Origin of the sequence: Candidatus Cloacimonas sp. (assembly GCA_039680785.1) — a bacterium.
In the GTDB taxonomy this organism is placed as follows: Bacteria; Cloacimonadota; Cloacimonadia; order Cloacimonadales; family Cloacimonadaceae; genus Cloacimonas.
The window spans coordinates 1-57,671 of sequence record JBDKSF010000043.1; the positions used below are offsets into that span (position 1 = coordinate 1).

41 protein-coding genes and 1 tRNA gene (1 of these 42 running past the window's edge) are annotated in these 57,671 nt (G+C 37.9%); 25 read left to right on the forward strand and 17 right to left on the reverse strand.

Annotated features, from left to right (window positions below; translation table 11 throughout):
• The 3 genes from asnB to ABFC98_02695 all read left to right on the forward strand — a co-directional run.
• Positions 1–1,943: asparagine synthase (glutamine-hydrolyzing) (gene asnB / locus ABFC98_02685; GenBank protein MEN6444934.1), on the forward strand; the 1,943-nt coding region annotated here is incomplete at its 5' end.
• Positions 1,940–2,824 (forward strand): hypothetical protein, encoded by an 885-nt coding sequence (locus ABFC98_02690; GenBank protein MEN6444935.1) that lies wholly within the window; start codon positions 1,940–1,942, stop codon positions 2,822–2,824. The genes asnB and ABFC98_02690, both read left to right, overlap by 4 nt.
• A gap of 94 nt (positions 2,825–2,918) precedes the next feature.
• Positions 2,919–4,514 carry a hypothetical protein gene (locus ABFC98_02695; protein MEN6444936.1) on the forward strand — a complete coding sequence of 532 codons (1,596 nt, stop codon included), beginning with the start codon at positions 2,919–2,921 and terminating at the stop codon, positions 4,512–4,514.
• On the opposite strand, the gene manA is transcribed toward ABFC98_02695, so the two are convergent.
• Genes manA through ABFC98_02715 form a run of 4 tightly spaced genes read right to left on the reverse strand, consistent with a single transcriptional unit; the run spans position 4,511 to position 9,854 of the window.
• Positions 4,511–5,677: a mannose-6-phosphate isomerase, class I gene (gene manA / locus ABFC98_02700; protein MEN6444937.1), complete on the reverse strand. Its 1,167-nt coding sequence runs from the start codon at positions 5,675–5,677 to the stop codon at positions 4,511–4,513. The two genes, ABFC98_02695 and manA, sit on opposite strands and share 4 nt — an antisense overlap.
• 11 nt (positions 5,678–5,688) lie before the next feature.
• Positions 5,689–7,152 (reverse strand): MBOAT family protein, encoded by a 1,464-nt coding sequence (locus tag ABFC98_02705; GenBank protein ID MEN6444938.1) that lies wholly within the window; start codon positions 7,150–7,152, stop codon positions 5,689–5,691.
• Between the two features lie 2 nt (positions 7,153–7,154).
• Complete coding sequence (locus ABFC98_02710) at positions 7,155–8,462, reverse strand: GDSL-type esterase/lipase family protein (protein ID MEN6444939.1); 1,308 nt, start codon at positions 8,460–8,462, stop codon at positions 7,155–7,157.
• The gene (locus ABFC98_02715; protein ID MEN6444940.1) at positions 8,463–9,854 is read right to left on the reverse strand and encodes a hypothetical protein; all 1,392 of its coding nucleotides are present in this window, start codon (positions 9,852–9,854) and stop codon (positions 8,463–8,465) included.
• A gap of 467 nt (positions 9,855–10,321) precedes the next feature.
• On the opposite strand from ABFC98_02715, the gene ABFC98_02720 reads away from it, so the two are divergent.
• The 16 genes from ABFC98_02720 (at position 10,322) to ABFC98_02795 (ending at position 34,288) form a co-directional block, all read left to right on the forward strand.
• Positions 10,322–11,890, forward strand: a complete 1,569-nt coding sequence (locus ABFC98_02720; GenBank protein MEN6444941.1) for an ATP-binding protein — start codon at positions 10,322–10,324, stop codon at positions 11,888–11,890.
• Positions 11,887–12,258: a response regulator gene (locus tag ABFC98_02725; protein ID MEN6444942.1), complete on the forward strand. Its 372-nt coding sequence runs from the start codon at positions 11,887–11,889 to the stop codon at positions 12,256–12,258. Before ABFC98_02720 ends, ABFC98_02725 begins: the two co-directional genes overlap by 4 nt.
• Positions 12,259–12,276: 18 nt before the next feature.
• Complete coding sequence (locus tag ABFC98_02730; protein ID MEN6444943.1) at positions 12,277–14,355, forward strand: response regulator; 2,079 nt, start codon at positions 12,277–12,279, stop codon at positions 14,353–14,355.
• A gap of 891 nt (positions 14,356–15,246) precedes the next feature.
• Positions 15,247–16,905 (forward strand): T9SS type A sorting domain-containing protein, encoded by a 1,659-nt coding sequence (locus ABFC98_02735; GenBank protein MEN6444944.1) that lies wholly within the window; start codon positions 15,247–15,249, stop codon positions 16,903–16,905.
• Between the two features lie 217 nt (positions 16,906–17,122).
• Complete coding sequence (proS, locus tag ABFC98_02740) at positions 17,123–18,643, forward strand: proline--tRNA ligase (GenBank protein MEN6444945.1); 1,521 nt, start codon at positions 17,123–17,125, stop codon at positions 18,641–18,643.
• Position 18,644: 1 nt separating this feature from the next.
• Positions 18,645–19,871: a CinA family nicotinamide mononucleotide deamidase-related protein gene (locus tag ABFC98_02745; protein MEN6444946.1), complete on the forward strand. Its 1,227-nt coding sequence runs from the start codon at positions 18,645–18,647 to the stop codon at positions 19,869–19,871.
• On the forward strand, positions 19,868–21,100 hold the full coding sequence (gene purD / locus ABFC98_02750; GenBank protein ID MEN6444947.1) for a phosphoribosylamine--glycine ligase: 1,233 nt from the start codon (positions 19,868–19,870) through the stop codon (positions 21,098–21,100). Before ABFC98_02745 ends, purD begins: the two co-directional genes overlap by 4 nt.
• Before the next feature lie 4 nt (positions 21,101–21,104).
• On the forward strand, positions 21,105–26,192 hold the full coding sequence (locus ABFC98_02755) for a C25 family cysteine peptidase (GenBank protein MEN6444948.1): 5,088 nt from the start codon (positions 21,105–21,107) through the stop codon (positions 26,190–26,192).
• Positions 26,193–26,201: 9 nt separating this feature from the next.
• Positions 26,202–27,212, forward strand: coding sequence for a hypothetical protein (locus ABFC98_02760; protein MEN6444949.1), 1,011 nt, complete (start codon positions 26,202–26,204; stop codon positions 27,210–27,212).
• Between the two features lie 11 nt (positions 27,213–27,223).
• Entirely contained in the window at positions 27,224–28,009 is a 786-nt protein-coding gene (locus tag ABFC98_02765; protein MEN6444950.1) for a hypothetical protein, read from the forward strand.
• A gap of 94 nt (positions 28,010–28,103) precedes the next feature.
• A complete protein-coding gene (locus ABFC98_02770; GenBank protein MEN6444951.1) occupies positions 28,104–28,586 on the forward strand; it encodes an SLBB domain-containing protein in 483 nt (160 codons plus the stop codon).
• 12 nt (positions 28,587–28,598) lie between these two features.
• The gene (locus ABFC98_02775) at positions 28,599–30,887 is read left to right on the forward strand and encodes a polysaccharide biosynthesis tyrosine autokinase (GenBank protein ID MEN6444952.1); all 2,289 of its coding nucleotides are present in this window, start codon (positions 28,599–28,601) and stop codon (positions 30,885–30,887) included.
• Positions 30,847–31,683, forward strand: coding sequence for a 4-(cytidine 5'-diphospho)-2-C-methyl-D-erythritol kinase (gene ispE / locus ABFC98_02780; protein ID MEN6444953.1), 837 nt, complete (start codon positions 30,847–30,849; stop codon positions 31,681–31,683). The genes ABFC98_02775 and ispE overlap by 41 nt, the downstream gene beginning before the upstream one ends.
• 486 nt (positions 31,684–32,169) lie before the next feature.
• The gene (ispG, locus tag ABFC98_02785; protein ID MEN6444954.1) at positions 32,170–33,237 is read left to right on the forward strand and encodes a flavodoxin-dependent (E)-4-hydroxy-3-methylbut-2-enyl-diphosphate synthase; all 1,068 of its coding nucleotides are present in this window, start codon (positions 32,170–32,172) and stop codon (positions 33,235–33,237) included.
• 2 nt (positions 33,238–33,239) lie between these two features.
• Entirely contained in the window at positions 33,240–33,773 is a 534-nt protein-coding gene (locus tag ABFC98_02790; protein MEN6444955.1) for a chromate transporter, read from the forward strand.
• Complete coding sequence (locus tag ABFC98_02795) at positions 33,770–34,288, forward strand: chromate transporter (protein ID MEN6444956.1); 519 nt, start codon at positions 33,770–33,772, stop codon at positions 34,286–34,288. The genes ABFC98_02790 and ABFC98_02795 overlap by 4 nt, the downstream gene beginning before the upstream one ends.
• On the opposite strand, the gene ABFC98_02800 is transcribed toward ABFC98_02795, so the two are convergent.
• The gene (locus ABFC98_02800; protein MEN6444957.1) at positions 34,285–36,744 is read right to left on the reverse strand and encodes a glycogen/starch/alpha-glucan phosphorylase; all 2,460 of its coding nucleotides are present in this window, start codon (positions 36,742–36,744) and stop codon (positions 34,285–34,287) included. The two genes, ABFC98_02795 and ABFC98_02800, sit on opposite strands and share 4 nt — an antisense overlap.
• Before the next feature lie 245 nt (positions 36,745–36,989).
• Between ABFC98_02800 and ABFC98_02805 the strand changes: the two genes are divergently transcribed.
• Positions 36,990–39,263, forward strand: a complete 2,274-nt coding sequence (locus ABFC98_02805; protein ID MEN6444958.1) for a C10 family peptidase — start codon at positions 36,990–36,992, stop codon at positions 39,261–39,263.
• A gap of 71 nt (positions 39,264–39,334) precedes the next feature.
• Here ABFC98_02805 and ABFC98_02810 read toward each other — a convergent pair whose 3' ends face one another.
• From ABFC98_02810 to ABFC98_02820, 3 genes are read right to left on the reverse strand one after another with little or no spacing between them, the layout of a single operon-like run.
• Positions 39,335–39,943, reverse strand: coding sequence for a lysophospholipid acyltransferase family protein (locus tag ABFC98_02810; GenBank protein MEN6444959.1), 609 nt, complete (start codon positions 39,941–39,943; stop codon positions 39,335–39,337).
• On the reverse strand, positions 39,936–41,081 hold the full coding sequence (gene lpxB / locus ABFC98_02815; GenBank protein MEN6444960.1) for a lipid-A-disaccharide synthase: 1,146 nt from the start codon (positions 41,079–41,081) through the stop codon (positions 39,936–39,938). The genes ABFC98_02810 and lpxB overlap by 8 nt, the downstream gene beginning before the upstream one ends.
• Positions 41,078–41,692, reverse strand: coding sequence for a small multi-drug export protein (locus ABFC98_02820; GenBank protein MEN6444961.1), 615 nt, complete (start codon positions 41,690–41,692; stop codon positions 41,078–41,080). Before ABFC98_02820 ends, lpxB begins: the two co-directional genes overlap by 4 nt.
• A 276-nt stretch (positions 41,693–41,968) precedes the next feature.
• Between ABFC98_02820 and ABFC98_02825 the strand changes: the two genes are divergently transcribed.
• Together ABFC98_02825 and ABFC98_02830 are read left to right on the forward strand one after the other, a co-directional pair.
• Positions 41,969–42,328 (forward strand): DUF2089 family protein, encoded by a 360-nt coding sequence (locus ABFC98_02825; GenBank protein MEN6444962.1) that lies wholly within the window; start codon positions 41,969–41,971, stop codon positions 42,326–42,328.
• A complete protein-coding gene (locus ABFC98_02830; GenBank protein MEN6444963.1) occupies positions 42,325–43,701 on the forward strand; it encodes a hypothetical protein in 1,377 nt (458 codons plus the stop codon). Before ABFC98_02825 ends, ABFC98_02830 begins: the two co-directional genes overlap by 4 nt.
• 1,401 nt (positions 43,702–45,102) lie before the next feature.
• On the opposite strand, the gene recO is transcribed toward ABFC98_02830, so the two are convergent.
• The gene (gene recO / locus ABFC98_02835) at positions 45,103–45,858 is read right to left on the reverse strand and encodes a DNA repair protein RecO (GenBank protein MEN6444964.1); all 756 of its coding nucleotides are present in this window, start codon (positions 45,856–45,858) and stop codon (positions 45,103–45,105) included.
• Complete coding sequence (locus ABFC98_02840; GenBank protein ID MEN6444965.1) at positions 45,855–47,255, reverse strand: NFACT RNA binding domain-containing protein; 1,401 nt, start codon at positions 47,253–47,255, stop codon at positions 45,855–45,857. Before ABFC98_02840 ends, recO begins: the two co-directional genes overlap by 4 nt.
• A gap of 84 nt (positions 47,256–47,339) precedes the next feature.
• Between ABFC98_02840 and ABFC98_02845 the strand changes: the two genes are divergently transcribed.
• Positions 47,340–48,212, forward strand: coding sequence for a hypothetical protein (locus ABFC98_02845; protein ID MEN6444966.1), 873 nt, complete (start codon positions 47,340–47,342; stop codon positions 48,210–48,212).
• 75 nt (positions 48,213–48,287) lie between these two features.
• Here the strand turns inward: ABFC98_02845 and ABFC98_02850 are convergent, their stop codons facing one another.
• From ABFC98_02850 to ABFC98_02880, 7 genes are read right to left on the reverse strand one after another with little or no spacing between them, the layout of a single operon-like run.
• On the reverse strand, positions 48,288–48,758 hold the full coding sequence (locus ABFC98_02850) for a V-type ATP synthase subunit K (GenBank protein MEN6444967.1): 471 nt from the start codon (positions 48,756–48,758) through the stop codon (positions 48,288–48,290).
• 59 nt (positions 48,759–48,817) lie between these two features.
• Positions 48,818–50,605, reverse strand: a complete 1,788-nt coding sequence (locus ABFC98_02855) for a V-type ATPase 116kDa subunit family protein (protein ID MEN6444968.1) — start codon at positions 50,603–50,605, stop codon at positions 48,818–48,820.
• On the reverse strand, positions 50,602–51,201 hold the full coding sequence (locus ABFC98_02860; GenBank protein ID MEN6444969.1) for a V-type ATP synthase subunit D: 600 nt from the start codon (positions 51,199–51,201) through the stop codon (positions 50,602–50,604). Before ABFC98_02860 ends, ABFC98_02855 begins: the two co-directional genes overlap by 4 nt.
• Entirely contained in the window at positions 51,198–52,520 is a 1,323-nt protein-coding gene (locus ABFC98_02865; protein ID MEN6444970.1) for a V-type ATP synthase subunit B, read from the reverse strand. The genes ABFC98_02860 and ABFC98_02865 overlap by 4 nt, the downstream gene beginning before the upstream one ends.
• Positions 52,520–54,274, reverse strand: a complete 1,755-nt coding sequence (locus ABFC98_02870; GenBank protein ID MEN6444971.1) for a V-type ATP synthase subunit A — start codon at positions 54,272–54,274, stop codon at positions 52,520–52,522. The genes ABFC98_02865 and ABFC98_02870 overlap by 1 nt, the downstream gene beginning before the upstream one ends.
• A 9-nt stretch (positions 54,275–54,283) precedes the next feature.
• Positions 54,284–55,171 carry a DUF2764 family protein gene (locus ABFC98_02875; protein ID MEN6444972.1) on the reverse strand — a complete coding sequence of 296 codons (888 nt, stop codon included), beginning with the start codon at positions 55,169–55,171 and terminating at the stop codon, positions 54,284–54,286.
• 6 nt (positions 55,172–55,177) lie between these two features.
• Entirely contained in the window at positions 55,178–55,783 is a 606-nt protein-coding gene (locus ABFC98_02880) for a hypothetical protein (protein MEN6444973.1), read from the reverse strand.
• A 1,306-nt stretch (positions 55,784–57,089) separates the two neighbouring features.
• Here ABFC98_02880 and ABFC98_02885 point away from each other — a divergent pair.
• Both ABFC98_02885 and ABFC98_02890 read left to right on the forward strand, forming a co-directional pair.
• Positions 57,090–57,167 (forward strand) — tRNA-Pro (locus tag ABFC98_02885).
• 116 nt (positions 57,168–57,283) lie between these two features.
• Positions 57,284–57,671: the 5' end (the start) of an ABC transporter ATP-binding protein gene (locus ABFC98_02890; GenBank protein ID MEN6444974.1), read on the forward strand. The gene runs 1,304 nt beyond the window's last position; only the first 388 of its 1,692 coding nucleotides appear in the window; the start codon lies at positions 57,284–57,286; the stop codon falls past the right edge of the window.

Genomic DNA, 57,671 nt, shown 5'->3' on the forward strand with positions numbered 1-57,671 from the left:
GAGGTCCTGATGATGAGGGCTATTTGCTAAAGGATAAAAAGGGCGTAAGATCTTTTTCAGGAGTAGATTCAACCGCGGAAATAAAATCTCTATATCCTATATTGACGAATGATTCTAATTTTTGGGCAAAGCAAGGTGGGAAAGCACAGGATAATTATGCTGGCTTAGAAAATATTATATTAGGAATGGGTTTTCGGCGATTGAGCATTTTGGAATTGAAGCCAATTGGCCATCAGCCGATGTTTGATAGAGAACTGGGCATAGCAATTTGTTTTAACGGCGAAATATATAACTATTTGGAACTGCGGGAAGAACTTAAGGCAAAGGGTTATAAATTTTTCAGCAATAGTGACACGGAAGTGATTATCAAGGCATATCACTTTTGGGGTGAGAATTGTGTGCAGCATTTTAACGGAATGTGGGCATTTTCTTTATGGGACGAAAACAAAAATATGCTCTTCTGCAGTCGTGATCGTTATGGCATAAAACCCTTTTATTATGCAGTTCAGGATGGAATTTTATATTGGGGCAGTGAAGTTAAACAGCTTTTGCTAACTCCTATAGACAAAAACTTAAATCAGGCAATGATTTGGCGTAGTATGAAGATAAATTCTTTGCTTGTTTATGAAGATGAGACCTATTGGCAAAATATTCGCTGTTTGAAACCCGGGCATAATTTGATTGTAACCAATGGTAAACTTCATATAACTCCATATTACGATATAGACATAGCCAATTTGGAAAGTTCGCGGCTATCTTTTAACGAGGCAGTTGAACAATATAGAAGCATCTTTTTGGATTCCATTGATTTACAATTGCGCAGTGATGTAGAAATTGGAGCTACTCTTTCCGGAGGGATGGATTCTTCAGCTATTGTTTGTTCTGTAGTGCGTAAAAAGAATAAACCCATAAAGACATTTTCTTCCTATTATGCTTATCCTCCGGAATTGGATGAACGCAAATGGATAGAAAAAATCGTGCAACAGACCTCTTGCCAGTCATTTTTGGTTTGTCCTAAAGCGGAAGATGCCATAGAGGGTTGGGAAAAATTAACTTATTATAACGATCTCCCTTTGGCGGCTGGCTTTGTATCCCAAAATGCTGTTTTGCAAGAAGCGCATCAACAAGGAATAAAGGTTTTGCTTTCGGGACAAGGTTCCGATGAAATTTCTGCGGGATACAGACATTCTTTATATCGCTATTTTGCCGATTTGATCAGAAGTATGCAAATAGGTAAATTAGGAAAAGAACTGCCCGGATATTTGCAAAAAGACAATAAAGCATTTCCCAAACTGGGCAAAATTATGCTTTCCACTTTTCTACCAGAATCATCACTCTATAATCTGGAATTTTCTTATTACCGTTTTGAGCCCTTTAATCGTGCTTTTACTAAGGAAACAAAGAATGCGTGTGGAGAACAAATTTTAAAAAAGATAAGCGATATTAAGGCATCTCGACTTTCCAATTTTCTCTATAATATGATTCATAACACTTCTCTTCAAACATTGTTGCATTTTGAAGATCGGATGGCGATGGCGAATTCAGTGGAAAGCAGAGTTCCTTTTTTGGACTATCGTTTGGTGGATTTTGTCTTTTCTCTGCCCTCTCGTTTTAAAGTTAACCCTCCCTATACGAAAGTGATACATCGATCTGCAATGCAAGAATTGATTCCGGAAGAGATATATAAACGCCAAGATAAAGGTATTTTTTCTTCGCCCTTTTATCAGGTCTGGATGAAAAATGAACTAAAATCATTTATTAATGATATTTTTAATGGTAGTGATTTCAGGCAGCGAGGGATTTGGCATTTGCCCAAGATTAATGATCAGTGGCATAAATACTTAGCTGGAGATAACAGCCAAGCGGAAATGTTATTTAATGTTGTTGCTCTGGAATTGTGGTTCAGAGAATTTGTGGATAGCCCTTTAGGAGGAAATATATGAAAAATTTCTTTAAGTTCATAGTGTTTTGGCTGCTGCTTATATCGCTTTGTTCTTGCCAACTTTTTAAAAGCCCTACAGTTACCAAAATTCAAGATGTTAAAATTGTTTCCATCACTCCTGATTTAAGCACGGTAAAAATATCGCTAATGGTCAATAATCCTAATTGTTACAAACTAAAACTGGATAAATTAAATGTAGAACTGCTGAATAAAGACCGCCAAAAAGTGGGAACGGCTACGCTCCAAAATATGGTGGAAATACCCAAAAAGTCAGGTATTTGTTTGGATTTTACGGTTGAGTTGGAAACCCGTCCAGTAGTGAAAATGGTTAGTTCTCTTGATCAGAAAGTGCCGTTTTTCATTACTGGCAAAGGTCACGGGAAAATTATGGGAATGAGTAAAACATTTAATTTTGATGAGCCCTACGAATTGGATATGAAGGAAGAATTGCAGAAAATCATTCCCAAATTCACGGCTAATGGTCAGAGTTTATTTAAAATCACTAAAACTACCGTGGAAAAAATAGGCATTGGCGAAACGGAATTGCATATCCATTTTATCGTTTTGAATCCTTATGGGCTTACTTTTAATTTAAAGAGCTTTCCGGCAGATATTTATATCAGTGATAAATTAGCGGGCAAGGGAGAGCTGAAAAATCAGCTGAAATTCAACGAAAATATTTTTTCGCAAGACGGCGTAATGGTGTTTAAATTAAATAATTTGAAATCTATCTTGGGAGCGGTGAAAGGAGCTTTTCAAGGAGAAATTAAATACAGCGTGAAAGGTAAAGTGAATATTGATGCCTTGGGAATGCAAATAAATCAGCCCTATTCCTATCAGGATGCTTTACCTGTAAATATTCTGGATATGTTGTTGAACTGATGCATAAAGCAGGTCTGAAAACACGATTCTGCTTGACATTTAATCATAAGCGGTTATTATGAAATAAAGAACTCTATAGCTAAAGGAGAAAAAGATGAGAAAAATTTTATTTGCCATAGCGATCTTGTTGCCTGTGTTTTTATTGGGGCAGGTAAACAATAACGAAACTGTGATCCCGGGTGACCCGATGTCTGAAACAGAAACGGAAAATCCAGAAGGAACGCAATGGGGAATGGGTGGAGCTGTCGGATCCATTACAATTGATAATCAGACCTACTCTCAAATTCGTTTACAACCGGAATTGCAGCTGGGAAAATTTGGAGTTGGTTTGGATATTGATTTAATCATTGATTCGGAAGGCAATGTGCGAAAAGAGGATTGGGATGAATGGCAGGATTTTGTGAATAAGATATTGTATATCAGATTTGCTCAACGCAATGATCCTTTCTTTTTTAAAATTGGCAGCATTCCGGACTATACTTTGGGCAATGGCTTGATCTTCAATAATTACTCCAATATGACGCTCTATCCAAATGTTAAAAATGTAGGTGGCTATGTAGGAATTAATACTTCCATCTCAGGTTTGGGGTTTGAAGCATATACGCATAATGTATATAAAAATGAGATCTTAGCCGGTAGAGTTCATATTCAACCTTTGGCATCTACCAATATTCCTCTTTTAAGTAAAATGCGTTTAGGTGTTAATGCTGGCATAGATCGCGATCAGTTTGCCAAATATGAAGATGATGATGATGATAACATTCCGGATGTTTACGATAAATTTCCCAAGGATAAAACCAGATATTTAGATACCGATAATGATCATATTGCCGATAATGACGATATAGACATCGACGGGGACGGAATTTTGGATCATCCGGACTATAATCCTTTCGTGGCACAAAATTTCCCTGGTATTGAAAATATCGCTCAGGGCTATAATTTGGATACAATTGTTTTTCCTGATAGTGCAGCAGCTTATAGTAAAAAGAACGAAATCATCATTTACAGCGCCGATTACCAATTGCCTTTAATTGAAACCGATCGCTTTAACCTGATCAATTATGGTGAAATAGCCAAAATTGACGGCTATGGGTCTGGAATGGTTTTTCCCGGATTTAGCAGTAAATTCTTTATCTTTGATGCCCACTTGGAATTTAGAAATTTTGGCGATCAATTCTTGCCTGGTTATTTTGACAACCAGTATGACCAACAACGAGCTCAAGTGAAACATATTACATTAGATGAAAGTGGCCGTCAATACTGGTTTTTAACCACTAAGGAAGAAACCCTGAATGAGGTTGAATCATCCTTAGGTTGGTTTGGTTATTTAAGAGCCGATTTATTCAATTTTATGTTCGCCAAAATTGCCTACCAGGATATGTATGGGAAAAATACCAATTTGGGTAAATCGCTCTGGGGCAGCATAACAGTAAATCCGGCAATGGTTCCCAAGCTGAAAGAAGCAACCATTTATTATTCACAAACTAATGCAAACTACTTAAACTTTAAGTATCTCCGTAATGATAACTCACACATTTTAGGCCGATTGGTTTATGCCATTTCTGAAAATGCAAATCTGGTGGGACGCTATAGTGAATTTTACACAGATATCAATGGAGACGGAAGAATTAAAGGCAGCGATGAAATTATGGAAACTTTAACCTTTGGAGTGGAATTTCAATTTTAACCGACGGTAGCTATATAAAGATCTGCGGTTCCGGACATACGGATTGTTTTTTCTCCATAGGGGACAAACATTGCTTGTCCTTTATTTAAAGTAAAGCCGCTTTCCGTATTCAGAGAGCCCCTAAAACAAAAAACCAGCAAGGGTTTATACTGGCTGTCCAAAATATAATTGCCATCCAGTAAAAGGCGCGCAAGGCGAAAATCTTCCGTAGGATTAGGATAAAAAATGAGTTCATTCATTTTCAAGTGAGGGTGTAAAACCCGTGGTAGATAGGGTTCAAAACGAGTGATGGAAAAAAGGATATCCCTATCTATATGTTTGGGAGTAAGCCCTCCCCTAATGACATTATCAGAATTGGTCATAATTTCTATTCCTGCACCTTGAATGTAAGAATGTAAAATTCCCGTTTCCAGAAAAATCGCCTGACCCGGTTGGAGAGTAAAAGTATTTAACAAAAGCGGACTAATAACACCGCTGTCGTTTGGGTAAAATTCGTTTAAATGTTTACAAATCTGGCAAGTAAACTTAAGTTTGGGGCTGATTGACTCTTTACATTCTTCCATAGCAGCAAAAAATTGAGTTAACTGTGCTGAATTGCTATCCATAATTTGACTGAATAAAAGCTTCAGATTTTTTTGAGAAGGTTTTTTCTCGAAAGAGCTATATGATTGCCAAACAGCGTTTAGTTTTAGCACTGTAAAATTGCGAATGATTTCCTGATAAGGTCTGAATCCACACATTGCAATAAAAGGAGTAAGCGCACAAATAAGTTCCGGTTTAGGGTGGGGGTCTTTAAAAATGCGTTGGGGATCAGATAAAGGAATTCCTGCATTTTCTTCTTTGCGGAAACCATTTTCAGCTGTTTTTTCATCTGGATGGGTTTGCAGAGAAAGTGGTTCAGCCGCTGCCAAGACCTTGAATAAGAAAGGCAAATTATCACTGATGGCATTTCCCAGCATAGTTTCTTTATTATCTCGCAATAACATATCCAAAGGTATGTTACCTTGATCGGTTATGGCAAAAGAGGGTGATTGAGGATGAGCGCCAAACCATGCTTCTGCCAATGGTTTACCAATTATTCCGGGTTCACTAATCAGGTCTTGGATGTATTTTATATCACCCCAGGAATATGTCTTTAACGAGGGTTTAATTAGATAAGGCATAAATCATCTCCTTAAAATTGAAAATAAATGAAAGGTTGGATAGCCGCCGAACGAAACTGAAAGAGAACCCAGATAAGAAATGCTAACAATAGTGATTGTAGAACCAACGGGCATTTCCGGAAGAATCTTTCCAGATAATTGTTGTATCCTTCTGGCATCCAGTGAAATATATACCCAAGCAAAATTAAAACAGCACATATATGATATTGACTGATCCATTGGAAGAATATATTTCCGTGAAAATCAGTAAAAATGCGTTTCAAAATTAACCAAGCGACGGAAAAATCGGGAGAACGGAAGAATATCCAGCCAAAACAAACAAAATGGAAAGTTACTATCACGCCCACATATTTCATCACTTTGGTTTGCATAATTTTTAACTTTAGAATCATTTTATCCAGAACCAAAGCGATGCCATGGATTCCACCCCAAACGACAAAATTCCAGGATGCCCCATGCCACAAACCACCTAAAAGCATAGTAATCATAAGATTTAAATACTGTCTGGGTTTGCCTTTTCTGTTTCCCCCCAAAGGTATATAAAGATAATCTCTTAGCCAGGAGGAAAGTGAAATATGCCAACGCCGCCAAAAATCGGTTACCGAAGTTGCTCGATAGGGTGTTAAAAAGTTTACTGGCAAAGAAAAACCCATTAAGGCAGCTAACCCAATCGCGATATCTGAATACCCACTAAAATCACAGTAAATTTGTAAAGCATAGGCATAAACGCCCAAAAGATTCTCTACACCGGAAAAAAGAGCTGGATTTTCAAAAATGCGATCTACAAAGTTGATGGATAGATAATCCGCAATCACGGCTTTTTTGAGTAAACCGGAAAATATTAACACCAGCGCTTTGGCTATTGTATCCTTGTCTAAACTTAGCTTCTTATGAATTTGGGGAATAAAATAGCTTGCTCGGACAATTGGTCCTGCCACCAGTTGCGGAAAGAAAGACACGAAAAAAGTGAAATCCACGAAACTCTTAAGCGGTTCCAGCTTTCCGAAATAAATATCCAGAGTATAACTCCAGGTTTGAAAAGTGAAAAAGGAAATTCCTACGGGTAAAATAATGTCATATAGAGGTAATTGGCCTCCGAAAATCTGATTGATGGTTGTGATGAGAAAATTGGTATATTTAAAATAGCCCAAAGTTCCCAAATTCCAAAAAACACTAATCCAGATATAAAAACGCTTCATTGCCTTACTCTTGGCATTGTAGATGAGAGCGCCCAAACCATAGTTAATTAGAGAAGTAACTAACAATAAAATTAAGAAACTACCGCTGGTTTTGTAATAAAAATACAAAGAGACAAGCATCAGATACCAAGTGCGGACTTTTACTTTATTCACTACCAGAGGATAAAATAGTAAAACAACTATGAAGAAAAATAGAAAGAAAGTGCTATGAAACAGTAATGGCTGTTGTGGATCGTAGGCAAAACTATTAATAATATTTTGAATTACGGGAGGCATCGTCATTGCTTTTGTCCTGCTTTTTCACTGAGACCTTTGTAACTTTTTATTAGTGCTTGATAAAAGAGGTAGCCATGCAGCATATATCCTTTGGGAGTGTAATGAAGCAAGTCCTTGGCAGACATTTGATTAGTTCTCCATTGTTGAACACTGTTATTTCCTCCCATTACGGCACTCAAATCCCACCAAGCGCATTGATTATTTTTGGCATAGTTAATAATGATGTTTTCCACTTTATCCAGATCAGCATTATGTTTACCCCACTTGTTAGAATCAGGCGGCAGAGTAAAAAGAACAGGTGTTTCAGGATTATACTGTCTTAAATTATGCATAAAAGCCGTAAGATTTTGGGTGAAAACATCATTTCTAAAATTTCCCTGGGCATCGTTTGTCCCTAAGGAGATGACAATTAAATCGGGTTTTAAAAAACCAATCTGTTCAAACAGAGCGGATTGTCCCTGCAGGGTGTAAAAACCGGCGCCGTTGATTCCTGAAGAGTGATATAGTAACCCTGGTTTTTCATTTTCCAAACACAGTCCATACAGAATGGATGATTCCCCCGCCAAAGAAATTTTCAGAGAAGAAACTGGTTTTTCACAGGAAACGCTGCTGTAATAATAATTACCTGTTTTAAAACATAGTTCTTGGGTTTCCCCTACCGGGGATTCCACTACAGGTCTCAAACCGGGCAGGGAGGTCAACATAGATAATTTGCTGAACCTGTTGTCTCCTCCAAAAAAATTGTTGGTTGCTATTTCCAAAGAACTGCCTTCTTTTATGTTAAGCGCAAAACCGCTTAATCCGTGTTCCGCAATATTGCGATTGAAAGAACCACTGGCTGTAATTTTATAATCGTCTGGTTGATTTGTTCCTGCCAAACGGAGAGGGAAAATCAGACCCCTTCCGGCATTGCCAAAATATTTTTGCAATGAGGTTCTTGCCGTTCCAGAAAAATAACCGGATTGAATATGGGAATCGCCAATTTGGTAGATTGTTACTTTATCTCTTAATCCGCTGCGCAATTCCAGCAATTTTTCATAAAGACCTTTCAGTGCTTTTTTATCGCCGGAAAAGTGGTTTTTATCCAGATTCAGGAATTTGAATTGATTTAAGTATTCATTACTTTCCAAAAGCAGGTAGTAGCTTTGAATGAATTCCTCAAGAGTATCCATATCGGAAGGATATTCTTCTTCGGTGAAAAGTTCTTCGCCATTTGCCAAAGTGTCTTTATCTTCTGCATTGCTACTTGAAAGCAATAAAATAAAAGTAAGAACTAAAATGCAAACAGCGATATAATAACGGTGTGCCAATTATCTTCCTTTCAAATATGCCAAAAGCATTTCAGCAATATGATCCGCTCCTGCTTTGGTAAAATGAGTATGATCTTTTCCTGCCCAAGACGGTTTGTGATTTACATAATTGGGCATAGAACTTACTCCTCCCATTGCCGTGAATAGATTCCAAAAACCACAACCAGTTTCTTTGGCAATGCGTGATTGAGCTGTAACCAAATAAGGAATATCGGGAGAAGTAATATATTCAGACCCCTGTTTAATACTTCTGTCATGGGCGCTGATTAGCAAAATCGGAACACCCGGAAGAGCATTTTGTATGTGTTTTATGCTTCTTATCATACCCCTTTCATAGTAGCCATAATTCCTAATTTTATAGTTGGATACATTTATGCCATAATGAAGGACAACCAAATCGTAATGAAGATTCTGTTGAAATTGAGTTAAAATATCCGATCCGATCCGTTGAAAATACATTCCGGAATAACCTCGAATAGGATAATTATCTACATAAGCTCCTTGTGGCTCATCAAAACTAACTCCGTAAAGATGTAAGGGATCGTAAGCGCTAAATTCCAGCCGAATTTTTTTACAGGTATTTACTGGGCTGAGGTCTAAAACTTGAACTCCGAGTTGGCTATTTAAAAAGCGTTTAATAGAAGGCGCTCCATCATAAGAGACCTTTACAAAACTGCTGTCCGTTCCCAAACTGTAAAAAAGCCGAATTTTTTTAAAATTAGTAGCTCCTCCTGGAACAGCTGAAGCGGCATATTCTACCCAAGGATTGTAGTGAACATAAAAACGGGCGCTTTCTTTTTGTGGTTTTGGGCTTGCTACCTGGGCAGTATCAGAAACGGCTAAACTATCAAGTTGCAAGGGTTCTATCACTTTTTCCGCGAGATAGTAATTGCGGGGAATATATGTATATCCTGTTATTCCCAGAGGGACAGTTTTCTTTCCGGAACTCATAAATGAAATGCTTTCCCAATTGCGCGAAAAAGTATGTTTGATCGTTTGGCGAAAGTCAGCAACGATGGAAGTAATTCCCACCATTCCGATGCCTGATCCAGAATGAGTTGATTGTAGTTCCTGGCGCAATTTTCCCGTTATTAAATCCCCTTCAATAATGGAGTCACCATAATAGGCAATCCTCAAATTTTCCGCGGGATTGTTCATCCTTGCTATAAATGACTGTAAAGGCAATAAATCGTTGGGAATAGCAATTGCTTCTTTTACTATTGTAGTATCGGCAGCTTCCAGTGTTTTTTGCGGTTCCAACGATTCCAGCCAAGCAAGCTTTTTTACCGGTAATATTTTATTATCGGAGGCAGGAATCAATCTTGCCAAAATTTCTACCAAGATTACAGCCAATGCCACTAAAATAAGAGGTCTGATGAAAGCTTTATTCATATCCACCTAAGCATACAGTATTTTTTTTAAGCAATCCAGAAGGTTAATATCAGCGAGAATCCCATCACAAGCATCATCAGTAACCGCACACCTTTACGGAAACTATCTAATTCTTATAGCGGCGAAATTACAAGTAACTATTCTTCCAGATTATAGAAGCCAATTTTTAGATAGCAGTCAATCGTCAAGATTTATTTGGTTTTTTTATTTTTATGCTTTATTATATTTATAGAGATGCAAGAATTGTGGAATATCCTTTACTCCAGTTTCAATTGGGATGTTTCTTAAGTATTTTTATAGTATTAGATAGGTAACTTATGGATTGTCAATAAGGTTGGTAAGAAGTAATGCTATTTAATGGTAACTTCTCTAAGACGGGGAAGGCGTCATATTGGAAAAGAATATGTTGTATCCTTCTATGTCTTTTATATTCGAGTTTTCTTATTTCCGAATCCAGAACCGTAAAAGTGGGAATTTCTCCCAATGAACCCAAGATGTTCATTGATTCAGAAGGCAAAGCTGCAGGTATTTTTATAGATATTTTGGAGGACATTGCCGCAAAAGAGGGCTGGAAGTTAGAATATTATGAGGGCAGTTTTGACGCCATATTTTATCGGACCGTAAATGGCGATATAGACCTTATGCCTGATGTTGCTATTACTCCTGAACGGGAAAAAGTATTGGACTTTCATAAAGAACCAGTGCTTTCCTCTTGGTCTGAAATTTATGCTCGCAAAGGGATGGAAATAAACTCGGTGCTTGATTTAAACAATCATTCAATTGCCGTTCTGGAAAAATCCGTTCAGCAAAGAACAATAGAGTCCTGGATAAAAGGTTTTGACCTCACTACTAAGCTGGTAAAAGTTCATAGTTTTGACGCCGCTTTTCAAACTGTAGCTGAAGGTAAAGCAGATTGTGCCGTCTCCAATTATTTATTTGGCAGAAGGCATTTCAAACAATATGGTCTGGAAAATACCGGAATCGTTTTTGAACCTTCCACTTTATTTTTTGCCACAGCCAAAGGTAGAAATAGTGATTTGCTGGCAGCGATAGACAAACATTTGAAAACAATGAAACATCTGCCCAAGTCAACATATTATACTTCTTTGCAACGCTGGATTTCTCACGAAGAGGGCTTTAAATTTCCTCCTTGGTTGAAAATTACCGTTTCCGTAATCATCTTAGCCCTAATTTTAACAACTATATATGGCATCATTTTAAAGCATCAGGTCAATATTCGCACCAAAGAATTGCGAGAAAGCAATCTGGAAATGGAAAAAAGAATTATTGAACGCACGGCAGAATTGGAAAAAGCAATGGTGAAAGCTCAAGAAGCCGATATGTTAAAATCGGCATTTCTGGCTACTATGTCACATGAATTACGCACTCCCCTAAATTCCATAATCGGATTTACGGGCATTTTACTTCAAGAACTTCCAGGACCCTTAAATGAAGAGCAACATAAACAGCTTAATATAGTTCAGAACAGTGCACATCATCTGCTGGATTTGATTAACGACATTTTAGACCTTTCCAAAATTGAAGCCGGTCAACTGGAACTGCATTATGAATCATTTTGGTTGAATGAGTCCATAGAAAAAACCCTAAAAATTATTATGCCTCAGATAGAAAAGAAAGGTCTGAGATTGGAAACTGATATATCACCCCCAATTTTACAGGTCTATAGTGATAAACGCAGGTTGGAACAAGTGATTTTGAATCTGCTAAGTAATGCGATCAAATTTACCGAAAAGGGCTATATAAAGTTAAAGACCTTTTTAAGAAATGGGAAATGTGTTATCCAAGTTCAGGATACGGGCATAGGTATTTCCGCAGAAAATATGGATACATTATTTCAACCTTTCCGTCAGATAGATTCAGGACTAACTCGTCAATATGAAGGAACCGGTTTGGGCTTGAACATTTGTGCTCGCTTAATAGACAAAATGGGAGGAACCATAACCGTGGATAGCACTGTGGGTGAAGGAAGTTCTTTTACGGTCACTATACCATATTTAAAAGAGGAGATGGGATGAAAATGCAGGTTTTAATCATTGAAGATAATCCGGAAAATATGTATCTTATGCGCTATTTACTGGAAAATCAGGGTTATGAAGTAGAGGGCGTGACTTCAGGACCCGAAGGCATCGAAATATTAGAGAGAATAAAGCCGGATGCAATTTTGCTTGATATTCAGCTACCCGGTATGGATGGTTATGAAGTTGCTCGGGAATTGAGAAAAAATCCTGAAATCAATTCCATTCCCATTATAGCGGTAACTTCTTACGCGATGGTTGGTGATAAAGAACAAGCTCTGGCAGCTGGAGCTGATGCATACATAGAAAAACCAATCAATCCAGACACTTTTGTAGCTGAAATTGAAAAATATCTGATAAAAATTTAGTTATTTGAGGGAAGAGTAATGAAAATTTTAATCGTAGATGACCGCATTGACAATAATTATATGTTGAAATCGCTGTTTTCAGGTAAAGGACATGAAGTTTTAGAAGCTATGAACGGTAAAGAGGCACTAAATATTTTACAAAGCGAGATAGTGGATGTAATTTTTAGCGACATTTTGATGCCTGTAATGGATGGATTTACTTTATGCCGAGAAGTAAGGAAGTCCGAAAAACATAAGTATATTCCTTTTGTTTTTTATACTGCTACCTATACCGGAGCTAAAGATGAAGAACTTGCCACGAAAGTTGGCGCCAATGCTTTTTTAGTAAAACCGGCAGATCCGAGGGTTATAATGGAAACATTAGAAAATGTAATCAAAGATAACTCTGCGGAAAGAAAGGAGATACTCGGTTCAGAGGAAAATGAACAAGAAGTGCAAAAATTATACAGTGAGCGTTTAGTGCGGAAACTGGAACAGAAAATGTTGGAAACTGAGCAGGAGACCATAGCTCGCAAGCAGGCGATGAAAGCATTGCAACGCAATGAAAGATTATTGAAAGCAACGCAACGAGTGGCAAATATGGGTGGCTGGGAATGGGATGTAGCTCGCAAAAAAATGTATTGGACCGATCAAGTTTTTCTCATTCACGATCTGGATTTGGCATTACACAAAGACATAGACGATCGCACAATGTTTGATCTCTGTATGCAATGTTACACCGATACAGACAAGAAAAAAATCAAGTGTTCATTCGTTAATTGTTACCTAAATGCCATCCCTTACGCCATCGAGGGTTGGATAACAACTAAAAAAGGCAACAGAAAATATATTTGCACGGCAGGAACTCCCGTCACTAAAAATGGTAAAGTCACCAATGTGTATGGCTATTTTCAAGACCAAACAGAAAGAAAAAGTATCGAAATTGAAGAAAATAACTTGAAAGAACAGCTTACGCAAGCGCAAAAACTGATTACCATCGGACAGCTGGCTGGAGGTGTTGCTCACGATTTTAACAATATCTTAACCGTCATTTTAGGCAATGCGGAAAATGCTCTTTATCAAGTAATAGCAGATTGCCCCGTCAAAAGTGATTTGGACGAAATTATGAAGGCCGGTCAGAGAGCTTCCACCGTTACAAGACAGCTTTTAGCATTCAGTCGCAAACAGATTGTGCAGCCGGAATCTTTATTATTGAATCAAATTTTGGATGATATGTCCAAAATGATCAGACGCCTAATTGGGGAAAATATTGAAGTTGTAATAGATTGCGATAAAGACCTTGGTTATGTAAAATCGGATGTAGGACAGATGGAACAGGTTATCTTAAATTTGGTTATCAACGCCAGTGATGCTATGCCTGAGGGAGGGACTTTAACTATTTCGCTGAAGAATTATACCACCGATTCCAGCTTTCTGAAACAATATCCTAACATTCGTCCTGGCAGATATGTTTTATTAACTGTTTCCGATACGGGAATAGGTATGGATGAAGAAACCCTCAGCCATATTTTTGAACCTTTTTTCACAACCAAAGGTAACCACAAAGGAACCGGTCTTGGGTTGGTTACGGTTTATAGAATTATTCAAAGTACCAGCGGATATGTGAAAGTGAGTTCTGTTCCAGGGAAAGGAACTTCTTTTAAAATTCTCTATCCGGTAACGGAAGAATCACCGGAAGTAGCTATTCCCGAAATACCAAAACTTAAAATTGTCGGTCATTTGGAGGCGGTTATAGTTGTGGAAGATGATGAGTCAATTAGAAATCTGACCGCCAAAACAGTTACCAAACTTGGCTACAAAGTGCTTACTTGTGTAAGTGGAGACGATGCACTCATTAAATTAGAAAAAAATGGATTAAAGCCCGATTTGATCATTTCCAATGTTATTATGCCCGGCATCAATGGCATCGCTTTTGCCGCGGAAGTAAAAAAAATGCTGCCCGGCACCAAAATTATCCTTATGTCCGGTTATTCAGATAATTTTTTGCATCAATACGGAGATATTACTCCGGATATTTATTTTTTGGCAAAGCCCTTCACGCGTTCCGAATTGGAAACCGCCATTCACAAACAATTGTCGGTGGAAGCAATGGAATAGCACGGTAAATGCTTTTTTAAAGAGTGTTTCATAATTATCATTATAGCATTTAGTTAGGTTATGATTCTTCAACTATAATGCAGTAGAAACTTATCCCATTCAAACTTCTGAAAATTAGCCCTAAGCATATTTTTTTGCAAGTTCTTCCTTTTTATATCTGCATTAGCTGGGTTTAGTCCATTAGTTACCTTCAGTTGATTTACCAAAAAAAAACTTGATTAGCCCATCTCCCTGAAGTGTAAAATTTTGGGTCGCTATTATGTCTTTTCCTAATGTATTTATCTATCCTAATGCCTGTTTTACTTTCCCTCAAACTGCTTAGCGGAGGCAAGTTCCACTTTTCGTCCTTGCTTCCAAGCGTTCATCAAGTGTTTATCACCCCTTAATCAAGCGTTAACAATTAACGCTTGATTAAGGGATGTTAGACGCTAAATAAATATCTTCAAGCAAGGAAGTTAGAAGACAAATAGGTGGTTTTTATAAGAGAAGTGACGGTAAAATTGGAAGAATGTTTCGCTGCAAAAATTATTGGGCGTCTCCTGAATTTTGCTAAAATAGCTACAGGGCATTACATTCAGTTTTATGGGCAATAACCTTGAAATAAAAAATAGCTACCCTAATATAGTTTTTATAAATTGCAACTAAAATTATCCTCTTGTTTCACTTTTCCACCTTTTTCACTTTTCCACTTTTTAGCTAATCCCTTCAAAAAAAGTAGTTTTCAGTGAATTTAGCACAATTTTATCATTGGCATTCCCTTGCCTTTCTCTTTCTTTTTAGGACAAAACCTATGCTATGATGGTTATAAGGCGATTTCCGAAGCAAATAAAAAAATCTTGACAAAATTTCTTATATAATATCTACTGGCAAAAGAGGAAAAAGGAGGTAGAAATGAAAAAGCATATTTTGCTCGTCGTCCTTTTGATTTTTGCCGGTGCCTTAATGGGCAATCCTCCCGAATGGGCTTGGATGCAAAGAACATTTTGCACCGGAAACTGTATTATCTATAACCTTAAAAGTGATTCTCAGGATAGAATTAATGTGACCGGCTATTTTGAAGGTGAACTCAGTTTGGGAGCAATAACTCTAAATTCTGCAGGGTCAACGGATGCGTTTGTGGCTCAACTTGATGTTGAAGGTAATTGGCTGTGGGCTTGTTCAATAGGTGGAACAGGAGCTGAATATGCCCATAAAATTGCAGTGGATGCAGAAGATAATATCTATGTAGGAGGTCTTTTTAACCAGGATTTTACAGCTGGAACAGCGCTATTGGAAAATAATGGTGATAGTGATATCTTTTGTGTGAAATTATCCTCTGCAGGAAATATACTGAATGCAATAGCGATTGGCTCCGAGGGTCAAGACACCTTAAAAGGTTTGGCTGTAACTTTAGATGGAATTGTGTTTTTAAGTGGAAATTATAGATATTCCATTACTATTGGCAGCACAAATTTAACTAATGCTTATGAGGGATTATTTATTGGCAAATGGGATAACCAGTTAAATCCTGTATGGGCTCAACAAGCAAGTAATTTATACGATTGTCCAGAATGCATAAACCTGGGAACGGACAATTTAGGAAACTGTTATATAACCGGTTATTTTCTCTATCAATGTGCATTTGGTTATCCTAATCAGGTAATTTTAACCAGTCAGGAAACAAGTGGTTATATAGTAAAACTGGATGCTAACGGCAATCCAATTTGGGGTGAAAGGATCAGTGATGGCGGAATGGGGATTGTGGATAGCTATATTGACCCTGTTGGCAATAGTTATATTACTTGTGATATATTTTTTATTTTATTTGATAGTATGCAAAATAATCGGTTGGATGCTTCTCCTTATTGTGGAAAATTGAATTTTAATCAAAGCTGGGAATGGTATAATGATGATTCTGCAATGGGAAATTGCATACCAACCAAAATCTGTGGAGATGAAACAGGTAATTGCTATATGACCGGGATGTTATGGGGTAATTATACTTTTGGTGATGATACTTTAACCGGATATTATAATAATGCCAATATCTATGTAGCTGAAGCAAATCCGCAAGGGCAATGGCAATGGGGATTACAAACCTATGATGCTGGCTATTTATTCTATCTGGGTATTGTAGATATTACCGCTTTAGAAACAGGGGGCTGTGTGATTACTGGTTCCAATTCAACTGATAGCTTATATTTTGGCGATTTTTTCATTCCGCCTTCTTCCAATAGCTATTCCTTTATAGTAAAAGTAAATGGGGAAGCCCAAGCAATTTCTGATCCTCAAATAGTGCCAGATCTATGTAGTATATCTATATATCCTAATCCTTCCCGAGGGAAAGTTCAGTTTGAATTAAAAAACGGGCTGAAATTAACTGACGAAGCGTCTATTTATAATATCAAGGGACAATTGGTCAAACGCTTTCCTAAAGCCCAGTATAGTGGCAAAGTTGTCTGGAATTGGGACGGCTTGAATCAAGAAGGTAAAAATGCCGGTTCCGGTATTTACATTCTAAAAATCAAAACGGAAAAAGGGGTTATCAGTAAATACTTTTCGTGTTTCTAAGGGTTATAAATAGCCCCCAAAATCAGCAGTGATATTTTATAAAATATAGTCACTTAGGTAAAGCGACAAGGAATTCTTTATTTCTCTTTTGCATTGACAATATAGGCACAATTCAAGAATTGGCTTTGGAAATTTTACCTCTCTAATTTCATTGCTCCTTGGGGAAAAAGCAGGTAAAGAACTGAAATTATTTAGGTATGGATAGTGGAGAAATAAGATGAATAATAAAAAAACGGCTATTACCCCTACCCGGGAAGAAAATTACGCTGAATGGTATCAACAAGTGATCAAAGCAGCCGATATGGCTGAAAATAGTGAAGTGCGTGGTTGTATGGTTATAAAGCCCTGGGGCTATGCAATTTGGGAAAACATTCAACATATTTTGGATGGAATGTTTCGTGAAACGGGGCATAGAAATGCCTATTTTCCTATCTTCATACCGAAAAGTTTTTTTGAAAAAGAAGCCGAACATATAGAAGGTTTTGCTAAAGAATGCGCGATAGTAACTCATAGTAAATTGGAAGCAGATGAAAAAGGCGGATTGAAACTTGGCGGAGAACTCACTGAGCCCTATATTGTTCGCCCCACCAGTGAAACAATTATCGGCGCTTCCTTTGCCAAATGGGTAAATTCCTATCGCGATTTGCCTTTATTGATAAATCAATGGGCTAATATTGTGCGCTGGGAAATGCGTACTCGTTTATTTTTAAGAACTACGGAATTTCTTTGGCAGGAAGGACATACTGTGCATGAAACGGAAAAAGAAGCTCGAGAAGAGACCTTAAAAATGCTAAATGTTTATGCTACTTTTGCGCGTGATTATCTTGCTTTGCCTGTAATTCAAGGGGAAAAAACCGAAAGTGAAAAATTTCCGGGTGCCGTTACAACTTATTGTATTGAGGCAATGATGCAGGATAGAAAAGCATTGCAATCGGGGACATCTCACTTTTTGGGACAAAATTTTGCGAAAGCATCAGGTATCAAATTCCAAAATCGGAAAGGAGAAATAGAATATGGCTGGACTACTTCTTGGGGTGTTTCCACGCGTTTGATCGGTGCTATAATTATGGCTCATAGCGATGATAACGGGCTTGTTTTGCCTCCTAAAATTGCTCCTTCTCATATTGCAATTATTCCAATTTACCGAAATGAAGAAGAAAAACAAGCAGTGATGGCTTTTGCGGAAAAAGTGCAAAACAATTTGAAATGCTTATGTTTGGATGATATTCAAGTTTATGCCGAACTGGATACCAGAGATTTAACCAGCAGCGAAAGAAATTGGGATTGGATAAAAAAAGGCATCCCTCTCCGCCTGGAAATAGGTCCTCGTGATATTATCAACAATTCTGTGATGCTTGCCCGAAGAGATAAAGAACCCAAAGAAAAAGAATCAATTTGCGTTGACGATCTGGCAGATCATATTTTGAAGACCTTGGCAGAAATGCAGGAAGGATATTATCAACGAGCTTTGTCTTTTAAAGCAAAATGGACCGTGGAAATAAACGATAAAGAGGAATTCTACCGTTTCTTTACTTATAAAAATGATGAAGAACAAGAAATAAGCGGTGGTTTTGCCAGTTCCCATTGGTGTGGAAATCCATCTTGCGAAGAAAAAATAAAGGAAGACCTGAAAGTTACCATCCGCTGCATTCCTTTTGACGCAAAAGAAGAAGAAGGTAAATGTATCTATTGTGGTGAAAAATCTAAGCGTAGGGTAATTTTTGCCAGGGCATACTAAAATGAAATCAGCCATTATAACTATCGGTAATGAAATCCTGATGGGCAAAACCATCAATACCAATCAGGCATATTTGGGTTCGGAACTTGCCAAATTGGGTGTGATGGTAGAATATGGCATAACTGTAAAAGATGACCCAGTCGCAATAAAACAAGCATTGCAAGAGACCTGGAAAAAATATGACATTGTTTTTACTACCGGTGGTTTAGGCCCTACGGAAGACGATTTAACCAAATCTGCAATTTCTGATTTCTTTGGGAAAAAGCAACATTTTGATGATGCAATCTGGGAACAGATCCAAAAAAGGTTCGCTTCTCGAAATATCCCCATACCGGAAACCAATCGTTCCCAAGCAATGGTGCCGGATGATTTTATCCCTTTGCAAAATGATTTAGGAACCGCTCCTGGTTTGTTTTATCAAGCAGGAGGTAATTTGTTCTTTGCTTTGCAGGGTGTGCCTTCCGAAATGAAACATATTTTTGAAACCCAAATACAGAAAATTATCCAAACCAACTGCCCCGAAGCCAAACCTCTATTTATTAAGACATTGAGAACTTTTGGCATAGCTGAATCCCGTTTGGCTGAATTAATTACCCTTGCTGATTTGCCAGAAGGCGTATCTTTGGCTTGGCTTCCTCAAATAGGGAGAGTTGATCTGCGTTTTTACGGATTGGACAAAATAAAAGTGGAAAAGGCATCTCAAGATGCGCTGCCCAAAATTAGGCATTATGTTTGGGGCTACGATGAAGAAAGCCCGGCGGAGGTCTTATTATCTCTGCTGTTGAAAAATTTCCACACAATAAGTGTGGCAGAGTCCTGTACCGGGGGCTTGGTTCAAAAGCTGATAACTGATGTTCCGGGTGCATCTAACTCCTTCTTGGGTGGAATAATAACATACACTAACGAATTGAAGAAAAAGATATTAAAGGTTTCCGACCAGGTCTTGGAAAATGAAGGAGCGGTTAGTGAGAGCTGTGCAATGCAAATGGCGGAGGGAATAAAAGTATTGACAAATTCTACTTATGCAATTTCCATAACTGGAATAGCTGGTCCCGATGGTGGAACAGCAAAAAAACCTGTAGGAATGGTGTGTTTTGGCTTTATAGCCGCTGATAAACATTGGTCTGAAAAACAATTCTTTACCGGAGATAGGGAAATTATCCGGACAAAAGCAGCTGAATTTGTTATACTTACTTTAATCCAGAAATTACAGGGAAGGAATATTTGAATATCTTAGTGATCGGCAGTGGAGGCAGAGAACACGCAATAGCGGAATGTTTTGCCAAAAGTAAAAGTGTAACCAGGATAATTGTGTCCCCAGGCAATCCTGGAATTGCTTCATTCTATGAATGTGTGAATTTGCCGTCCCAGGAAGAAATAGCTAATTTTTGCCACAGGAATTTGATAGACATTGTTTTTATAGGACCCGAACAGCCAATTGCCGAGGGTTTATCTGATTTTCTCGCAGAAAAAGGGATAGCTGTTATCGCTCCGAGTAAATTTGCCGCGCAATTGGAAACCAGCAAGGTCTTTGCCAAGAATTTGATGCAGAATAAAGGAATTCCTACTGCACGCTATAAAGTTGCCAAGGACTCTAAACAGGTCTTGGAATTAATTGATAGTTTTGGCTATCCTGCCGTGATCAAAGCTGATGGACTGGCAGGAGGGAAAGGCGTTATTATTGTAAACAGTTTTGAGGAAGCCAAAGAAGCATTATCCCAGATCAGGATAAGCGACAAAGGAGTTATTGTAGAAGAATATTTGTCTGGGTGGGAGGTATCTTTATTTGCCTTTACAGATGGAGTAAATTTTAAAACAACTCTGTTCGCTCAAGACCATAAACAACTTTTTGAAAGTGACAGAGGTCCTAATACTGGTGGAATGGGTGCTTATGCTCCCGTTCCTGAAGCCGAAAAATATCGTGCCCAAATTGAGGCAGAAATAATCAAACCAACGCTTTTGGCAATGCAAGAACTGGGTTATCCTTATCAAGGGATACTTTACTGTGGATTGATGATAACCAAGACAGGTCCGAAAGTGGTGGAATTCAATTGTCGCCTGGGTGATCCGGAAGCACAAGTTATTTTGCCCTTACTGGAAACGGACTTGGTGGATATTTGTGAAGCAATTTTGCATTGTGAGATAAACAATGTGGAATTGAGATTTTCGCAGCAAACCGCTTTGGGAGTTGTTTTAGCTTCCAATGGATATCCGAATGCCTACAAAAAGGGCTTGCCTATCCAGATGCCTTCTGTTTTGGATAACGGAATTTATTTTTCAGGAGTAGCCAGAGATGAGAATGGTCTCGTAACTTCAGGAGGAAGGGTTTTATGTGCAGTTGGCATCGGAAATGATCTAAATGAGGCAAGAGCAAAAGCATACACAAAAGTTCAGCAGATAAGCTTCGAAAATAAAATTTTTCGACAGGATATTGGATTACGCAAGAATATCTTATAAGATAATGGAGATTAAATACATTATGCAGACCTATAATATAGCACTGTTCAAACCCTTATCCATTTGGCATAGTATAATATTATGGCTGGCAATTTTTCTACCGGCAATAATTATCGCTGCTCCTATTACTTTAGTTTCGGAAAGCCAAGATATGCTTTCCATTAGTTTTGAGCTGCCGGATTATGAATTGGATAATTTATCCATAGGCGGTCAGAATTGGCAAAAAATTAACTGTGCGGATGGTTCAATTTATGGAGAAGAGGGATTTCCAGAGCTAAAAATGTTTGCTACGGCTATAGCAGTTCCGATAAATGGTGATTATAGCTTTAGCATTGAAAGCAGTGAATCCCAGACCCTGAAAAATATCAATATAGTTCCCGCGGCAACTATGTTAATGGAAGGCAAGGAACTTGGCTATAATAATAGACCAAACTTTAAAGCATATTCCAATCGTGAGCTATACCCCGTTCAAATGGTCCAAAAAGGTGAAGTTGCTTTTGTTGGTAACCGTAAATTCATCCCGCTATTTATCTATCCTTTTCAGTATAGGGCACAAACTAAGGAACTGATTATCCATAAAAGTATTTCCATCAATGTGTTTATCAATGGTTCCAAGAATGCTTCGAAAAATTGGCAACTGAATCCTAATCCTCTGGACAGTGAAGAGATGCCTTTCTTCTTAAATGAAAATAGTTCCAAGACCTGGCGTTTGGAGAAAACGCGCGCTACTAATTATTCTGCACCTAAAAACGGAACTTCCTCAGTAAATGAAATCCAGATTATTGTGGATAAAGAAGGGATTTATAAAGTTGATTACCATTACCTGATGGATTATATCGATTTGATGGTTGATTCCTTGCAAGTAGAAATGAACTGGACTCCTGCCAATGTTGATCCCCGTTATTTGGAATTGAACGATGAATACGGTCAAGTGCCCATTAACTTTATGGGTGAGAATGACGGTGTATTCAATCAAGGTGATTATTTTGAATTCTACGGTGAGAGGCACAAAGGTGACACATCCTATATGGATGATTATACATCTGAAAATGTCTATACCCTAAAACTGATCGATCATTTTGGTGCAAGGATGGCTGTGGAAAACGGTGGTTTAATCGAATATAATAACTTAAATTATATTGTTCCAGATGCTTATGAAGAAACTGTTCACTTTGAAGAGCAACTGGTAACCGATAAATTAGGTCAGGGTTGGAGTGCCGATAATCCTAATTATTATCGAGAAGATGTTTGGTTTTGGAAAAAGATAAATGCTCCCGATCTGGAAACAGTGCCAATCGAATTACAATACCCGAAAGATACTACAACTCGTTATGCTTCAGCCAAAGTTTGTTTGATGGGGCTTACTTATTCCGAAACATTAACCAGTGGACAATATGACCATGAGGCATCTATCCGATTAAACCAAGCAATGATTAATACACAAACTTGGATTGGCCAGAAAGAAAAGATATTTGAAAATAAAACCACAATTTCCAATACTGCATTAAGGCATGGAGTAAATAACTTATATATCTCTCTATCGGGTAATACCGTTATGGGCGATGATGAACAAGTTTTATTGGACTGGGCAGAAATAAAATATTGGCGAGAATATAAAACCGATCAAGATTATATTAAATTTACCAAACCTTCCAACCGCCCCGGTAGTTTGTATCAATTTGAAGTAAGTGGATTCAGTAATGCTAATATATCCGTGTATAAAATTGGTTCCAGTGTGTTCAATTCTGTGCAGATAGAGCCCTTTAACATTAATGGTGATGCTCCCTGGACAGTTACTTTGCAAGATAGCGTTGCTTCCGATGCCGTAAGATATTTTGCTGTAACGGAAAATAAGAAAAAAACGCCGAAAAACATTAGGTTGAATTTTCCCAGTGATTTGAAAAATCCCTATCTTAGTGCTGATGTCGTTGTTATTACTCCCCGGCAGTTTACTGATGTGGAAGGAACTTTGCAATTAAAATCGCTGTGGGAATCGGAAGGGCACACTATCCAAATTGTGGATGTGCAAGATATCTATGACGAATTTAATTGCGGAATTACAGGCGCTGAACCAATCAAGGACTTTATTCGTTATGCTTACAACAATTGGAGTAGTCCACAAGTAAGTCAGGTTATTTTTTTAGGAGAAGGTGTTGACGATACAAGAGATGACAGTTACTCTCGAATGTATAATCTGCTGCCGGTTAAAAAGACCTGGACATATAAACATGGCGCTACGGCAAGTGATCAATGGTATGGATGTATTATCGGAACTGATAATATTCCTGATGTATCCATTGCCAGAATTAGTGTTTGGAAGCAAGAACAAATTCTGGACTATGCCGCAAAAGCTATATCGTATAGGGAAAATCTCCAAACTTCGCGTCTTTGGAACAACCACTTAACTTTTACTTCCGGAGGGAAAATCGAAGATGGGAATGATATTTTTGCGCAACAATCAGAACGCGTTATTAGAAAAACAATTCCTCCCGAATATAGAGTGACCAGGGTTTATACTTCTACGCAAACTGTCGGCTCGGATTATTCTGGCGGAACTTTTAACCTGAAAGACGCGATCAATTCCGGAACTCAGTATGTTCAATTTATGGGTCACGGAGGTGGAAGAATTTGGGCGGACTATAATCTTTTCAATTTCAATGATGTAGCAACGCTTAACAATCAAGTTTACCCAGTAGTTTTATCTCTTGCCTGTTATTGTTCCGCTTTTGATACAAACGGGATGGCTTCTATCAGTGAGGCATTGGTCTTGCAGCCCGAAAAAGGAGCAATTGGAACCGCTGGTTTTACGGGTTTGGGTTATTTAGATCACGATGAGGATTGGGGCTTGGCATATTGTGAAGCACTATTTAAACATAATTTTGATAATATTGGTTTGGCAAATATCTATGCTTTAGCCAGGTTTTATTCCACAACTTATTCCCCTGCCGCCAGATATGCTTTAATCAACGGTTTTGCTTATTTGGGTGATCCGCTCATCAAATTGCGTAAGCCGATTAAGGATATTCCTGTTTCACCGGAGAACTATGTTCTAAACCCAGCAGATACTCTAATTGTAAATGCAAATTTCCCTTCCGGAGTAAATGCTGCCCGCTTATATATTATGAAGCAAAATGGAAAGGTTGTAAATATTCCTTATGATCTTCCTGTGTATCCAGATGGTCATTTTACTGCTTCTTATACTAATACGAATCAGACAGCAAATAACTATACCAGAAAAATTATGGTTGCAGGTTACTCTGCCACAGATGAATATGTTGGCATTTCTCAATATAGTGTAGGCAGACCTAATGTTGTGCATCAAGGTTTTGTTCCCGCAGAACCTGCCTGGTCGGATTCGGTTTTATTTAAGGCAAAAGTGTTTAGTCCCTTGCCAGTTCATAATATCTATTGTAAAGTAAGAACCGACAGCACTACGCAAGTAGTTAATTGGGTAGATTTGCCAATGCAAAGGTCGGAAACGGATAGCACTTTATATATTACTACTACGCGTTTAGGAAGGCAACCTACCCGTAAAGAAATATTCTATAAATATATTCTGGAGACAGATGTAGGTGTTTCAGAAACCATTTTGCAAAGCTATGTGGTGGCAGGTCCTGATTTACTTTTGAAAGACATAAAATTGGAACAAGATGGAAACAACTTGCTATTGAAAGTTTTGGGAACCAATGTTGGAAACACTCCTTCAATTACTACGGATCTAAAACTTTATACCGGCACAACGGAGAATAATTTGACTCTTTTTTCCAGCCAAAGTTATCCTCCTTTAGAAGTAAATGAATTGCGCTGGGATAGCATTTCTCTTGCCAATTTACCTAATGCTAATTTAATATTGGAAGTAAGAGTTAATACCAGTAATACTTTTCCTGAGTGGCAAGCATATATCAATGTAGGTAATTATATCCGCCTGCAGGTTCCTCTGAATTACTTTCTGATTGATAGTTCAGGGTCAACGCTCAGCAGTATAGATAATAATCTGCAATGCACTATCCCTAAAGGCATTGTTCCCGAAAACAATCAAATTCTGTTTGCCGTGAATACTTTGGAGGCATTACCTCCTCTCAATCAACCTGATGTGCAAAGTATTTTATTGAATTCACCCGATGGAATGAGTGGCAATCAATATTCCATTCCTTATGAAATATTAGCGCTGGGAACTGGAGTTACAGATTCCTTAGGAGTTTTCAATGGGGGGAAAAGAATAACATTATCCTTTAATTATAGTGCTACCGATTCCCTTACGCAAGCGCAGGAAAGTAGTGATACTTATAAAATATATCGTTATAATTCACAGTATAAGAAGTGGGTTTTAATAGGCGGTTTTACGGATACCAATAATAATAAAGTTCAGTTTGAAGTGGATAGGACTGGTATATACAGCATTTTTCGGGATACCGATTTTGCTCCTCCCTCTATAGATGTAAATGTGCAAGACCAGGAATTTACGGTTGGTGGATATATTGCCGGTAATGGCATTATTTCATTATTGCTATCTGATGCCAATGGTATTGATGTGATAGATAATTCCATTCAACTTTTCTTAAATGGAATTCCTATTCCTGCTGAAGATTATGTTGTTTCCATCAATATGGAAAATATCAATAGAATACCTATCAAATATCAGCTTTCATTAAGTAGAGGTATTCACGAGCTGAAAGTTCATTGTCGAGATCTGAACGGTAAACCGGCGAATCGAGATATTCAATTTACGGTAAATGATAAATTTGATGTCATCAATTTGGCAAATTATCCTAATCCAGTTTTAGGATCAGGAGGCGAAGGTGCAGCTGTTGATCCTAAAAATGAAGGGCGCACGCGTTTCACTTATGTATTGACCGATGGAGCTGATGAAGTTACTATTAAGGTCTATACTATTAGCGGCCGTTTAGTAAAGACCTTCAAAAATTTGCCGGTTGGGGTTGGTTATCATGAATATCCGCGCACAGTGTATGGTTGGGATTGTAAAGATGATGGCGGTTACACTTTGGCTAACGGGGTTTATTTTTATCGGATTATAGCCAAAAAAGGCAGCAAAACCATAGAAAAAACCCAAAAAATGGCTATTCTGAATTAGGAGAACAAGATGAAAAAGATATTTATCCTCTTCGCTCTTACAATGATTCTCTCCACACCACTTTTGGCAGGTCGTTATGCAGGTGACTTTATGATGATAGGTTCCGGAGTGCGTCCCTTAGGTATGGGGGGTGCCTTTAGTTCAATAGCAGATGATGGTTCTGCCATATATTGGAATCCAGCTGGTTTAGGTTTTATTACCGATTCCGAGGTGTCTGCTATGCACTGTTTTCTGTATAATAATCTTGCTTCTTATGACTATGTAACTTATGCTCAACCCTTGCCCAATGATGTAACTATCTGTTTAAATGTTACTCGCTTAACGGTTAGTGACATCCCTCATTTTGATGAACGCTATTTGAACGGAACCAATGTGGATCAACGAATTAATAATAGCATATATCATTTGCCCGGAGTTCCGGACAGCCAATTTTCCAGCTACGATGATCTATATCAATTTGCTTTTTCCAAAAGGATGCATTATGATGCCAATATGGGCTGGATGTTTTTTGCGGTTCCTTTTGATTTTGGTTTTGGAGGCACTGTTAAACTTATTAAAAGGTCAATTTGGGATAGAACTGGAACTGGAACTGGCATAGATATTGGTTTTAAAGCAAAAACAGACCTGGCTGTCATTTTTGATTGGGAAGACCTGGGTAATTTGGATTTTGGCATCAATTTTCAAGATATCGGAGGGACAAATATCACTTGGGATACTCCCAGTAAGCTAAGAGATGAAGTTTTATTCAATACAAAAACGGGAGTAGCCATTGAACAACCTTTGCCCAATCTGAAGTCGGTTCTTACTATGGCTTACGATTATGATTATGTGTATGGAGGGACAAGCCATTTTGGCTTGGACTGGGAATACGATAAAAAAGGTAATTTGCGCCTGGGTTATTATGACACTAATTTCAGTGCGGGAGCAACTATCAAACTTTATGGAGTTTTGCTCGATTATGCATTGATCACCAATCCAATAGGTATTAGCAATCGTTTGGGTTTACGAGTTAGATTTTAGGGAGGAATAAAATGAAAAGGATATATTTCTTACCTGCACTGTTAATGATAATCTTGCTATTTTCCTGCTCGGGAAACGATTCTCCTGAAAAGGATAAAATTCCTCCCGCAGCTCCTAATTTATTAGAACATTTGGGAGATACGGGAGATGATCCCATTACAATAGACGATGTAGAAGTAATCTTAAATGATGATAATAATGGTATAGATACCGTACCGGATGGAAACTGGATAAAAATTCCCTGGAAAAGATTTATAGATAACGATTTAAGTCACTTAAAAGTATATCGTTTTACGGAACAAAATCCTGAACCTCAGTTAATCGATACTGTCCCTGCTGCAGAGGACTATTATCTTGATCAAAGTTATTTAGTTGAAAGGGAGTGGTATTATTATTATATTGAACTTTACGATGCCAGTGGTAATTTTAGTGTGTCCGATACCGTTTCTTATGCCATTTTAGCTAAAAGCTCTCTCAGTTTTCCAGCAGAAGGAGCGTCTGTAAGTCCTAATAATTTAAAATTATACTGGACGATTGGAGATAGTCAGACAACTGAATTCAGAGTGTTGATTTGGGATGAGCAAACGGGAGAATTAGTATATCATATAAATTATTCTTATACGCCAAATGTAGAAAATCCTCCACCTCCCCAGGTTCCATTTCCAATTATGACTCCTGCTCCGGTAAATGGCCAGGTTTTTCGTTGGCGAGTGGATGCCTTTGATTATGATGCTGAACATAATTTGAGTATGGGTTCAGAATCGGAAGAGCGAACTTTCGTAATTCAATATAATTGAGTATGTTGCCTTAATATAATTCTAAATAGCATAGAAATAACTTGACTTGAACAGCCAAAAAAAGATTTTAACACAAAATAAATAAGAGGATAATGTGAAGAAAACACTGTTAGTGCTTCTGCTTGCCGGTTTTGCTATTCTTTTGTGCAGCCAGCAAACAATTAACTTTACCCCCTCATCCAACATTTCTGCCTACTCTTATGAAGGTATTCGCAGCGGAGTGGAAAAGCTGAAGATGAATAATTATATTCTGGGTCAGGTATATAAACCGGGGTTATATACTGTTCCTGATGACACTGATTTTTTAACTTTACTTTCTTTAGCAGGCGGTCCGAGAGAAGATGCCAAGCTCACTAATATAAGAGTTGTTCGTCCTTCTTCCGAAGGTGATAAAGTGATCTGGGTAAATTTTAAAAAATATTTAGAAACTGGCGACCCTGCTTTAATTCCTCAATTAAAACCGGGGGACACTATAATTGTCTCAGGAACAATCTTCTATGCCGTTTCCAAAGTGGCAAGTTTCCTCTCCGATTTAACTGTAGCTCTAAGTATGTATAGCATAATAACTGGATTTTAGGAGGGGGATTCAATGCTGGAAAATGAAAACACTCAAGCTCCCATTCAGGAAGAAATAAAGCTATCCGATTATTTTAGAATAATTCTTCAATATCGTTATTTGGTAATTCTGGTATTTTTCTTAGTGATAGTCGCCACGGTTTTTTATACGGCGCGTTTACCCAAAGTTTATTCTGCTACTTCCAGAATTTTACTGGAAGATGCCAATAAACAATCCGATTTGATGTTTATGGCAGCTGGTGGTTTGGGTAAAAATACCTTAAATAATCAAATTGAACTTATTCGAAGTAAGCCCATTATGAAACTTGCCTGGGAAATTATGAAAAAATATCCGGATTGGGATACTTTCCCTGCTAGTAAAGAACCTGATCCTGTTGCCAATTTGGATAAGATGAAAGTAGAATCCAAGCGAGAAACGGATGTTTTAACCATAAGTTATGAATCCACCAATCCCACAGAAGCAATGGCAGCCGTTAATTCCATAGCGGAAGCAATTCAGCAACAAAATACTCAATATGCCCGGTTGGAATATACCACCATTCGTGAATTTTTGGAAACTCAGCTGGATGCTATTTCGCGTCGGTTACAGAGCTCGGAAAACGATTTAAGAGAGTTCAAGAATCTGAATCGTCTAACTGAACTAACCGAAGAAACCAAAAAATTGATTGAAAAGGCAGCCGATGTTGAAGCAGAATATGAATCCGCCTTAACCGATCAAGCGGTAAAAGCAAAAACCCTTGATATGTTGAATCGTCAATTAAGTGAACAGGACTCTTTACTGGTAAATGTGGATAATATTTTAAAAACACCCTATATTGATGAACTGCGTAAACAAATTGTTGAGACACAATCGCTCATAACTAAATTAATCACTAAGAATGAATATCCGCTTGATCATCCTCAAATTCAGCTCCTTTACCGCGAAATAGAAAATGCCAAAGAAACATTGAACAGAGAAATCCGCAAGCTGGTAAATTTATCTATCAATAATGATCCTCTCAAGACGCGTAATGACCTCTTAGCCAAAATTATTCAAGCGAATGTAGATTTGGAAATGGCCAGAGCCAAAGTTTCCGGTTTGGAACAAACCAAAGAAATGTATAATCAACGCCTAATTGCCATTCCCAATACTGAACTGGAACTGGCAAGATTAACGCGTAATCTATTACTGGATGAAAAAATCCATGGTATGATGATGGAAAAATATGAAGATGCCAAAATTGCCGAGCAAGCAAAAATCGGAAATATTCGGATCATCGATTATGCCGAACTTCCTACCGTTCCCATCAAACCGCGCGTTTCTATGAATATTTTGGTAGGTTTGATTCTGGGCTTGGGTTTAGGCATTGGGTCTGCCTTTTTAGTTCATTCTCTGGATACTAAGTTACGCACTCTGGAAGATATGGAGAATTTTGTCCGCTTACCCATTGCTGGAACAATTCCTGTTATTCGCGAAACGGAATCCAAACTTCAGGAATTTAACGATATGATTAATTCTGCCACTGGAGAAAATCGTGAACAGTTAACTCGTTCAATGCATTATGTGATGATGCAACTTGTTTCGCATTATGCCCCCAAATCTCCCATCGCAGAAGCATATAGAACTTTGAGGACCAATATCTTAGCTAAAAAAGGGGAAGGTAGTGTTTCGATGTTAGTCACTTCTTCCGGTCCCAAAGAAGGTAAATCAACTTCCATATCCAATCTTGCCATTACATTAGCACAGATGAACAGTAAGGTCATTTTAATTGATATGGACTTGCGTAGGCCTACCATTCACACTAAATTTGATTTGGAAAAAGAAAACGGCAGCAGTGATTTTCTGATTGATCCGGATGTTAGTATTGAACAAGTTATTAAACCCTCAGGCATTGCCAATCTGGATGTAATCACCAGTGGATTTATACCTCCCAATCCTTCTGAATTAATTGCTTCCGCCAGAACAGATACATTGATTGCAGAATTAAAAATGCGTTATGACTTCATCCTCTTTGATTCTCCGCCATTAATTGCCGTTACGGATGCTCTTATTTTAACCAAGAAAGTGGATATGACCTATCTTGTTGTCCGCTGTGGATTTACTGACAAGGGTATAATCAGACGGACCAAAGAACTGATGGAAAATGTGGAAGGCAGAATAGACGGTATCATCGTCAACGGCATCTATGTCCAAAAGTATTATAGCAAACAGAATTATTACTACTATTACTACTATTACTATTATTACTATGGTGACGAGGTTCCGCAAAAACAAAAGAAGAATGTTAGCCGCTTCTTGCGCAAAAATAAATCTGTTTCTTGAGCTAATAGGCAAGCTCCCCGATAACTATCATCAGGTCAATACTGTTTTTTGCAGTATTGACCTGTTTGATTATCTGAGCTATGAAGTCACTGAATCGCAGGAAGTTACCATTTTATGTAGCAATAAGGAACTGGCTAATGAAAATAATCTTGTTTATAAAGTGGCGGTTTATTTACAAAATGTTTATAGTATTTCCAAGGGAATTGTAATTAAGCTGGAAAAGCATATTCCAATTGCCGCTGGATTAGGAGGGGGCAGTAGCAATGCAGCCAATTGTTTATGTGCTTTAAATGAACTCTGGCAGCTGAATTTATCGCAAACTGAATTGCATCAAATCGCAGCTAAATTTGGTAGTGATATCAATTTTTTTCTTACAGGAGGAACGGCTAAAGGAGAGAATAGGGGAGAGAAGATTACCAAAATGCCGGACATTTTATTGAATAACATACTTTTAGTAAACCCAGGCATACCAATCTCAAGTTCAGAAGCATATAAACTTGCTACTCTTCCTTCGTTACAAGAACAACACCATTTTGAGCTAAATAATATTTATAATTCCTGTTTTAATCGTCTAGAAGCAGGTGTCAGAAAAGCATATCCGGTTGTGGATGAAGTAATTAACACGCTGGAAAAGTTTCAACCGAAAGTTGCAATGCTCAGTGGCAGCGGATCAACCTGTTTTGGCATTTTTGCAGATAAGGAATCAATGTTAAACTGCCGAAATTATTTTATGGATAAAGGTTTCTGGACATTCCAAGCAAAAACTATAACTGGTAAAGATAGTAATTCTAAATAATCCGATTGCGAAATAAATAAGCCCTTATTAGCAAGCCCAAATAATGACGCAACAACCACTTGTGCAAAGAGTTACCTTATTCATTATGGGCGAATTTCAGAAGGGACTTAGAGCAAAAATAGGACTTTACCAAATTGGGTCTTAAAGAAAGAAATGAGACGCCTACTTATCTCTGCTGCATCATTTATTTCCTATCGTTAGCGGCTTTGTAACTATCAACATTCTCTGATGACCAAGTAACAATTCCGTAACAATTCTCTAACGGCATTAGAGCAGTGTTACGCAAGTGTTAGGTAGTCATAAGATAATCAACTATGTTGCAACTACTTATGTAACATTGGGCGTTTCAGACAAAAGATATGGATAAAATATTTAAATATTAGTAAGTTAAGCTATATTTGTAGGTAACTTCTACTTTCATTTGAAAAAAGTAATTCTCGCATTAAAATAGATTGACGATTTAACCCTTGATGAGAATTTTGGGATATGAATAAGAAAAAGCGTAACTCAACACGGCGTATAATGTTAGGTAACATCCCCATTGGTGGCGGAGCCCCAATTAGTATCCAATCGATGCTATCCGTAAAGACCTCTAATTTAGCGGAAGCAACTAAACAAATTCAAGAACTGGTTTCCGCTGGATGCGACATAATTCGTTGTTCTGTGATGGATTTAAGTGATGCCAATGCAATTTTGGAGCTGAAAAAAATAGCTAAGGCACCTTTGGTGGCAGACATTCATTATGACTATCGTTTAGCGCTTGCCGCCATAGAAAATGGAATTGATGGATTGCGTATAAACCCTGGAAATATTGGAAACATAGAGGGGGTGCAAAGATTAGTTGCCGCTGCCAAAGAAAGAAATATTCCCATAAGAATTGGGGTAAATAGTGGTTCTTTGCCAAAGGACTTGCTTCAAAAATATGGAGTTAGCTCTAAAGCAATGGTGGAAGCGGCATTAAGGCATATAAAAATATTGGAGGACTTGGGATTTTATGAAATTAAAATATCCGCTAAGGCATCTTCAATTCCTTTAATGATAGAAAGTTACAGAGAGTTAAGCAAGGCCTGTAATTATCCTCTTCATCTGGGTGTTACTGAAGCGGGGACAATTTTAAAGGGCTCCATAAAAAGCTCTATTGCTTTGGGTATATTACTGGAAGAAGGAATTGGCGATACAATCAGGGTCTCTTTAACTGCCGATCCCGTTCAAGAAGTGATAGTTGCCCAAGAAATTTTAAAGGACTTGGGCTTAAGAAAGGGTTTGAATATTATCTCCTGTCCTACCTGTGGACGCACTCGCATAGATTTGATCCACCTTACGGAAAAAGTGGAAAAAGCGTTGGAACCTTATAAAAATTACCCATTGTCAATAGCAGTGATGGGCTGTGCCGTAAATGGTCCCGGAGAAGCAAAAGAAGCCGATTTTGGCATAGCCGGAGGTATCAACGAAGGTTTGCTGTTTGCCAAAGGGGAGATTGTGAAAAAAGTTCCAGAAGACAATTTGGTTGAAGAACTGCTTTCCTTAATTAAACAATATATAAACAATCAATAAGCGTGCTCTTAAAACTATTTCTAACTTTCTTTAAAATTGGTGCTTTTACCATTGGAGGCGCCTATGCAATGATTCCTCTAATCAAAAGAGAGGTGTGTCAAAAAAATCAATGGTTGAGCGAGGAAGAATTTTTAGATGGCTTAGCTGCGGCGCAAAGTTGCCCGGGCCCGATTGCGATAAACTTAAGTATCTATATCGGTTACCATATTCATAGAGGTAAAGGTATGGCAATTGCCGTTTTAGGAACAATTCTGCCTTCTTTTATTTCCATTTTGTTAATTGCTCTGCTTTTTCAACAATTTTCCGAAATAACTATTGTGCGTAAAGCATTTCATTCGCTTAGAGCCGCTGTTGTGGCTTTAATAGCAGTTCCGCTTTTGCAAATGAGTCGCCAGGCAGGTTTGAAACTTGCCAATGTTTGGTTTCCTTTAGCCATTGCTATTTTGGTTGGTTTTTTCAGTGTAAGTCCTATTTACCTAATAGTGATAACAATTGCCTTTGCCGTTTACCAAGGAATCAAAAAACAAAAAGTATGATTTATCTTAACTTATTCTGGACTTTTTTCAAAATCGGGCTCTTCAGTTTTGGCGGTGGTTATGCGATTTTAGCGATGATTCGTCAGGAAGTGGTCTTAAAAAATGCCTGGCTTAGTTCTTCCCAATTTATGGATGTAGTGGCAATTTCACAAATGACACCGGGTCCGATAGCGATAAATGCTGCCACTTTCATCGGTTATCAAAAAGGGGGATTTTGGGGTGCCGCGATCAGCACTTTGGGAGTTATTTTCCCTTCTTTGATTATAATGACTTTAGTAACGATAACTTATATAAAATTGAAAAAACAGCCCTGGTTCAAAAATATTTTCCAGAAACTGCGTTTGCTTTCTCTGGGTTTAATTGCCGCTGCCTTGATTATGGTGGTAGGTGATGCTTTTAGAGATCTTTTTTCTGTTCTGGTTTTTGTTGGTTCTTTTCTGGTAAGTTGGAAATTTAAACTAAATCCTTTTTATCTGCTAATCGGAGCTGCCGTGATAGGAATTATTTTTGGTTAATTTACTATCCCCCAGATATCTTTGGCGTAGCTCTTAATGGTTTCATCCGAAGAAAATATACCCATATTGGCAATATTGGCTAAAGACATCCGATTCCATTTTTGCTTATCTTGATAGGTATTCGTCGCTTCTTGATTGACCCTTAAAAAATCCGGTAAATCGGCAATCAGGCAATATCTATCTCCCTGATATAAAAGCAAATCAAGCAAAGGAGTAAACAAACCGGGACTTAAAGGATTCAGCGCTTCGGACTCAATAAAATCAAAAATCCGCTTTATATCTTCATTATGACGCATAATTTCATAAGGATGATAGCCACTTTCCATTAAATATTGAACTTCCGCAGCCGTCATTCCAAAAAGGAAAAAATTCTCCTCTCCCACCGCGTCTCTAATTTCTATGTTCGCTCCATCCAAAGTTCCGATGGTAAGTGCTCCATTTAAAGCAAATTTCATATTTCCGGTTCCGGATGCCTCTGTCCCTGCAAGGGAAATTTGACGCGATATTTCTGCTGCAGGAATAATTCTCTCAGCTAAAGTTACCCGGTAATTGGGTAAAAAGGTAACGGATAGATAGCGGGAAAGTTCTTTATCCTTTTCTATGTAGTCACCCAAAGCACAAATAAAACGAATGATCAATTTGGCAATATAATAGCCCGGAGCTGCTTTACCGGCAAAAAAGAAACTTTGCGGAGTAGGAGTTTTACCATCTCGAATTTGATTGATTAAGTGTATAATTCCCAATGCATTAAGTAGCTGACGCTTATATTCGTGAATCCGCTTTGCCTGAAAATCAAAAATTGCCTCAGGATTCAATTGCCGGTTATGAACTTCCTCATAATAATTACAAAAATCCATTTTGTTCTGATGTTTTACATCTGCCAAATCTTCCAAGAAAGCACTGTCATTTTTATATTTATTCAGTTCAGAAAGTTGTTTCAGATCTGTTTGCCAGGCATTTCCTATCGCCTTGGTAATTAATTTACTCAAGTGAGGATTACATAACATTAACCATCGCCGAGGAGTGATGCCATTGGTCTTATTGTTGAATTTTTCAGGCATTAAGGCATAAAAATCCTTAAAAACCAGATGCTTTAAAATATCCGTATGCAATGCTGAAACTCCATTGATGCTATGCGTTCCGACGATAGCCAAATTTGCCATGCGTACACTTTTTACTGGTTCTTCTTCGATCAACGAAACCCGACGGATAAAATCATCATCTACATTACCATTAATTTTTAATGCGGAAAGAAAGCGGTGATTGATTTCATAAATAATCTGCAAATGCCGCGGAAGAACTTTCTCAAACAATTGCACTGTCCATTTCTCCAATGCCTCAGGCAAAATTGTGTGGTTGGTATAAGCAAGACATTTATTAGTAATATCCCAGGCGACATCCCAAGGCAAATTTCTCTCATCTACTAAAATACGCATCAGCTCTGCTACAGAAATAACAGGATGAGTGTCATTTAACTGAAGAGTGACTTTTTCGGGAAGTTTACGCAAGTCCTTCTCTTTTTTAAAAAAGCGGCGCAAAATATCCTGTAAAGTGGCACAAACGAAGAAATACTCTTGTTTCAAACGCAATTCTTTGCCCTGCATTTTGTTATCATTCGGATACAGGACTTTGGAGATTATTTCGCCGTGATTTTTATCGGCAACCGCTTGCACATAATCCCCTTCATTAAAATAACTTAAATTAAATTCTCGGCTGCTTTTCGCACTCCATAAACGCAAGGTATTGATATAGTTATTTTGATAACCTGGAATCAAATAGTCATAAGCCATAGCCATAACCGTCTCATTGGGTATCCAATGTTGTTTTTTGGAACCATCTTCATTGCTGATTTCTTTTACAATGCCACCAAAATTGACAGGAAAAATGCGCGCCGGGCGAGGAATTTCCCAAACGGAACCATATCTTAACCAGTTATCAGGTGTTTCAACTTGCTCGCCATTGATAATGTGTTGAAAGAAAATACCATACTCATAACGAATCCCGTAACCATAAGCCGGTATTTTTAAAGAAGCCAGAGAATCCAAAAAACAGGCAGCTAAACGACCTAATCCTCCGTTTCCTAAACCGGCGTCCCATTCCAAATTACTTAGCATAGATAAATCAAAACCAATGTCCGAAAGGGCTTTGATACTTTGTTGTTGTATATCCAGATTGAGAATGGCGTTATTTAAAGACCGGCCTATTAAATACTCCAAGGATAAATAATATACCCTCTTCCGCTGTAAAGCATATTCCTGGGGCTGAGTTATCAGCCAGCGATCCAGCAAAATATCTTTTATAGCGGACGCAAAACTGACATAGCAATCATAGGGAGAGGCAGAATATTGATCTTTACCGAGGTCATATTTTAAATGCTCCAAAAAACGCAAAACTATATCTTCTGCCGTGCCCTCAATCTTAAAACTGGAGAGCTTTTCGCAAAATTTCTTATTCATCTTTTCACTCCCTTTATAAATTAAATCCTCTTATATAATAAGTGGTTTCCGAAATTAGCCAAGGAAGATGTTTTTTCCATTTCCAAACTGCTCAGGATAAATATTTGTCTAAACGAAGCCACAAAGCTTTTATGGCAAGACAAAAGCAAAAATAGTTTTCAGGGGTGCAAAAACCGCAGATAAATAACAAATTTGGAATAAATCTTGTATGCATTATATTATTGAATAGAAGTCCAGGAGGATATATGAAATTGATGAGTAACTATCAACCAAAACTAATGGTTATCATTGCGGTTTTTTACCTGTTTTGCTTTGGTATAAGGGCTGCTGTGGTTCAGCCGGAAATTGCTTTGCTGGCTGCCAAAAATTATCTTCAGGAAACGGGATTAGCCAAATCCGTCAATACTGATGACAATCAAATTTATACTTATAGTAGCGCAGGGAAACTTGCTTCTCTGCCAAATATATATTTACAGAATGAGGATCCAGTTCTCTATTATATCCAATATAGCGATGGCAATTTTGCCGTTGTTTCGGCAGAGGATAATTTTTATCCCATTTTGGCTTATTCAAATGAAGGCGTTACTATGGTAAATGATTTGCCTCCTGCTTTTTATTATTGGCTGGATAACTATGCAGCTCAAATATGCCAAGTTAGAGAAGCTAAAACTGTTAATCCGGAGAATGTTGAACTTTGGCAGTGCCTAAGCAATAATTCCTACGCTGGCCCAAACAGAAATGAGCGTTCAGTGGAACCTTTACTAACTGTTATGTGGAATCAAAACTGGCCCTATAATGCACTTTGTCCTGCAGACGCACAAGGACCCGGAGGCCATGTTTATGCCGGTTGTGTGGCCACTGCAATGGGGATGGTAATGAAATATTGGGATCATCCAATTTCCGGAGTTGGCAACGAATCTTACTATTGTCCTGGTTATGGTTATCAAAATGCCAGTTTTGAAACAACCACTTATCTTTGGGATCAAATGCCTGATGCAGTGGGTCCTGTATATTTACCTGTGGCAACTTTATTGTATCATTGCGGAGTGGCTGTTCATATGGGTTATGCGGTAGATGGCTCAGGAGCTCAAAGTACCGATGCGGCTGTTGCATTTGTGGATCATTTTCGCTATCCAAATGCTCAATTTGTAAGTAAGGATGCTTATACCAATACCAATTGGAATAATTTGATGACGGCTCAAATAGATAATGGCACGCCAGTTTATTATAGCGGTTATAGTAATGAAGGAGGTCATGCCTTCGTTTTGGACGGCTATGATACAGATACTCATTTTCATTTCAACTTTGGCTGGAGTGGCTCTGGAAACGGTTATTTTTATACTTCTAATATTTCAGGATTTACTTCCGGTCAGGGAGCCATAATCAATATTATTCCGGAGAATTATAGTATAAATAGCATTCCGGTTCGTCTTTATGCTGATGATTCTTCTGCTGGAGATAATTTTTCCCTTAGTGTAAAGACCAAGCCCATTTTGGGAAATTGGAATGTGAATCATTATGATATGATGCTTTATTATGATAATGCCAATGTGGAATATACTGGTTACACTTTAGATGGAACTCTTTCTCAACAAGGGACCATCATTATTGAAGAAGAATCACCTGGGGTCTTAACTATAAATTGGGATAATGCCTCCACCCTAAAAGGCGGTGGCACTTTAGTAAAATTGAATTTTGTTGCCAGGGATGCAGGTGATTTTCTATTTGATATTTTAGGTATGCATTATAATACTACTACCGTAGGCAATGTAAGTTTTGCTATGATAACTATAGGAGCCCCTGTAGAAAATATAGCCGATAGTCAAATCACTTTATCCAATATAATGCACTTAAATTATAACACGATTGGAACCACTCAAATAAATACAACTTACTTGCTTCCTTCTTGGAATATTACGCATTATCAAATGAGTTGCAGTTATGATCCCACCAAGATTGAATATACGGGTTTTTTAACGGAAGGAACCATTAGCGATGGAAGCGTAGTGAATGTTGACAATTCCACTTTAGGTACATTACTTATTTCTTGTGATTCCGAAAGTGCACTATACGGAAGCGGTTGTTTGTTGAAGCTTCAATTTTGTGCTATAGGAAATAGTAGCAGCATATCTTTAACTCGTATTACTACCAGCGATTTTTACTTTAACGACATAGCCATTGCCACAGTTGGAAGTGCCAATGTTATTCTATCTGCCTATTTGGCTAATGAGGATGAAGTTATTTCTCCTGTCCAACCCCGCCTGGAAATTTATCCTAATCCTTTCCAAGAAGTTGCGCACATAAAATTTACCGGACTCGCTAAAGAAGCCGTAAAAATCAATATCTATAACCTGAAAGGGCAATTGGTAAAGAAGTTAACGGTTAATCCTGAAGTTAAAAATGAGATTAATTGGGATGCTACAGATTTTATGGGCAGAAAATTAGCGGATGGAATTTATTTTATGCAGTGGAATCAAGGGAAAGAAAGCGGAACTAATAAGGTCTTAATAATCAAATAATTAAAAAATAATGTAGCCGGAGGATGCCAATTCTCCACAAAAAACAAATGCTGAGCATTGGTAAGCTCCGGCTACAAATGAAATTCCTTTTCTTTATCCTCCAAGAATTGGCGAATCGCTTTTTCCACATCAGAGAAATCTTCTTTACTATTCACATAAATGGGATCGGAATAAATCATCGTTAATTTGGTGAAGGGTTTGGGGAAGCGAAATCTGTCCCAAGAATGGAAAAGCCATTCTTTATCAGCATTAACGGCAACTGCAACGATCGGAATTTTTGCCAAATAGGCAATTTGAAAAATACCTGAATGAATAGTATAGCAGGGTCCTTTAGGTCCATCAGGAGTTATTGCCAGCGAGATTTTTTGAGATATATTTATCATCTCTCGCATTGCCCAAGCGCCTTTTTGGGAACTGGAACCGCGAATAGGGATGTAACCCAGTTCAGATAAGGGACCGGCAATCAATTCTCCATCTTTGGAAGAAGAAACCATAACGGCTGCCCCATGATGAATGCGTTGCAAAGTCATTAGCAGCAAATTTCTATGCCAAAACATATATATGCAGCGAATATTATTGGATGCCTCTTCGTTTATCACTTGGAATTTTAGGGTCTTACGCAACAACAACAGTAAGGATGCCCCCAGTTTCTTTTCCAGATAAAAGAATATTTTAGCCATAAGTATCAAAAAGATGCTGAACGAGTTTTGGCATTTCCACCGAAGGATGTTTATCGCTCAACATCGCCTTCAGTTTGAAAAGTTGTTTACGAATTTGCAAACTATACTCAGGATCGTTCAGAATCTGGTTTCCAGTTTGATAAATATTTTCAGCTGTCATTTTAGCTTGGATCAATTCAGGGAGAACATCTTCGTCCAGCACAATGTTGGGTAAGCCAATCCGCTTAATTTTAACAAAGAAGCGTCCTATCAGATAGGAAAATAAATTTGCTTTATAGCAGATTATTAGAGGTGTTCCAATATAAGCGGCTTCCAAAGTGACAGTTCCGGAAGTGCAGACAAGCAATTCGCAATATTTCATCATATCATAGTTATAGCCATCAACCAGTTTGATCTGTTTATTATCTTCCAGATAACTCATATAGAGCTGATGGTTTACACTTCTGGATTTGGAAAACAGCAATTCGTATTCATTTTCATTCCAATTTTTGCTTGCTTTTAAAAAAATGGGTAGCATCTTGGAAATTTCATTATTTCTGCTCCCCGGAAAAAAGCCGATCCATTTTTTATTGACATCCAGATCAAAAAAACGGGCAAAGGAATCTCGATCGAGCTCAAATTTTATTTCCTCAGCTATCGGGTGTCCTACATAACTGCAATTAATATCGTGAATTGTCAACATTTCCTCTTCAAAAGGAAGAATACAGGCAACATAGCGAACAGAGTCCTTCAATTGATATACCCTATTATGTTTCCAAGCCCAAAATTGAGGGCAAATGAAATAGAGAACAGGTATTCTCATTTCATCCGCCATTTTAGCTATGCGTAAATTCAAACCGGGGTAATCAACCAGAATAGCAAGGTCTATTTTTTCATTGGAAAACAGTTTACTTATCTTGTATTCAACTTTCAGGAAAAATAACAGATGTTTCACCACTTCCACAAAACCCATAACGGCAAATCGTTCAAAAGGAAAGAGCGGTTTCAAACCCTGTCTTTGCATCCTGGGTCCCCCAATACCGATATGAGTTAAATTTCCGAATTTATCGTTCAATGCCTTCATAACTAATTCGGAATGAAGATCGGCAGAACTTTCACCTACCAACCAAAAAATCTTATAACTTGCTTTTTTCGTCATACGACCAATGTTCCCATTAGTGATAAAATTGTTACGATGATGGCAGCCAAAACTACTCCCAAAAAGATACAAAGCATTGCTCGCCAAAACTTTATGCCAAATATATTAGCAGCTAAAGCACCTGTCCAACCACCGGTTCCAGGAAGTGGAATACCCACAAAAATGGCTAAACCGATTGCTTCATATTTCTCAATGGATTTGCCCTTGCGTTTTGTTCTAATGAAAAGCCATTCCGTAATTTTACGGCCTATTTTCACTTTGCTGATGAGGGCAAAAAACCAATTGATCAATAACAAAATAAAAGGGATAGGAATCATATTGCCGATTATGGATAAAATTGCCGCTTCCAACCAATGGATATTAAACAAAAGAATCGCTATGGGAATGCTTCCCCGCAATTCAATTACAGGTATCATCGAAATTATCACCACAATTAGTTCAGGGGCAACACCTTGTGCTTTTAACCAAGCAACTGTTTTATCGGCAGCTGTATTTCCTGACAGGGGTTGCATCATTATAAGCAGAATCAGTGTCAGCACTACTATTTTCAGTAAATTGTCCAAATTTGCTCCCAACCAAATAATTCTTAAATTCCATTTATTATCAACCAATATTTTGTCAATTCACAATTATCGGTTGTCTCTAAAAGACCGACTTTTATTTCAGGAGAAAATATGTGTAGCCGGAGCTCGCTGTAGCTCCGCAAAATGTGTAGTTGGAACTCGCCGTAGCTCCGCAAAATGTGTAGTCGGAGCTCGCTGTAGCTCCGCAAGCGTCATTAATCTTTTGAGCCGTTATCTACAGTTAAACTTAAGATATTTAATTTTTCCCTTGACATTATATCAAGATAGTTTATATTGTCCTTAAGAATATTGAAGGAGAAGAGGATGAATTTAACAAACTGTCCCATCTGTAAAAGTGAATTGAAAGTAAGGGAATTATACTGTCCTCATTGTGAAGTTAGTTTTAAAGGTGATTTCCAAACCAACTGGCTGGCAGATTTGAATGCGAGTCAATTAGAATTTATTCGTTTATTTGTATTGGTTCAAGGCAACTTGAAAGAACTGCAGGACAAGCTGGGAATTTCCTATCCCACAGTAAAAAATCGTCTGGCAGAAATAATCGGCGTCATCACTAAAAAGAAACCGCAAACCGATTCGGTCATTGATGTTTTATCCGATTTGGAAGAGGGTTTCATCAATGTGGAAGAAGCCATAAATGTGATTAAACAAAGGAGAGAAAAATGAACAAAATCAATCTGGAGAAAAAATGGGTTTTTGAACCCTTGAACAAAGTAATTATCGATAATCACTCAGCCAAATTGTATTTACGCAATAGCGCAGAGAAAGAGGTTTGCCTGGAAGGGAGCATCGTTTTTAACCACTCTCAGGATGATTTTCAAGGAGAGGATTACATTCAATTCGATTATCAGGATGGGAAGTTATTTATAACCTTGGCTGAAATTGATGCGGATGATTTTAAAGAAGCGGTTTTTACTGTCAACCTACCGGAAGGTGTTTATCTGAGCATTAAAACAGATAACTATTCTACGAATCTGGATAACCTGGTAAACAGCATTAAAGTGCTAAATGAAAATGGTCCTATCTATTTGCAAAACTGTAAAGGTGATATGCACTTAGAGAATGAAAACGGGATGATTCGCCTGTTAAATTGTGAGGGAAATATTTTTGCCAAGTTAGAAAACGGTCCCCTGTCCGCTGCCAAAATTAGTGGCCAGTCCCTGCATCTGGAAAATGAAAACGGTCCTTTAAAAGTGCATTTGTCTGCCTTTCCGGAAGTGAATTTGTATTCCGAAAACGGACCTCTATATTTTGTGACTGCGCCAGTGGAAAACGGCAATTTTCAATTAAAAACCGAAAATGGACCAATCGTTCTTGTTTTACCTAATGATTTGGATTTCACTTTGGAAGCAAATACACAATGGGGCAGAATCAAAACTACTTTTGATTTGCCAATATCCGCTGATGATGATACTTATACTATTATTAACGGAGAAGGAACCACTATCATAAAGGCAAGTTCCGATAATGGAACTATCAAAATCAATTCCGAAAATCGCCTGGATTTGGACTTCATAATGCGCAAATTGGAACAGCTTAGAATTTCTATGCAAAAAGTCCATACCGAGGAAGAAAAACAGAAAACAGTGGAAATGGTTAATATAATTGTTACCTATGTTAATCGCCTTGCGAGCTCCATCAAAGAAGAAAAAATAAAAGATAAAGTAAATTCCGCCACCAGCAGATTAAAAGATTTGGTAACTAACTTTGATTTTCGCGAGACAAACGACAAAGTGATTAAAAATGTGGAAGAAATCGGAGCTCAGATTCAAGACGGACTAAAAGAAGGCATTAAAAATATCAAAGAAAGCGTGGATGACTTCAAAAAACATCATTTTCACACCGAATCTGTATCTGCCTATATTAAGAAAATTCTGGATTCACCTCAAATTAAACCTTATCTGGGAGGAGAACACAAGAAAAAAGAAAAAGAAGATGTTACTGGCCGCAGCAGAATAAAAATACTGGAAATGTTGGAAGCCGGGAAAATTACGGCTGAAGAAGCAGAACGGCTGTTAAAAGCAATTGGGAAAGAATAAAAGGTCGAGGAGTCGAGAAGTCGAGAGGTCAAAAAGTCGAGAGGTCAAAAAGTCGAGAGGTCGAGAAGTCGAGAAGTCGAGAGGTCAAAAAGTCGAGGGGTCGAGAGGAATGTCTTCTGTGACTTAAAACTGGTTTTCATTGGGATGGTCAAGATTTGTATGCTTGCAGCATATCTTTTTGCCTGCCCTCTCTTTACACTGTCAGCCCAAAGACCAGTTTTGAGTTACAGCAAGACACACTTTCACACCAATCTGACCGATCTGTGACTTAAAACTGGTTTTCTTCATACCAAGAAGAGCTTTTTACCAAGACAATATATATATATAACTTGCCTTCGCTTTACACAGTAAACCCAAAGTCCAGTTTTGAGTTACAGAAGAAAAAGCACAAATCCAGTGGATAAACCCCGGTTTTTCATCAGGCAGGTCAAGATTTGTATGCTTGCAGCATATCTTTTTGCCTGCCTTCGCTTTACACAGTTAGCCCAAAGACCAGTTTTGAGTTACAACAAGAAATATTTTCACACTAATCTGACCGATCTGTGACTTAAAACTGGTTTTCTCTTTACCAAGAAGAGCTTATTACCAAGGCAATATATTTATAACTTGCCTTCGTTTTACACATTCAATCCAAAGACCAGTTTTGAGTTACAACAAAATTGCATTGAATTATCGGCCCCTTGACAACATTTGAATTACCACATAAAGATATATTTCGTGACTATTTTGTAGCTGTTATAAATTATATTTTTACTTCAGTTTTTAAAAAAAAGATTATCATATAATGTAAATGTGAAAAAGCATAAAGCAGGGATTTAACAAAATCTACGAATTTGTTTTATTAGATATGACAGCTAAATTTAAGTTCAGTTTTGGAATGAAACTTTCACTATCATTCTTTGTGTAAAGTGGAATCTTATAAATGGATAAAAAATAATTTTTAAAATGATAGTTGACTAAAGGGTGCAGAGGATGTTATATAAGAGACAGCAGGAAGTTCGTTATCTAATTTCTAAACTTAATAATTCTGGTAAAGTTAAGCTACAGACAGTTCACTTAGTTCATCCATTAACGATACAGTAACATTTCCGTAACACTTCTCTAACGAGATAAGAGTAGTGTAAGAGAAGTGTTACTGGAATATAACGCAAAGCAGCAAGTTTCAATAAATTAGCAAAGTAGGGTGTAGTAGCTTGCCAAAATGGGCGATAAATATATCTAACCTCTTATTATTTAATATGGATACGCTATCTTGTTTGGCTCTTTTCTGCTTTATTTTGTTTTTTCGGAGGTGGGATTCTGGCAGTGAAATCCTTGTTATCTTCCCTAAAACCCCTTTTTTTCTATCTTGCTGTAAGTAAATATCTTAGCGCAAATAAGGGAAATCGCATCCGCAAAAAATCAAGCATTGTAAAATTGAGCTAAAACGGATAGTCCTTTTAGATGCAATGCCTGTTTATGATGTGCCTGCCAATAGAGTTCAAAAACGGTGTTGATTTCGTTGACAACTGCCCTATTTATTTTTATATCTTCCAGGTGATTAGCTATTTCAGGCAATAAAGTTAAGATATTTCTTGCCGGGGGTGAAAGAATCATTAATGCGTTATCTGGATTGATTTCTGGCAAACATTTCTCACAAACCAGTCCACCTTTTGTTTTGAGATAGGCGATGGGAACGGAGAGGGGCTTTTTGCATAAACAACAATAACTTAAAGGATTTCCGATGCCACTTAGGATGGTAATTCTGTTTAAAAACCGCCAAAAAATTAAAATTGCATTATTATTCACTTTTTGCAAATATGTGAGGCAGGAAATGGTAAGATCATAAATTGTGGCTATATCTTCTTGAGATATAATAAGTTGGCTTACTAATTCCAGACAGGTTTCCGCAGCCGTCCAAGTTGCAGAATTGGCATAAACGGAAAAATCCCGTATTAGAAATGCCTCGCTAAATAGCCATAAACCTTGTTCTTTCGGTTCGTAGGCAATAAGCTCATATTCACAAAGAGGGAGTAATTGTTGTTTTTCGTTATTTTTCAGTATGCCTTTGGCGAGAACTCCGATATGTCCAAATTCGCGGCTGAAAAATTGCAGGATTAAACTGCTTTCGCTATACTTGCTTTGCTTGACAAGAATTGCGCGTAATTTGTTCTTCAAGAAAGGATATCCTTAATTTCTCTCAAGCTCATTGGCTTGGCATAAACGCTTTTAAAATTCGTGTAAGTAACGAAGCCGGGGGGGCTTTTATGTGGTTTTCGCACATAGCGTATTTGAGTGTAATCCACTGGAACATTGGCAGAAAACTTGGCTTTGGAATACCAAGCGGCTAAATTGCAGCAAAGTTCAATCAATTGTGGACTGGGCTCGGTTTTTTTTAAACATTTCAGTAAAATATGCGCTCCGTGATAGATGCGGCTGTGAAACCAATAGTCATAAGGTCTTGCCAGTTTGGTAGTTATATAATCATTTTCTTTGGCACGGCGTCCAACAATAATTTGAAATTCGTCAGCTATCGTAAATTTGAGTAATTTATCGGCAAAGATAGTTTCCGGAACCAGGTTTTTCCGCTGATGCGAGGTTAAAATTATGGTTTCTGGTAGTTCGCCTTTATCTGCTTTAACGATAAGTTCTTGTATTTTAGCTATTTCGGTGTCTATTTTGGCTAAGTTTTCTCGGATGATTTTCAAACCGTTTTTTGCCTTATGATACTTTTTCAAATAAAGATGCAAATTCTCCTGCGGATTTTTATTGGGCAGCAAAGGAATTTCTATCTCCTGCAAATTAGGATCAAGGTAATTGATTGTCTTAAAGCTTTGCATACCGGATTTAATATTATGGAGATTGGGTTTTAGCCCTTCTGCACAGGCAAGCCAAAAATCAGCTTTTTCGGCATTTTCCAAATCTTTTTGCAGCATTTTTTGCTTTTTTAGGGTCTTTTGTAGTTCTTTTTGTAAAGCGGAGTGCAATTTATGACGATTTTCTGCCTCTTCTTCTTGTTTAAATTTACCATAGTAGAGATTGCTGAAATAATCATTACAAGTGGAACTTCCGTCCGGAAAGGGAATTTTTACCGCTTCCAAAATGGGCTGAAAAGATGTTTTGGGTGGTGTGTAGATAAGACCGGGCAGAATTTGCCGCTGCGGATTATCAGAATAGCCATATTTATAGACCGCATCGATAATTTTCATATCTGCATCCACTAAAATGGCATTGGGCTGAGGTGGCATCAATTCTGCAATAATATAGTAGATTTTATTCTGTTGATAAATATCTTTATAATGCAATTTAAGATATATAATGCGGTCATTCTCAACCAAAGATATATGTGTAAGTTGGCTGTTAACAATGATTTGCCAAAATAGTTTTCCGCCTTGAGGCATCGGAAAATTATCCTTTCGAAACATAAAAGCATCGCGTTTGCTGAGCACAATAAATAAGGCATTTTTATCTTTTGTCTGCAGCATTAACAGCTCCGGAAACAGAATTATGTTTTCAATTCCGGACTGATAATCCGCCATATCTTGCGTCCATTCTTTAAGATAAGAATATTTCACTTTGCCTGCTTTTCCTTTTGGCTTGACAAAAAAACCATTTATTTTTTAGATGCCAAAGATAATAAAACGATATAGGAGTCAAGCATGAAAGCTACAACAGCGATTATCGTGGCAATTCTCGCTATTCTGACAATTGTTTTTGCCGTCCTTTGGATAAATTCCAACGGCAAAACAAAAGAACTGATCCAAACCAATGACGAATTAAAAAAACTGTATGAGACCTCCACTTCCACGATTGGAGATATCCAGTCCAGCTTGGAATCGTTGGAAAAAGACCTCTCGGGGCAGCTATTTACCCAAAAAGAAATTCCCGGAACTACTCCGGAAGAACGCAAATCCAAAATAATTTCATCCATTGCTAACATGCGAGACCAAATTGAAGCAGATAAACAAAAAATTGCTGCTTTGGAAAAACAACTTGCCACATCCAAAAGCCAATTGAAAGGCGTTCAGGAAATTGTAAATAAACTGAAAGCAAGCATTGGCGAAAAAGAAAAGATTATGAATGAACTGCAACAGCGTTTAGGTGCCTTAAGCGAAACCTTGGAAACCGAACGCAGAATTAGTGCTGAAGAAATTCAAAAACGCGAAATGACGATAAATGAAAAAGATCAAGAACTGAATCAGCAGAGCATTGAAGCAAATACCATTTATTATGTCTTTGGCACTCGTAAGGACTTGATGGCAAAAGGAATTATGGATAGAAAAGGTGGGCTTTTGGGAATCGGAAAGGTCTCTACGGTAAAATCCAATATTCCCGTTGACCAATTTACCTCTATGAACCTGTTAGAAACACAGCAAATAACTTTCCCTATCACTAAAAAAGGGTATTCAATTCTTACTACGCATCCTGCCACTTCCTATAAAGTAGAAAAAATGGAAGACCAGAATGTGCTTACTATCCTTGATGCCAGCAGTTTCCGCAAGCAGAAATTCGTGGTGATTGAACTAATGTAACGATTGTAAATTTGAACTATACAAAAAAGGTGAGGTTAATGATAAACCTCACCTTTTTGTTTTGCAATTTTGTGTTTAAGCCAAAGTTGGAATTACTCCACCAATCAAGAAACAGGCAGCAAAAGCAATAATGGCATAAAGCTCAGGAAACACACCCAAAATAAGGGTTTTGGCAAATACATCATGTCCCGAACCAATACTTTCAATACCTGTGGCTACAATTCTGGATTGATGATACGCAGAAATAAGTTCCACGGTTCCTCCAATCAAACCTGCCGCTAAAATGGCACAGGCCTGAAGCAGATTAATTTGAGGAGTAATATAAGCTTTCAGGATGAAGAATGAACCGAAACCATAAAGACCCTGGGTTCCTGGCAAAGCGGAAAGGATCATACAGCTGGGAAAAATATCATCCCTTTTTTTCATTGCACCAACTGTTGCACGACCACCGATAACAGTTCCCCAGGCACTTCCGACTCCGGAAAGAGCTACCATCAGGAAAAGTCCGATCCAAGCCAAAAAATATGCTAAATTTTGGCTCGCCATAGTGGTAACAATTGGTTGGACTACTGTGTGTAAGGAATCAGGCATTTTAACCTCCCTTGTTATTCCTTTTTTCCAAAGGGTTTATATTCCAGCCCGGGACCTGCAAAAGCGGCATTTTTATAAAACTCTACGAAAGTGAGTCGTAAAGGATGAACAAAACCGCTAAGGCCTCCCAAGGCAATATTTAAAGTGTGGCCAAAAAGCATAAACAGCACAAAAATAATGGGACCTACAACTGGAATTCCGTGGGCAATTTGACTGCCTATGGAATTCATCACAAAACCCAAAATGGCACTGGATACGCTTAACGCAAAAAGTCGGATGTAAGATAAAATATCTCCAAAGTAACCGGTAATAATTTGGTAAAGCAGCCAAAAACCATTGAGAATGTTTAAGATTATGTTTTTACCCGGGCTATTAAACAGCAAAATCATTGCCAAACCGAGATAAATAGGATATTTAAGATAGGGTTGAACCTTACTGATGTCGGTTCCTAAAAGGGAAGACCCAAGAACTGTTAAACCAAACAGTAACAACCAGGTACCAATAGTAGTAAGCCCGAATTTGAATCCGTTGTTGCGTATTGTTTTTATGGCTGAGATGGCAATTCCGAAAAGAATCTGAATGGCTCCTAAAAGCAAGGCGTAATTAAAGATCTGATTGTTATCTTTAATAAAAATCTTATCCTTTATGGCAGGAATCGTTTTCAGATCATAAGCCAAAGCGCTACCCATCACCCAACCCATTATTATGGAAGCAGTTCCAAAGATGATTAACAGAGTCATAATGTCTTTCATACCTTTGTTTTTCATCTTCCATTTTAAGATGACAGCCAAAATGATAATAGCTATGCCATAGCCAATGTCGGCATTGCAAAATCCGAAAAACAAAGCAAAAAAAGGAGCAAAAAAAGGAGTTAAATCAAACTCATTGTAATAGGGTAACATATACATTTTGCTGATGGGCTCAAAAAGACGAGCAAACCAATTATTTCTTAGCTTTATGGGGGGATTTTCTTCTGCTTTGGCTTCCTCGGAAACATAAATAATGTTGTTTTTATCCAGAAAGTCCTTTAAACCCTGTTCCAAACTAATGGGAATCCAACCACTTAATAGACGAATTGTGTTTTCCGCTTCGAATTTACCCTGCTGGAGAGCATCTTCAAATTCATATTCACGGCTAAGGCGTTTCAATTCTTCATTAAACATTTCTATGGCGGTGGGAGCTATGGAATAGAGATAATCATCAATATCTTTCTGTTGATTTTCCAATTCCACAAGCTTATTCTCAAATTCTTGCAAAGTATGTTGATGGAAGGAAAAAGTGTCCGATTCCAAACAGGGATCTCCATCATCGGTAATAACGACAAAATATAAAATACCGCCTACTTCATTTATGATCGAAAGAGGATATTTTTCCTGCCATTCTGGTTTAAAATGATTTTTCAAGCAGGTGTGAAAACGAATGGTTAATCCTGACTCTTTCAGCTTGCGAACCAAATCGTAATCAAAATGTCCCCAAGGACTTAAATCCCGAATTTGTTTTTTAACCTGATCAATGGTATGTAGCAGTTTTTCTTTTTCTGCGCGTGCTTCATTTATCTTATTTAACAACGCTTTAGTTGGTAAAGGGCTTGCTTGTTTGGGAGCAGTGGATTTAAGCTTGGTCAGAAATTTAACGCATTCACCATATTCTTTCATCAATTCCAGGTTTTTGGTTTGGGATTCGGTTTTTTCATCGCAACTGCGAATAATATGCACCACTCCCAATTTTTGTAATTCTGCCAAGAAGTTCTCGTAATCTTGATGATAGAGAACAAAGGTATATTTACGCATCTTTTCTATCATACATTACTCTCCTGCTCAAAACGGGATTTGAGTATTTTTTGAGATGCCTTGGATAGATTTTCTTCATCTTCCAGATAGCGTTTTATTTTTAGAATGGCGTCTTCGAAGGCAGGAACTTGAACTTTTTCATATAGATTCACTTTTTGCGTGGTCTTTTTACGCACCTGCTCCAAAATGTGCATTTTGCGGATAAAGAAGTCCCTTTCAATTTGCAGTTGGCAGATTTCTTTTAATAAAGCAATCCCTTCCGGATACCAAGCAGGAGCTTTAAAAAGATTATAATCCGCTATTTCAAATTCAATGTTTTCCAATAGAGGGGTTTTTACGCCTGCAATTTTACGGGTTTTTATTTCCACATTCTTAATTTTCACAATATCTGGATCAAATTCGGTAAACAGTTTCATAAAAGCATCCAGTTCCGCAGTGCGTTCTTTCACTTTTTGATCTAAAGTAAGTGCCTGATCGCGTGCTTTTTTAACTTCCAGGCGTAAAGCACTTTCTTTGTTTTTCAAAGTTGGCAAAGCTCTTTGGCGAACGGAGAGCTGTTTTATCAGCTGTAACTGAGCAGTTTTATTGTATTGAAATTTCAGGTTCATCCCTTCTTCCAGTATAAATTCATAAATTCATCTTTGATTCCGATCTCAGCCCGGGTGAAATATTTCTGGAAAAGAGTCCAGGTTCTATCCAGCATTTCATCGGTACTAATGTTAACATCAACAGCCAGAATTTTATCTGCATATTCTTTGGCAAAATCAAGCACGCGGATATCATAATCGGAGAGGTCAAAACCATTTTCCAGCTTTGTTTTGGCATTGGCGGCGTCGGCATAAAGACGCACTGCTGTATTCATAACCTGAGGATGATCCGCTCTCGTTTTTTTGCCGATGACCAATTGTTTCAAACGCGAGAGGGAACGAAAAGGATCAACAATAACTTTACCGATATCTGTATCGCGTTTCAGGAAAAGCTGTCCTTCCGTTATGTAGCCAGTATTATCAGGAATGGCATGGGTAATGTCTCCACCCGAAAGAGTCGTAACCGCAATAATGGTTATGGAACCACCATCCGGAAATTGGACTGCCTTTTCATAGAGTTTTGCCAAATCACTATAAAGCGAACCGGGCATACTATCCTTGGAAGGAATTTGATCCATCCGGTTGGAAACGATACTTAAGGCATCACAGTAAAGAGTCATATCAGTTAAAAGCACCAAGACCTTTTCGTGTTTTTCCAAAGCGAAATATTCCGCAGCCGTAAGTGCCATATTAGGAACCAGCAATCTTTCCACCGTTGGGTCTTCCGTAGTATTCACGAAAGAGACGATTCTATCTATCACGCCAGCATTTTCGAAGGTATTTTTATATAGCAGATAGTCATCATTGGAAAGGCCCATTCCACCTAAAATTATCTTATCACTTTGAGCGCGCAAAGCCACCATAGCCATCACTTCATTATAGGGCTGATCGGGATCGGCAAAGAAAGGTATTTTTTGTCCAGTAACCAAAGTATTGTTCAGATCAATTCCGGCAATTCCTGTAGCAATCAATTCCGAGGGTTGTTTACGACGCACAGGATTAACGGAAGGACCGCCAATTTCAACTTCTTCGCCTTCAATTTCAGGTCCGCCATCGATTGGCTCACCATAAGCATTGAAAAATCTACCACCTAATTCATCACTAACTTTTAGGGTGGGTGCTTTTCCGAAAAAGATAACTTCGGCATCAGTTCCAATGCCTTCCGTTCCGGCAAAAATTTGCAATGTTACATTGTCACCGATAATTTTAACTACTTGAGCCAGGCGGCCTGAAACAGTTGCCAATTCATCATAACCAACACCTGTAGCTTGAACCGAACAAGTTGCTTTGGTTATTTGATTCAGTTTCGTATATATTTTTTGAAATGCTTGAGTTTCCATTACTTAGCTCTCCTTTCATCAACAATTTTACGCAATTCCGTTTCGTAGTTATTAAATTCCAGCGCCTGAAATTCCGTATAGTTCATCTGCTTGCAGATATTGATTAATTGTGTATAGTAAGGCATAACTTCTTCGTAACTTTCAAAGACAAAATCCGCGTTGCAAATACCCAAGATCAGTTCCAACATATATTGCTGTCTTTTCATAGGAGTGGATTGATCTACTTTATCAAAGCCGTCCTGTTGTAAAATAATTCTGTCCACAAGTTCACTTTTCCAATATCTGTCATGGTAGGTAAGAGGAACGCCATCGTCACCTAAAATATTAATTTGTTCCTGTGCCTCTTTTCCGCGCAAAAGAATATCTTTGGTTTTATTTACATCTTTCACCCAATGCGGATTTACATTTTTATTCAAATACTCTATTACTTCCGGATATTCCAGATATTTACTGTAAGAATCAATCGGATCGACTGCAGGATAGCGTTTGCTATCTGCCCGGGCTTGAGAAAGTGCATAAAAACAGCGTGCGGATTTTTTTGTGGATTCCGTAACCGGCTCTTTCAAGTTTCCACCTGCGGGAGAAACAGTTCCAATAAAAGTTATGGAGCCAGTTGCACCGCTTTTTAAGTAAACGAATCCAGCCCGCGCATAAAAACTGGAAATAATGGCTGGAAGGTCCATTGGTAAAGCATCGGGTCCTGGCAATTCTTCCATTCTATTACTCATTTCCCTTAATGCCTGAGCCCAACGAGAAGTGGAATCAGCCAAAAGTAAAACCTTCAGCCCCATATTTCTATAATATTCCGCAATCGTCATAGCTGTATAAACAGATGCTTCACGCGCTGCGACAGGCATATTGGAAGTATTGCAAACAATGATTGTTCTTTCCATCAATTTTCTACCGGTGCGAGGATCATCAAGTTCCGGAAATTCCACAAATAGTTCCACCACTTCATTTGCTCTTTCTCCGCAAGCAGCCATAATAATCATATCCGCATCGGCATTTTTGGAAATGGAATGTTCCAACACTGTTTTTCCTGCTCCAAAAGGACCCGGGATAAAACCTGTTCCACCTTCCACCATAGGATTCAAAGTATCCATTGTGCGCACGCCTGTTTCCAAAAGTTTAAATGGACGCGGTTTTTCCACATAAGCAAGAATGGGGATTTTTACAGGCCACTTTTGAATCATAGTTATATCAATATCGTTGCCCTCTTTATCTGTCAAAACGGCAATGGTATCATTTATTTTATATTCACCTTCAGGGACAACGCTTTTTACCGTGTATTCATCTTTCAGCACAAAAGGAACCATAATTTTATGAGTTACCCAACTTTCGGGAACCGATCCAAGCCAGTCACCAGCGCTTACTATATCTCCGGTTTTGGCAAGAGGAGTAAATTTCCAAATTGAATCTTCATCCAAGGGATCAGTATATTCTCCGCGCGTTAAATATACGCCTTTTCTTTTATTAAGGTCACCCTGCAGACCGTCTAAATTTTTGGAAAGCATACCCGGACCGAGTTTCACTTCCAACATATGGTTAGTAAATTCTACCGTGTCACCTGGTTTTAAACCACGAGTACTTTCAAAAACCTGGGTATTGGCTATGTTTCCAACTACTTTGATAACTTCCGCCATCAATTTTTCTTTGCCAAGATTGATATAGCAGATTTCGTTTTGGGAAACAGGACCTGAAACTTCCACCTGCACCAGGTTGGAAATTATTCCTTTAACTATACCTGTTGTCATATTTACCTTCTATTTTCTTTGCGTGCTTTTAATATTAAAGTCCTCAGGAAAGCTGAAACTGTTGTTCAGATCGCTCAAGATAGAATGAAAAACCTCTTTTCCGAGTTCCGGAGAGGATTTTATCCAGCGGGCCAGAATCCGCAGCTGACAATAATAACCTAAAATGCGGTCTATATTAAAGTAATTGAAGAAGTTATAATCATCAATCCAACGCCAGCGCAATATATCATAGCCCCTTTCTCTGTAGAGGATATTGTTTTGTTCATAAATGCGAATTAAGGCATTATACAGATCATCTTCTTTGCCCAAGCCAAAATCCGCGGTATGGCTTTTACTAAGTTTATCCACAATTTCATCTTCACCTACGAGATATTGAGCATAAGGCAAATTGAATTTATGACCGTTTATAGCGGTTAAAATATTTCTGATATGCGCATCGAAAGCATACCAGTTTTTGATAAAGTCGTTTGTTCCATTAGCAGCCCAACTATAGAACTTATTTAAGAGTTCCAGTTCGGTTTGCGAATAGGGCTGTTTTTCTTCCTGTTTTAAAACCTGGATGATGGTTATTTTGATGAAATCAGGCAGTATTTTAAATTCAAGAGGTGTTTTTAATTCTGGATTTTCTATGGCTCCGCGCAAGAAGACCAAATATTCTTCCCAAAAATCATCCGAATAGAGACCTTCCATATTGCGTTCTTTATTAGTTTTATACACCATTCGCAAGAGGTTATCCAAATCCATTGGCAGATGCAGAATTTCCAATAAGTGATAATCTTTTTCACTCACTTGTGCGTGTGCCTCAGCTAAAAATTCTTCTGGTAACCAGGGTAATTTTGTATCTTCTATATTTAAGTTGGGCAAACCACAAACAAAAGAATAGTAGTCCTGTTTCATAATTTCCTATTTGCCAAAAAGTATTTCCTTAGTGCGAGGGCGTAAGTAATTCTTAAAGAGATTGGCAAAATCCTCTCCATCAAACATAATTTGATAGGTCTTATCTTCGGGAGCGATAACAAATCCTTGTTTCATCGTTGGGGAGAAATTAATCTGTAATTTGCCATCTAATATGTCTTTAAGTGATTTCAGATAAAAATCATCCAAAAGGGGTTTCATCTTTTCACTGATAGTTATAATTCCAGAAGCATTGTTTTCCTTCCAAGCAGTAATTGCCTCAAGGATAATCTTTTTAACAAATTCAGCATCGTTGAAGGTCTCGGATACTTTAGCATTTAATGCTTCGGAAAGAACCAAATCGGTTATTTTTTGTTTGAGGGCGCTTAAAGTGTGATTATACGCCATATTTAAATCGGAATCAGTATTCTTTTTGAGGTCGTTGGTTTTCTTTTCCGCATCCTGTATAATTTTTTCCGCTTCCATTTTTGCCTGGGCAATTGTCTTTTCTGCTTGCTCATTGGCAGCGGAAATTATTTTTTCTGCTTCGGCATTTGCTTTGGAAACACCTTCATCATAAACGCGTTTGAGTAAATCTTGTAACTGGTCGCTCATAATTCATCTCCAGTAAAATCACTTTTGTCTCCAACTAAACTATTGCTTTATTTTGTCAATTAAAAATTGTGAACAGGAAATTAAAGGGGTTTTTAGCCACCGAAGACACCGAAAAAAACGAGAGCACCGAAAATATATATACGCATAATACATAAATTTGTGATACAGTTATTTTTACCACTGAAAACACTGAGAACACTGAAAACACTGAGGACACTGAGAAAACCGAGTGCACCGAAAATATATATGACTCCAATAAGTAAGTTTGTTATACAGTTATTTTTACCACTGAAAACACTGAGAACACTGAAAACACTGAGGAAACTGAGAAAACCGAGTGCACCGAAAATATTTATGGTTCCAATAAGTAAGTTTGTTATACAAGATTTTTTTAGCCACCGAAGACACCGAAAAAACCGAGTGCACCGAAAAGGACAATTTTTATTCTACTATCTAATTTCACTACCTAACTGGCTTTTTTACATATCTTTTCATTCTTGCACAGTATCTTCATTATAATATTATTATAATCTCATCTATTACAACAAATTGCAACGATATTTTCACCCTGTGTTTCACCTTTCCACCTTTTCACTTTTCCACTTTTTCACCTTTCCACTTTTTCACTTTTTCACTTTTTTTGCGGAGGAACAGCGTCCTCCGACTACACCTTTCCACCTTTTCACTTTTCCACCCTTCCACCCTTCCACCCTTCCACCATTCCACCTTTCCACCTTTCCACTTTTACACTACCTAACTGACTTTTTTACATATCTTTTCATTCTTGCACAATATCTTCATTATAATATTATTATAAATCCATCTATTACAATAAATTGCAACGATATTTTCATCCTGTGTTTCACCTTTTCACTTTTCCACTTTTTCACCTTTCCACTTTTCCACTTTTCCACCTCTCCACCTCTCGACTTCAAGACCTCTCGACCTCAAGACCCCTCGACCTCAAGACCTCTCGACTTCAAGACCCCTCGACTTCAAGACCTCTCGACCCCTCGACCCCTCAACCCCTCCACCCCAAGCCCCCTCCCCACTTACAGTAACATCACAGTAACAATTCTCTTACACTACTGTAATGGCATTAACTATGTGTTAGGGAAGTGTTAGAGAAATATTACGGAACCAACTATGTGACAATGTGATACGCCATTATGCAAAAATGGATGGTGGAGCAGACCTGAAAATGCAATCCAGTAAATGCAGAGTGAAAATTAGTTTAGCATAATCTGCGGGAAAAGTTCTTGCTTGACAGAAACCTATATCCTAAAATTTAGTTCAGAAAATAAATCGGGATGTAGCGCAGACCGGTTAGCGCGCTCGGTTCGGGACCGAGAAGTCGGAGGTTCAAATCCTCTCATCCCGACCAGTTTTTGTTATAAATCACATAATTAATGTCAGTATGAAAAGGTGTAAAAAGTGTCCGAAAGCAAGCAGTCATTCACATATTATCTAAAGCTTCTCTATCCATTTGTAAAAAAGGATATGGGGCTGCTATTATTTGGACTTTTTGCCATGCTGATAACTTCCGGCTTACGGTTGCTTAATCCCCTTATTTTGGCAAGAATCATAGACCGCAGCATACCCGATAAAAATATGGCACAGATGTTTCGTTATGGCTTATATTTCATTGTCGTAATAATTCTATCGGGCATATTATCCTATTTACAGGTCTTATTGCTCTCGCGTTTAGGTATAAAAATCATTACCAAATTCAAGGGTAATGTCTTCAAACATCTATTGAAGTTGCCCGTTGCCTGGTTTAATAAACAACCGGTGGGCGAACTTATTGCCCGGGTGGAAAGTGACAGTGAAAGAGTTAAAGTTCTCTTTTCAGACCTGTCTATCACTATTATTGGCAATGTGTTGTTTT

Excerpts from the sequence above, each read along its gene's own strand:
- ABFC98_02810 (MEN6444959.1), bottom strand. The coding sequence starts at position 39,943 with ATGGCTAAAATATTCTTTTATCTGGAAAAGAAACTGGGGGCATCCTTA.
- ABFC98_02845 (MEN6444966.1), top strand. The coding sequence starts at position 47,340 with ATGAAAGCTACAACAGCGATTATCGTGGCAATTCTCGCTATTCTGACA.
- ABFC98_02855 (MEN6444968.1), bottom strand. The coding sequence starts at position 50,605 with ATGATAGAAAAGATGCGTAAATATACCTTTGTTCTCTATCATCAAGAT.
- ABFC98_02760 (MEN6444949.1), top strand. The coding sequence starts at position 26,202 with ATGAAAAAGATATTTATCCTCTTCGCTCTTACAATGATTCTCTCCACA.
- lpxB (MEN6444960.1), bottom strand. The coding sequence starts at position 41,081 with ATGACGAAAAAAGCAAGTTATAAGATTTTTTGGTTGGTAGGTGAAAGT.
- ABFC98_02850 (MEN6444967.1), bottom strand. The coding sequence starts at position 48,758 with ATGGCGAGCCAAAATTTAGCATATTTTTTGGCTTGGATCGGACTTTTC.
- ABFC98_02875 (MEN6444972.1), bottom strand. The coding sequence starts at position 55,171 with ATGAAACAGGACTACTATTCTTTTGTTTGTGGTTTGCCCAACTTAAAT.
- ABFC98_02800 (MEN6444957.1), bottom strand. The coding sequence starts at position 36,744 with ATGAATAAGAAATTTTGCGAAAAGCTCTCCAGTTTTAAGATTGAGGGC.
- ABFC98_02865 (MEN6444970.1), bottom strand. The coding sequence starts at position 52,520 with ATGGAAACTCAAGCATTTCAAAAAATATATACGAAACTGAATCAAATA.
- ABFC98_02695 (MEN6444936.1), top strand. The coding sequence starts at position 2,919 with ATGAGAAAAATTTTATTTGCCATAGCGATCTTGTTGCCTGTGTTTTTA.
- ABFC98_02795 (MEN6444956.1), top strand. The coding sequence starts at position 33,770 with ATGATTTATCTTAACTTATTCTGGACTTTTTTCAAAATCGGGCTCTTC.
- ABFC98_02870 (MEN6444971.1), bottom strand. The coding sequence starts at position 54,274 with ATGACAACAGGTATAGTTAAAGGAATAATTTCCAACCTGGTGCAGGTG.
- ABFC98_02775 (MEN6444952.1), top strand. The coding sequence starts at position 28,599 with ATGCTGGAAAATGAAAACACTCAAGCTCCCATTCAGGAAGAAATAAAG.
- ABFC98_02765 (MEN6444950.1), top strand. The coding sequence starts at position 27,224 with ATGAAAAGGATATATTTCTTACCTGCACTGTTAATGATAATCTTGCTA.
- ABFC98_02860 (MEN6444969.1), bottom strand. The coding sequence starts at position 51,201 with ATGAACCTGAAATTTCAATACAATAAAACTGCTCAGTTACAGCTGATA.
- ABFC98_02825 (MEN6444962.1), top strand. The coding sequence starts at position 41,969 with ATGAATTTAACAAACTGTCCCATCTGTAAAAGTGAATTGAAAGTAAGG.
- ABFC98_02830 (MEN6444963.1), top strand. The coding sequence starts at position 42,325 with ATGAACAAAATCAATCTGGAGAAAAAATGGGTTTTTGAACCCTTGAAC.
- ABFC98_02690 (MEN6444935.1), top strand. The coding sequence starts at position 1,940 with ATGAAAAATTTCTTTAAGTTCATAGTGTTTTGGCTGCTGCTTATATCG.
- ABFC98_02730 (MEN6444943.1), top strand. The coding sequence starts at position 12,277 with ATGAAAATTTTAATCGTAGATGACCGCATTGACAATAATTATATGTTG.
- ABFC98_02805 (MEN6444958.1), top strand. The coding sequence starts at position 36,990 with ATGAAATTGATGAGTAACTATCAACCAAAACTAATGGTTATCATTGCG.
- proS (MEN6444945.1), top strand. The coding sequence starts at position 17,123 with ATGAATAATAAAAAAACGGCTATTACCCCTACCCGGGAAGAAAATTAC.
- ABFC98_02880 (MEN6444973.1), bottom strand. The coding sequence starts at position 55,783 with ATGAGCGACCAGTTACAAGATTTACTCAAACGCGTTTATGATGAAGGT.
- ABFC98_02715 (MEN6444940.1), bottom strand. The coding sequence starts at position 9,854 with ATGAATAAAGCTTTCATCAGACCTCTTATTTTAGTGGCATTGGCTGTA.
- ABFC98_02725 (MEN6444942.1), top strand. The coding sequence starts at position 11,887 with ATGAAAATGCAGGTTTTAATCATTGAAGATAATCCGGAAAATATGTAT.
- ispE (MEN6444953.1), top strand. The coding sequence starts at position 30,847 with ATGTTAGCCGCTTCTTGCGCAAAAATAAATCTGTTTCTTGAGCTAATA.
- ispG (MEN6444954.1), top strand. The coding sequence starts at position 32,170 with ATGAATAAGAAAAAGCGTAACTCAACACGGCGTATAATGTTAGGTAAC.
- ABFC98_02755 (MEN6444948.1), top strand. The coding sequence starts at position 21,105 with ATGGAGATTAAATACATTATGCAGACCTATAATATAGCACTGTTCAAA.
- ABFC98_02705 (MEN6444938.1), bottom strand. The coding sequence starts at position 7,152 with ATGCCTCCCGTAATTCAAAATATTATTAATAGTTTTGCCTACGATCCA.
- manA (MEN6444937.1), bottom strand. The coding sequence starts at position 5,677 with ATGCCTTATCTAATTAAACCCTCGTTAAAGACATATTCCTGGGGTGAT.
- ABFC98_02735 (MEN6444944.1), top strand. The coding sequence starts at position 15,247 with ATGAAAAAGCATATTTTGCTCGTCGTCCTTTTGATTTTTGCCGGTGCC.
- ABFC98_02745 (MEN6444946.1), top strand. The coding sequence starts at position 18,645 with ATGAAATCAGCCATTATAACTATCGGTAATGAAATCCTGATGGGCAAA.